The sequence below is a fragment of the Streptomyces sp. 8N706 genome (genome assembly GCF_052245415.1).
Taxonomy (GTDB): Bacteria; Actinomycetota; Actinomycetes; order Streptomycetales; family Streptomycetaceae; genus Streptomyces.
This window is the reverse complement of record NZ_JBQQBW010000058.1, coordinates 1-43,841: the sequence shown is the minus strand read 5'-3', so window position 1 is coordinate 43,841 and position 43,841 is coordinate 1. Positions and strand designations below refer to the sequence as shown.

Here is a 43,841-nt window from a genome sequence, read left to right as displayed (position 1 = left end):
CCCTCTCGGGGAAGCCCCGCCCCTGCCGTGCCCTCCGGAATACAGGCGGCTTCGGAGGTCAGCCCTCGACGCCCAGTTTCTCCAGGATCAGCTCGCGGACCCGGGCAGCGTCGGCCTGGCCGCGCGTGGCCTTCATGACCGCGCCGACCAGTGCGCCCGCCGCCTGCACCTTGCCTCCGCGGATCTTGTCCGCGATGGCCGCGTTCGAGGCGATGGCCTCGTCGACGGCCGTGCCGAGCGCTCCCTCGTCCGAGACGACCTTCAGGCCGCGCTTCTCGACGACCGTGTCCGGGTCGCCCTCTCCGGCGAGCACGCCCTCGATGACCTGGCGTGCCAGCTTGTCGTTGAGCGAGCCGTCGGCGACCAGAGCGGTGACCCGGGCGACGTGCGCCGGGGTGATCGGCAGCGCGGACAGCTCGACGCCCTCCTCGTTGGAGCGGCGGGCCAGCTCGCCCATCCACCACTTACGAGCCTGGTCGGCGGGGGCGCCCGCCTCGATCGTCGCGAGGATCGAGGGGATCGCACCGGCGTTGAGCACCGACTGCATCTCGTGGTCCGACAGGCCCCACTCGGCCTTCAGCCGCTGGCGCTGGAGACGCGGCAGCTCGGGCAGCTCGGCACGGAGCTTCTCCACCCACTCGCGCGAAGGTGCCACCGGGACCAGGTCCGGCTCGGGGAAGTACCGGTAGTCCTCGGCCTCCTCCTTCACCCGGCCGGAGGTCGTGGAGCCGTCCTCCTCGTGGAAGTGCCGGGTCTCCTGGACGATCGTCCCGCCCTCGTTGAGGACGGCGGCATGCCGCATGATCTCGAAGCGTGCCGCACGCTCGACACTGCGCAGCGAGTTGACGTTCTTCGTCTCGGAGCGGGTGCCGAACCGCTCCTGGCCGTGCGGGCGCAGCGACAGGTTCACATCGCACCGCATCTGGCCCATCTCCATCCGGGCCTCGGAGACGCCCAGCGCCTTGATGAGCTCACGCAGCTCGGCGACGTACGCCTTGGCGACCTCGGGAGCCCTGGCGCCCGCGCCGACGATCGGCTTGGTGACGATCTCGATCAGCGGGATACCGGCCCGGTTGTAGTCGAGCAGCGAGTGCGAGGCTCCGTGGATACGGCCCGTCGCGCCGCCCACATGGGTGGACTTGCCGGTGTCCTCCTCCATATGGGCGCGTTCGATCTCCACCCGGAAGATCTCCCCCTCGACGTCGACGTCCAGATAGCCGTTGAAGGCGATCGGCTCGTCGTACTGCGAGGTCTGGAAGTTCTTCGGCATGTCCGGATAGAAGTAGTTCTTCCGGGCGAAACGGCACCATTCGGCGATCTCGCAGTTGAGCGCGAGGCCGATACGGATGGCGGACTCCACACCGATCGCGTTGACGACCGGGAGCGAGCCGGGCAGACCGAGGCAGGTGGGGCAGGTCTGCGCGTTGGGCTCGGAGCCCAAGGTGGTGGTGCACCTGCAGAACATCTTCGTGGCGGTGCCGAGCTCGACATGGACCTCGAGGCCCATCACGGGCTCGTAGGCCGCCAGCGCGTCCTCGTACGACACCAGTTCAGTGACGGTCACGGAAACTTACCTTTCAGCCTGCGAGGACGTCGTCGTCGCCGAGACGGCGCAGCTCGCGGACGAGGAGCGCGACGCCGGTGGCCACGGCGGCGGCGGAGACGACCGCGTCGACCAGCATCAGCTTGTCGTTCTCGAAGCGGGCCTTCTTGGCCTGCTTGACGATGCTGACCACGCCGAACAGTGACGTGCCGATGGACAGGTACGTGCCGGGCTTGGACTTCTTGAAGCCCTTGGCCTTGGCGAGCTTTCCACTCACTGCATCTCTCCGTTCGCTTCTCCGCCTGCACGGCGCAGAGGTGCGGCTTTGACGGTCAGGTGCGACCCGGCGGCCGCGCACGCGTCGCTCACTGCATCTCTCCGTTCGCTCCGCCGCGGCAGCGGCTCATGTCACTGTCGCCTGCACGGCGCAGAGGTGCGGCTTTGACGGTCAGGTGCGGCCCGGCGGCCGCGCAGGCGCCGCTCACAGCGACGGTGCCTCCTCGAGCAGCCCGTGTCCCCAGCGTTCGGTGAACGCGGCTTCCACCGCGGCGCCTACCCGGTAGAGCCGGTCATCAGCCAGGGCGGGGGCGATGATCTGCAGCCCCACGGGGAGCCCGTCCTCCGGGGCGAGGCCGCAGGGCAGCGACATCGCGGCGTTGCCCGCGAGGTTGGACGGGATGGTGCACAGGTCCGCGAGGTACATCGCCATCGGGTCGTCCGCACGTTCGCCGATCGGGAAGGCGGTGGTCGGTGTGGTCGGCGAGACCAGCACATCGACCTGCTCGAATGCCTTCTCGAAGTCACGGGTGATGAGCGTGCGCACCTTCTGCGCCGAGCCGTAGTACGCGTCGTAGTAGCCGGAGCTGAGCGCGTACGTGCCGAGCATGATGCGGCGCTTGACCTCGGGGCCGAAGCCGGCGGCGCGGGTGAGGGCGGTGACCTCCTCGGCGGAGCGGGTGCCGTCGTCGCCCACCCGCAGGCCGTAGCGCATGGCGTCGAACCGGGCGAGGTTCGAGGAGCACTCGGAGGGAGCGATCAGGTAGTACGCGGCGAGTGCGAGGTCGAAAGAGGGACAGGAGAGCTCGACGATCTCCGCGCCCAGTTCGCGCAGCAGCTCCACGGACTCGTTGAAGCGCTGCATCACGCCGGCCTGGTAGCCCTCGCCGCCCAACTGCTGCACGACGCCGATACGCATGCCCCGGACGTCACCGTTGCGGGCGGCCTCGACGACCGGGGGGACCGGGGCGTCGATGGAGGTGGAGTCGAGCGGGTCGTGTCCGGCGATCACCTCATGGAGGAGGGCCGCGTCCAGGACCGTACGAGCGCAGGGACCGCCCTGGTCCAGCGAGGACGAGAAGGCGACCATGCCGTAGCGGGAGACGCCGCCGTAGGTGGGCTTGACGCCGACCGTGCCGGTGACGGCGGCGGGCTGCCGGATGGAGCCGCCGGTGTCGGTCCCGATGGCCAGCGGGGCCTGGTACGACGCGAGCGCCGCGGAGGAGCCGCCGCCGGAGCCGCCCGGGATACGGGTCAGGTCCCACGGGTTGCCGGTCGGCCCGTACGCGCTGTTCTCGGTGGAGGACCCCATGGCGAACTCGTCCATGTTGGTCTTGCCGAGGATGACGACGTCGGCTTCCTTCAGGCGCTTGGTGAGCGTGGCGTCGTACGGCGGGATCCAGCCCTCGAGGATCTTGGAACCGACGGTGGTCGGCACGCCCTCGGTCGTGAAGATGTCCTTCAGCGCGAGCGGGACACCGGCGAGCGGCCCGAGCTCCTCGCCGTTGGCGCGCTTCTCGTCGACGGCGCGGGCCTGCGCCAGCGCGCCCTCCCGGTCGACGTGGAGGAAGGCGTGCACCTTCTCGTCGACCGCCTCGATACGGGCCAGGTGTGCCTCGGTGACGGCCACCGCGGTCACCTCGCCCGAGGCGATCCTCGCAGCGGTCTCGGCGGCCGTGAGCCTGGTGAGATCCGTCATGATCAGTCCTCCCCCAGGATCTGCGGCACCTTGAAACGCTGCTGCTCCTGTGCCGGGGCACCGGACAGGGCCTGCTGCGGGGTCAGTGACGGGCGGACCTGGTCCGCGCGCATGACGTTGGTCAGCGGCAGCGGATGGGAGGTCGGGGGTACGTCCTCGTCGGCCACATCGGAGACGCGGGCGACCGCGCCGATGATCACGTCGAGCTGTCCGGCGAAGTGGTCGAGCTCTTCGTCCTTCAGCTCCAGACGCGACAGCCGGGCGAGGTGGGCGACCTCCTCGCGCGTGATGCCAGGCATGCAGCGATCCTCAAGGGTGAGTGTGTAGGTTTTCGGGCCAATCCTATGGCTCCGGCGGCGTTGGCCGCGAAACACTTCCCGCCCGGCCCGGCGCCGCGCCTTCCGGGCCGGGCGCCCGGGCCCTCACTGTCACGGCGGCACGGCTCCGCACAGGTGCGTCTCCCGGCGGTGGTTCACCACCGCCGGGGCGGGACCCCACCGTCGGCGCGCCGACCGACCGACGGTCGTACCGCGTGGTGGCCCCGATGGCACACCGTGGCCGGGCGCCGGTGCGGCTCGCGCCCGGGACCGTACGGCCCCGGCCCGCGTCGCCCGCCGGGCTGACGACAGTGCCGGGCCGGCGACAGTGCCGGGCCGGCGAAGCTGACGACAGTGCCGGGCGGTCGACGCGATGAGCGCACGACAGTGCCGGACGGACGAGGAGCTGTGCGGCGCCGAGCCCCGAACCTGCGGAAGCTCTCCGCTGATCGACCCGGCCCGGCTTGCTGCCGGATGCTGCCGCTCGGTCGGATGCCCCGCCCACCGACTCCTGCCGGGCGGGCACCGCCCGGATCACCGTGCCCCGCGCGGCAGGGCATGGCGTCAGTTCACCGGCTGGCCCGAGGGGCGGTTCACCGGGTGGCCCGTGGGGCGGTCGGGCTCGGTGACGGGGGCGTGTTCCGGCTCGGGCTCCGGCTCGACCGTGACCGCGGGCGCGATGGCCGGCGCCGGCGCGGCCTCCAGTGCGGCCGGGGCCGAGCGGTGCCAGCCGTGCTTGCTGCGCAGCCGCAGCCACGCCGTGGTCTCCTCCGGGGGCATCGCGGCCGCGACCAGCCAGCCCTGGACCGCGTCGCAGCCGAGGTCTCTGAGCCGCTCCCAGGTCTCGTCGTCCTCCACGCCCTCCGCGACGACGAGCAGGCCGAGCGAGTGCGCGAGGTCGATGGTGCAGCGGACGATCTCCGCGTCCTCGGTGTCGACCGCGAGGCGGGCCACGAACGACCGGTCGATCTTCAGCTCGCTGACCGGCAGCCGGCGCAGATGGACCAGCGAGGAGTAGCCGGTGCCGAAGTCGTCGAGCGACATCTTCACGCCGTGGCCGGTCAGCCCGGCCAGGGCGTCGGCGGCCCGCTGCGGGTCCTCCAGCAGCACATGCTCCGTGATCTCCAGCTGGAGCGCTCCGGGCGGTACCCCGTGCCGGGCGAGCCGGGCGGCGACCGCGCCCGCGAAGCCGGGGGTGTGCACATCGCGCGGCGAGACGTTCACGGCGACCGGCACCTCGATGCCGGTGGCGCGCCACTGGGCGACCTGCCCGAGGGCGGTCTCCAGCACGTACTCGGTGAGGTGCGGCATCAGGCCGGAGGACTCGGCGATGGCGATGAACTCGTCCGGGCTGACCCGGCCCCGCTCCGGGTGCACCCAGCGGACGAGCGCCTCCAGCCCGGTGACGCGCCCGTCGAAGCCCACCTTGGGCTGGTAGTGCAGCTCGACATCGCCCGCGTCGAGGGCTCGCCGGAGATCGCCCAACAGGCCGAGCCGGTCCGGGGTGTTGCCGTCCCGCTTGGCCTCGTAGACCTCGACGCCGCTGCGGTCCCGCTTCGCCTGGTACATCGCGACATCGGCGCGGCGCAGCAGCCCCTCGGCGTCCAACGCGTGGTCGGGGAAGACGGCGACTCCGGCACTGGCCTCCAGGACGAGCGTCAGCCCGTCGAGGCTGAGCGGTGAGCCGAGCTCGGCGACGAGCTGGCGGGCCACCTGCTGGGCGCTGGTCGTGGAGTCCACGGTGGGCAGCAGCACCGCGAACTCGTCCCCGCCGAGGCGGGCGGGCTCGGCCCCACCGGGCAGGGCGACCCGCAGCCGCTCGGCGATCTGCAGCAGCAGCCGGTCCCCGGCGAGATGCCCGAGCGTGTCGTTCACCGACCGGAACCGGTCGAGGTCGATCAGGACCAGTGCGGCCCGCGCACCGATCCGCTCCGCTTCATCGAGCGCGGCCCACGCACGCTCCAGGAGCCACTGACGGTTCGGCAGCCCGGTGAGCGGGTCGCGGAGCTGCTCCTCGGCACGGGCACGGGCGATCCAGAGGGTGGAGTCGAGCGCGATTAAGGGGACCGCGAACAGCGGCAGCAGCACCGGCATGCTCACGGCCACCACACAGAGGAGGGGTGCGATGCCGAGAAGCGCAACTCCTACGAGTCCCTGGCGGGCGAGGGCCGTTCGGGCGACGCTGGGGAGCCGGCCGCCCCGGGGCGCCATGGCGTACCAGAGCAGAACACGGGTCACCCCGAGATAGCCGAGAGCCGCGAGCAGCACCTCGGGCAGGACGAAGATGTCCCAGGCCAGTGGCTGCCAGGGATGCTCGACGCTGGGTACGGTGCCGAAAGCGGCGAGGACCAGGGCGGCCGCGCCGGTCCCCAGGATGTCCGCGGCTCCGTGCAGCACGGCCTGCCGCCACCGCTGGTGGCGGGCGGCGCTGACCAGCACCACCACGGCAAGGCTGACCATCACGGCGGGCACCCAGCCGTAGAGCAGCAGGACGGCGAGGGTGAGGGCGGCCCCGGAGCCGGCGCCGCCCCACCAGCGGTCACTGCCCAGGGCGACCAGATGGCCGACGATGAATCCGGTGAGCACCGCCAGCGACCAGCCGACGGTGCCGTCCGGGAAGAGGGCGCTCCCCTCCCTGAGCACCTGGATGACGCCGATGGCCACGGCGAGTGTGGCCGCGATGGTCGTGGCGGCCGGCAACCCCACCGGCACGGTGAACCGGCGCAGCCGTGACGCCGGATCGGCGCTCTCGGTCGGTTTCATTCCCGTCCCTCTCACAGCCGGCGGTGCCAACGCCACGAAGTGGCATCCCTTCCGATGCCACCACGTCTGAGTTCCCACCACGCAGCTGTGCACGGCAGGCGCACACCTCAACAGTAGGCTGCAGAAGGCTGGAACGGGCAGCGATCGGCAGCGGTTGCCCGAATGCGGCCGTGGCAACCGTAACCATCTGGTATGCACCGAACGGGTGATGCCTGACGGCTAGTCGGGTGAGACCTCGGCGGTCTCCCGCGCCGCGTCAGGGCCTCGTTCCAGCAGCACCGCGAAGCCGTCCTCGTCCAGCACCGGGACCTTCAACTGGACTGCCTTGTCGTACTTCGATCCGGGGTTGTCACCTACGACAACGAAGCCAGTCTTCTTTGAAACGGAACCCGTCACCTTCGCGCCCCGGCTCTGCAACGCCTCTTTCGCGCCATCTCTGGTGAAGGTGTCCAGGGTGCCGGTGACGACCACGGTGATGCCGTCGAGCGGACGGGGGCCGCGGTCCCCGCTCCCTTCCTCCTCCAGTCGCACCCCGGCGGCCCGCCACTTCTCGATGATCTCCCGGTGCCAGTCCTCCTCGAACCACTGTTTCACCGAGGCCGCGATCGTCGGACCGACGCCTTCCACGGCTGCCAGCTCCGCCTCGTCGGCCTGCGCGATCCGGTCCACCGAACCGAACTCCCTGGCCAGCGCCTCCGCCGCCACCGGTCCGACATGCCGGATGGACAGCCCGGTGATGATCCGCGCGAGCGGGCGCCGCTTGGCCGCCTCGATGTTCTCCAGCATGGCGAGGGTGTTCTTCCTCGGCTCGCCCTTCTGGTTGGCGAAGAGGGTGACGATCTTCTCCTCGCCCGTCTTGGGGTCCCGTTTGGGCAGGCCGGTGTCCTGGTCGAGGACGTACGACGTGATGGGCAGCAGCTGTTCCACCGTCAGATCGAACAGATCGCCCTCGTCCCTCAGCGGTGGCTCCGAGGGCTCCAGCGGCTGGGTCAGTGCGGAGGCCACCACATAGCCGAAGTTCTCGATGTCCAGGCACTTGCGGCCCGCGAGATAGAAGATCCGCTCCCTCAGCTGGGCAGGGCAGGAACGGGCGTTGGGGCAGCGGAGGTCGACATCGCCCTCCTTCATGGGGCGCAGCGCCGTGCCGCAGTCCGGGCACGCGCCGGGCATCACGAACTCCCGCTCGCCGCCGTCCCGCAGATCCACGACCGGTCCGAGGATCTCGGGGATCACATCGCCGGCCTTGCGCAGGACGACGGTGTCGCCGATCAGCACGCCCTTGGCCTTGACCACGTCCTGGTTGTGCAGGGTGGCGAACTCGACCTCGGAGCCTGCCACCGTGACCGGCTCGACCACGGCGTACGGGGTCACCCGGCCCGTGCGGCCCACGCCCACCCGGATGTCCACCAGCTTGGTGTTGACCTCCTCGGGCGCGTACTTCCACGCGATCGCCCAGCGGGGTGCCCGGGAGGTGGAGCCCAAACGGCCCTGGAGCGGGATCTCGTCCAGCTTGACGACCACTCCGTCGATCTCGTGTTCGACGGAGTGCCGGGCCTCGCCGGAGAAGGAGGCGATGAACTCCCGCACTCCCTCGAGGGAGTCCACGACCTTGTTGTGCTGCGCGGTCGGCAGGCCCCACTCGCGCAGCAGGCCGTAGGCCTCCGAGAGCCGGCTGATGTCGAAGCCCTCGCGGGCCCCGATGCCGTGCACCACCATGTGCAGCGGACGGCTCGCGGTGACCTTGGGGTCCTTCTGGCGGAGCGAACCGGCCGCGGCGTTGCGCGGGTTGGCGAACGGGGGTTTACCGGCCTCCACCAGACGGGCGTTGAGCTCCAGGAACCGCTCCATGGGGAAGAACACCTCTCCCCGGATCTCCACCAGCTCGGGGATGCGGTCCCCGCTGAGACGCTCCGGGATGTCCGCGATCGTACGGACATTGGGCGTGATGTCCTCGCCGGTGCGTCCGTCGCCACGGGTGGCGGCGCGGGTGAGCCGCCCGTGTTCATAGGTGAGGTTGACGGCGAGCCCGTCCACCTTCAGCTCGCACAGGAAGTGGTAGCCGGTACCGCCCAGTTCGCGGGCGATCCTCTCCGCCCAGCCCTCCAGCTCCGCCTCGTCGAAGGCATTGTCCAGGCTGAGCATGCGCTCGCGGTGCTCGACGGCGGTGAACTCGGTCTCGTACGCCCCCGCGACCTTCTGGGTGGGCGAGTCCGGGGTCCGCAGCTCCGGATACTCCTTCTCCAGCGCCTCCAGGGAGCGCAGCAGCCGGTCGAACTCCGCGTCGCTGATGACGGGGGCGTCCTTCACGTAGTACCGGAAGCGGTGCTCCTCGACCTGCTCGGCCAGGTCCTGGTGCTGCTCCCGCACTTCGGCGGGCACTGCCGTCTGCTGTTCGCCAGACACCGTCTCGTCCTCCCGTGGTCCGCGAGTGCCGTCACTCAGGGTCGTCTGCGAGCGATCTCGCCGCCCGGACGCAGTGGGCGAGCGCGGCCCGGGCATACGCCGGCGAGGCGCCCGCCAGCCCGCACGCGGGGGTGATCACCACGGACTCGCTGAGAGTCCCCGGCGACAGCCCCAGCCTGCGCCACAGCGTCCTGACACCCATGACGCTACCGGCAGGGTCCGACAACGCGGCGTCCGTGCCGGGCAGGACCCCTGCGAGGAGCGTGGTGCCGCCCTCCACCGCCTCACCGATCTCCTCGTCGTCACCCTCCGTGAGAAGACTGAAATCGAACGAGATCCCCGTCGCCCCGGCGCGCCGCAGCAGGGCGAAGGGCACCCCGGGGGCGCAGGAGTGGACGACGACGGGGCTCTGCCCGGCCACGGACAGCACGGTCCGGAGCGTGCCCTCGACCACGCCCCGGTCCACGGCCCGGTGTGTGCGATATCCGCTGGCCGTCCTCACCTGCCCGCGCAGCACCGCCAGGAGCGACGGCTCGTCCAGCTGCAGCACCACCTCGGCGCCGGGCACCCTCCGGCGTACCTCCTCGAGATGGCCCGTGAGCCCCTCCGCCAGCGAGCCGGCGAGGTCCCGGCAGGCGCCCGGGTCGGAGAGAGCGGCCTCGCCGTTCCTCAGCTCCAGCGCGGAGGCGAGGGTCCACGGACCGACCGCCTGCACCTTGAGCGGGCCCTCGTACCCCTGGGTGAACTCCTCCAGCGCGTCCAGGTCCTCCCGCAGCCACGACCAGGCCCGGCGGGTGTCACGGCCCGGCCGGTCGCCGAACCGCCAGCCGCTCGGCTCCACGCGCGCGTACATCTCGACGAGCAGCCCGGCAGTGCGGCCGATCATGTCCGCGCCGGGGCCCCGGGCGGGCAGCTCCGGCAGATGAGGGAACGCCTCCAGTGATCCGGTGACGGTCTTCGCGGCCTCCCGCGCGTCCGTCCCTGGCATCGAGCCGATCCCGGTGGCCGAGCCGGCGGGCAGTGCGCGTGTCGTGTCCGTAGTCACGTCGGGAAGCGTACGGGACCGGCGCTCCCCCACGTCGTCCCCGGTCAGGGACGTGACGTGACATGGACGGCGCATCCGGCCGTGGAAGGGTGATCAGGGCCCCGGGCGGACCGACAGGTCGGTGATCTCCGCGTCCCTCGGCAGGTCCAGGGCTGTCAGGACCGTCGTCGCGACCGACTCGGGGGCCATCCACTGGGCCGGTTCGTACTCCTTGCCCTCCTGCCGGTGGACCTTGGCCTGCATGGGCGTGGCCGTACGGCCGGGGTAGACCGAGGTGACACGCACCCCGTGGGCGCGCTCCTCCAGGCGCAGGGCGTCGGCCAGCGCCTTGAGGCCGTGCTTGCTGGCGGCGTACGCGCCCCACTGGGCGTTGGCGCGCAGACCGGCTCCGGAGTTGACGAACACCACATGCCCGCGGGCGAGCCTCAGTTGGGGCAGCAGCAGCCGTGTCAGCTCGGCCGGTGCGACGAGGTTGGCGGCCAGCTGCGCGTTCCACGCCTTGGGGGTGAGTTCACCGATGTCGCCGAGGTCCACGACGCCCGCGATGTGCAGCAGCGAGTCCAGCCGGTCGGGAAGCGTCTGGTGGCTCAGCGACCAAGAGAGCTTCTCCGGGGTGGCGAGGTCCCCGACGAGCGTACGGGTGCCCGGGAACCGTGCCTCCAGTTCCCTGGCGCGGCCCGCGTCGCGCGCCAGCAGCCACAGCTCGTCGCCCCGTCCGGCCAGCCGGCCGACGACGGCCGCGCCGATGCCGGAGCTCGCACCGGTGATCAGATGTGCAGTCATGCCCCCCAGCTTGCCTCACCGGATACCGGCCTCTTCCTCGAAGTGGGCCAGGGCCCCCGCGCCGTCCTCGGCGAAGAAGACGAGTTCGGTGAGCGGAACGGACAGAAAGCCCTCCTCCTCCATGCGCTGGAACTGCTGCTTCAGGCCGTCGTAGAAGCCCGCGGCGTTCAGCAGCACCACGGGCTTGGAGTGCAGCCCGTGTTTCTTCAGCTCGAGGATCTCGGTGGCCTCGTCGAGGGTGCCGAGGCCACCGACCATCATCACGATCGCGTCGGCACGGGCGAGCAGCTGGGCCTTGCGCTCGGTGAGATCCTTGGTGATCACCATCTCGTCGACGCCCGGGCGGGCGTTGTGGGCCAGGAACTCCACGGAGACCCCGACCAGCCGCCCGCCCGCGGCCTGCACCCCGTCGGCCATGACCTTCATGAGACCGCTGTCGCAGCCGCCCCAGACCAGGGTGTGCCCGCCCTTGCCGATGAGCTCGGCGAACTCCCGGGCGGGGCGGGTGTAGCGCTCGTCCAGGTCGGAGGCGGAGCAGAAGACACAGATGTTCATGGCCTCACCCTAGGACGGCGTCCGCGCCCGCGGCCCTGCTCCGCCGACGCCGCCGTCGGGGGACACCTCGCACCCACCGCGACCGCGGGACGCGGTGGACCGGGGACTGACCTGTCGGCCGACCTGTCGGCCGGAAGTCGCCCGGCAGTCCACGTCGGCGCTGACCGCGCCGACGGCTCCGCCCGGTGGCGGTGGCCGGGACGAGCGGCCTCACACGCTTCCGGGCGGGCTACCGCAGCGCCCCGCCGGACGCCACCGGCCTCGCCCGCTCCGTCGTCGCGATGGTCGCCGAGCCGACGACGCGCGTGCCGTCGTAGAGGACGATCGCCTGGCCCGGAGCCACGCCCCGCACCGGCTCGGCGAAGCCCACCCGCAGCTCCGGGCCGTCGACCAGCTCGGCCGTCACCTCGGTCTCGCCGCCGTGGGCGCGCAGCTGCGCGGTGTACGTACCCGGGCCGGAGGGGGCTGTTCCGCACCAGCGGGGCTTGATCGCGGTCAGCCCGGTCACGTCCAGGGCGCCGGACGGGCCGACGGTCACGGTGTTGTCCACCGGCGAGATGTCCAGCACGTAGCGCGGCTTGCCGTCGGGGGCGGGGACGCCGAGGCGCAGGCCCTTGCGCTGGCCGATGGTGTAGCCGTAAGCACCGCTGTGCGTGCCGAGCCTGGTGCCGTCCTCGTCGACGATGTCGCCCTCGGCCGTACCGAGGCGCTGGGCGAGGAAGCCCTGGGTGTCGCCGTCGGCGATGAAGCAGATGTCGTGGCTGTCCGGCTTCTTCGCCACCGCGAGGCCGCGCCGCTCCGCCTCCGCGCGGATCTCCTCCTTGGTGGTGAGGGTGTCGCCGAGCGGGAACATCGCGTGGGCGAGCTGGCGCTCGTCCAGGACCCCGAGGACGTACGACTGGTCCTTGGCCATGTCGGAGGCGCGGTGGAGCTCCCGGGTGCCGTCCTCCCGTACGACCACGGTGGCGTAGTGGCCGGTGCAGACGGCGTCGAAGCCGAGGGCGAGGGCCTTGTCGAGCAGCGCCGCGAACTTGATCTTCTCATTGCAGCGCAGACAGGGGTTCGGGGTGCGTCCGGCCGCGTACTCGCTGACGAAGTCCTCGACGACGTCCTCGCGGAAGCGCTCGGCGAGGTCCCAGACGTAGAAGGGGATACCGATGACATCGGCGGCCCGGCGGGCGTCGTGGGAGTCCTCGATGGTGCAGCAGCCGCGGGCGCCGGTCCGGAAGGACTGCGGGTTGGACGAGAGTGCGAGGTGGACGCCGGTGACGTCATGGCCCGCCTCGGCGGCGCGGGCCGCGGCGACGGCCGAGTCGACACCGCCGGACATGGCGGCGAGCACACGGAGGCGACGTCCGTCGCGGGGGCCGGAGGGGGCACCGGGGAAGTCAGTCATAGCCCTACCAGGGTAAGGGGAACCAGCCGGAGCTCCGCAGCCGTTATAGGACCGGCGAGGGGGAGGCGCTCAGGCGCAGGGACCGGAGGGGACCGTATGGACCAGCAGTCGCGTCGGGACATCGGGCGGCGTGCCGTGCTGATCGGCGGCGGCGCCGTGGCGCTGGGCACGGCGGGCTATCTCGGATCGGACCGCCTCTCGCGGTGGTGGTGGCGGATGCCGGGGAACGACAAACCGCGCACGGACGGTGAGCTCGATCACCGCGGCGCCGAGTGGATAGCGGCCTCCGAGGCGAACTGGCGGCGCGCGGACCGGCCTTCCGACTACGTCATCGACCGGGTGGTGATCCACGTCCCGGAGGCCACGTATCCGCTCACCCTCAAGGTCTTCCAGGATCCCGGTCACGGCGCGGCGGCCCACTATGTGGTGCGGTCCGGGGACGGCCATGTCGCACAGATGATCCGCGAGCTGGATGTCGCGTTCCACGCGGGCAACCGTGGCTACAACGAGCGGAGCGTGGGAATCGAGCACGAGGGCTGGGTCGACCGCCCCGAGTACCTCACCGACACGCTGTACCGCTCCTCGGCGAAGCTGACCGCCGGGATATGCGAGCGTTACGGGATCCCCCGGGACCGCGAGCACATCATCGGCCATATCGAGGTCCCGGGCACCGACCACACCTGCCCGGGTCCGCACTGGGACTGGGACCGCTATATGAAGCTCGTCCGGCAGGCCTGACGCACCCGTACGCCACCGGGCCCGTACGCCACCGGGCCCGGGGCCGTCGTGGCCCGTGCCGGGGGCCGGCTCAGCTCAGGCCCGCGGTCCTCGCCCGCTCCACCGCCGGGCCGATGGCCTCCGCGACCGCCTCGATGTCGGCTTCCGTCGAGGTGTGCCCGAGGGAGAAGCGCAGGGTTCCGCGGGCCAGGTCCGGGTCCGTCCCCGCGGCCAGGAGCACATGACTGGGCTGGGCCACGCCCGCGGTGCAGGCGGAACCCGTGGAGCACTCGATGCCCTGGGCGTCCAGGAGCAGCAGCAGGGAGTCGCCCTCGCACCCGGGGAAGGAGAAGTGCGCGTTGGCGGGGAGCCGGCCCTCCGGGTCGGGATCGCCTCCCAGGACGGCATCGGGCACCACCGCGAGGACCGAGGCGACCAGCTTGTCGCGCAGGGCACCGATCTCGCGGGCGAAGTCGGCGTGATGGTCGGCGGCGTGCCGGGCAGCGGCGGCGAACGCGGCGACGGCGGGCACGTCCAGGGTGCCGGAGCGCACCTGGCGCTCCTGGCCGCCGCCGTGCAGCAGCGGTACGGGCGCGTAGTCCCGCCCGAGCAGCAGGGCCCCGATGCCGTACGGGCCCCCGATCTTGTGGCCGGAGACGGTCATCGCGGCGAGGCCGGAGCCGGTGAAGTCGAGGGGCAGCTGCCCGAAGGCCTGTACGGCATCGGCGTGCAGCGGGATCTCGAACTCCCGCGCGACGGCTGCCAGTTCCTGCACCGGCATCACCGTGCCGATCTCGTTGTTCGCCCACATGACGGTCGCGAGGGCGACATCGGAGGGGTCGCGGGCGATGGCCTCGCGCAGCGCGTCGGGATGGACCCGGCCGTACGCGTCGACGGGCAGATACTCCACCCGCGCGCCCTCGTGCCCGGCCAGCCAGTCGACCGCGTCCAGCACGGCGTGGTGCTCGACGGGGCTGGCGAGCACCCGGGTACGGCGCGGGTCGGCGGCGCGGCGTGACCAGTACACGCCCTTGACCGCGAGATTGTCCGACTCCGTGCCACCCGCGGTGAACACCACCTCGCTGGGGCGGGCGCCGAGCGCCGCGGCGAGGCATTCACGCGACTCCTCGACCGTACGGCGGGCCCGTCTCCCGGCCGCGTGCAGCGAGGAGGCGTTGCCGGTGACGGCAAGCTGGGCGGTCATCGCCTGCACCGCCTCCGGGAGCATGGGGGTGGTGGCGGCGTGGTCGAGGTAGGCCATGGTGCCCCCGATTCTACGAGCCGGGCTCCCGCCCCCGTACGGCACGTACCAGCCGTGGAACCGACGCGGTGCCGGAGCGGACCGGACCGCGCTCCCGCGAGGTCCCGGCCCGCGGCCGGGCGGGCTCAGACCGGCAGGGCCCGCGCCAGTTGGCGGGACTGGGCCACCAGACGGTCCTGGCTGTCCCAGACCTCGGCGTCCTCCTCCAGGAAGCCGCCCGCGAGGTTGCGGGTGCTGATCGCGATCCGCAGCGGACCCGGGGCGGGGCGGCAGCGGACATGGACGGTGAGTTCGGTGGTGGGAACCCAGCCCATGAGGCCGAGTTCGAAGGCCGTCGGCGGCAGGGCGTCGACGGCGAGCAGCAGGGAGAGCGGGTCGGCGTCACGGCCGTCGGCGAGTCCGAACCAGGCACGCATCTCGCCGCGCCCGGAGGGGGCCCCGACGGCCCAGCCGGCGGTGGCCGGGTCGAGGCGCAGGTCGAGGCGGTCGGTGATGGCGCTGCTGCCGGGGATGAGGGCCGCGTCGGGGGCGGCGTCCGCGCCGAGGCAGTGCTCGTAGGGCGGGATGGCCGGCGGCTTCGCCGTCGTCCGGACGTCGTCGGGGAGGTCGTCGAGGTCGCCGTAGTGGGCGGTCACACGGATGCGTTCGACCTCACTGCCGTCCTCGTTCCGCTGGATCAGGGAGGCCGATCCGGTGGACAGGGTGCGGCCGGTGCGCACGGTCTCCGTACGTACCTCGGCCGGGCCGGGGCGGGAGGCCGTCAGATAGTGCGCGGTGATGGTGAAGGGGTCCGGGTGCGGCAGCGCCTCGCCGAGGGCCCGGCCGAGGATGGCCAGAAGGTAGCCGCCGTTGACGGCCTCGATGATGGTCCAGCCCTCGGACAGCTGGGCGTCGTAGAGGCCGGGCCCGCGGCGGACGACAGCCGTGTCGCGGTCGAACTCGCTGTTCCCGATGGTCGCCGGTGCCGGCTGTTCCGTCTGTGCTGCGCGCGCCGGCTGTGCTGCCCGCGGCGTCTGTGCTGCCTGTGCCATGAGCTGCACGGTACACCGAAGAAGTTACCGACCGGTAGCCCTGTCCGGGCCCTCCCGGACGTCCTCGTTCCGGTTACTGCCGGACCGCCCCGGCCGGCCGGCTCCGGACCGCAGGTCAGAGGTCCTCGGCCGTCGAGGAACGCCGGTGCCAGGCCCTGGGGGCGCGCCAGCCGTAGCGCATGGCGAGAAGCCGGAGCACGAACGCTGTCACCGCGGCGGCGGCGCTGGTGACCCCGCTCAGCGCCTCGAACTGGATGAGCAGGGCGGCCATCGTGGAGCCCACGATGGCCGGTACGGCGTAGAGGTCACGGTCCCAGCGCAGCAGCGAGGGCACCTCGTTGGCGAGGACGTCGCGCACCACACCACCGCCCGCCGCGGTGACCAGGCCCAGGACCGCGGACTGGGTGAGCCCGAGCCCGTAGTCGTGCGCCTTGGTGGTGCCCGCCACGCAGAAGAGCCCGAGCCCGGCGGCGTCGAAGACGTTCACCGCGCCATTGATCCGTTCGACGTGCGGGTGGAGGAAGAAGACGCACGCGGTCGCCACCAGGGGCATCAGGAGATAGCCCAGGTCGGTGAAGGCGGCAGGGGGTACGGCCCCGATGACCAGATCACGGAACACCCCTCCGCCCAGCGCCGTGGCCTCGGCGAGCACCGCGATGCCGAACACATCGAAGTTCTTGCGTACGGCGAGCAGCGCACCGGAGATCGCGAAGACGAAGATTCCGGCGAGGTCGAGCGAGTGCTGGACGGAGGAGGCGTACAGATCGGTGGTGAGCACCCGGCAATTCTGCCGGGCCCGCTCCCCTGCTCCTCACTCCCCGCTTTCCTTGCTCACGCCCTCCCCCTTGCCGGTCTTGCCCACATTGCTCATGGCCGCCGTGCCCGCGGCGCCCGGCAGCGGAGTGTCGGCCGGCGCCTGGTCCGGGGCGTTCTCCGGGTGGTGGCAGGCCACCTGGTGTCCCGTCTTGAGCGGGAGCAGCGGCGGCTCCTGCCGCTCGCACACCTCGGTCGCCTTCCAGCAGCGGGTGTGGAAGCGGCAGCCGGACGGCGGCGAGATGGGCGAGGGGACATCGCCCTTGAGGAGGATGCGGTTGCGCTCGGTGCGCCGCTTGGGGTCGGGCACGGGCACCGCGGACATCAGGGCGTTGGTGTACGGGTGCATCGGTGCCTCGTACAGCGAGGCCCGGTCGGCGAGCTCCACGATCTTGCCGAGGTACATCACCGCGATCCGATCGGACACATGCCGGATGACCGAGAGATCGTGCGCGATGATCACATACGTCAGACCCAGCTCCTGCTGGAGGTCGTCCAGCAGATTGACCACCTGCGCCTGGATCGACACATCCAGCGCCGAGACCGGCTCGTCCGCGACGACGAGCTTCGGCTTGAGCGCCAGCGCCCGGGCGATGCCGATGCGCTGCCGCTGGCCGCCGGAGAACTCGTGCGGATAGCGGTTGTAGTGCTCGGGACTGAGGCCGACCAGTTCCAGCAGTTCCTGGACGGTCTTCTTCAACCCGCCCTCGGGCTCCACGCCCTGGAGCCTGAAGGGTGCCCCGACGATCGTGCCGACCGTGTGCCGCGGGTTCAGCGACGAGTAGGGGTCCTGGAAGATCATCTGGACGTCGCGGCGCATCGGCCGCATCGTGCCGACACCCAAGTGGGTGATGTCCCGGCCCTCGAACTCGATGGTGCCACCGGTGGGTTCGAGCAGCCGGGTGATCAGCCGGCCCATGGTCGACTTGCCGCAGCCGGACTCGCCCACCACACCCAGGGTCTCCCCCGGCCGTACGTCGAAGCTGATGCCGTCCACGGCCTGCACGGCACCGACCTGGCGGCGCAGCACGCCCTTGGTGATCGGGAAATGCTTGACCAGCCCGTCCACCTTGAGGAGGGGCGCGGAGTCGGCGCCCTCCTGCTGCTTCGGAATCGTCACGTTCTCCTCAGGCACGGCAGCCTGGTCCTTAGCGGTCACAGCTTCGGCGCAATCTCTTCGGTCCAGATCCGCGTCCGTTCCTCCTGCGTCATATGACAGGCGGAGAAGTGCCCGCTGCCGACCTCGCGCAGTACGGGCACCTGGGTGCGGGTGAGGTTGTCCTTGGGGACGTCGGCGTACGGGCAGCGGGGGTGGAAGGCACAGCCGTCCGGCACGTTGATCAGGCTCGGCGGGGTGCCCTTGACCGGGATCAGCCGGTCGGTCTGCTCGCGGTCGATCCGCGGCATCGAGCCCAGCAGGCCCCAGGTGTACGGATGCTGCGGCCCGGTGAAGACCTTCTCGGCCGAACCGCGCTCCACACAGCGGCCGCCGTACATCACCATGATGTCGTCGGCGAGCTCGGCCACCACCCCCAGGTCGTGGGTGATGATGACGACCGCGGAGCCGAACTCCTTCTGCAGGTCGCGGATGAGGTCGAGGATCTGCGCCTGGACGGTGACGTCCAGGGCCGTCGTCGGCTCGTCCGCGATCAGCAGCTCGGGGTTGTTGACCAGCGCCATCGCGATCATCGCGCGCTGGCGCATACCGCCGGAGAACTGGTGCGGGTAGTCGTTGACCCGCTTCGACGGCTCGGGGATGCCGACCCGGTCGAGCATCTCGACGGCACGCCTCTTGGCGGTCTTCCTGTCGGCCTTGTGGTGCACCCGGTACGCCTCGGTGATCTGCGCGCCGATCGTGTAGTACGGATGCAGGGCGGTCAGCGGGTCCTGGAAGATCATCGCCATCTTCCGGCCGCGCAGCCGCCGTACGTGGTCCGGGTCGGCGGCGACCAGCTCCTCGCCGTCCAGCCACACCTCGCCGGAGATCCTCGCCCGTGCCGAGCGGTGCAGGCCCATCACCCCGAGCGAGGTGACGGACTTCCCCGAACCCGACTCACCGACGATGCCCAGGGTCTTGCCGCGGTGCACATCGAAGCTGACGCCGTCGACGGACTTCACCAGGCCGTCGTCGGTGTCGAAGTGGATGCGCAGGTCACGGACGGAGAGAAAGGCCTCGGAGGAGGGGACGGGCCGGTCGGCCACCGGCTCGCTCACGGCCGCGGCCGGAGCCGGGGCGTCGGACGACGCCGCCTCGGCCGGCTGCTGCTTCTTGTCGAGCTCGCTCACGAGTACCTCACCCTGGGGTCGATGGCGGCGTACACCAGGTCCACCAGCAGATTGCAGAAGACGATGAAGAAGGCGGCGACCAACGTCACGCCCATGACGATCGGCAGGTCGGCGTCCTTGACGGCCTGGACGGCGTAGGCGCCCATGCCCTGGAAGGAGAAGACCTGTTCGGTGATGACCGCGCCGCCGAGGAGGAGACCGAAGTCCATACCGAAGATGGTGACGATGGGGGTGAGGGCGGCCCGCAGGCCGTGCTTGGCGACGACCTTGGATTCCTTGATGCCCTTGGCCCGCGCGGTGCGGATGTAGTCCTCGCCCATGGTCTCGAGCATGCCCGCGCGGGTGAGCCGGGCGTAGAGAGCGGAGTAGAGGAACGCCAGCGAGCACCAGGGGATGAGCAGGTTCCAGGCCCACTCCGCCGGACTCTCGGAGAACGGCACGTAGTTGATGCCGTCCTCCCAGAGAGGCACCTGCACGGTGAAGACCGCGAGGCCGAGCATGCCCGTGAAGAAGATCGGGAGCGAGACGCCCGCCAGGGCCACCGTCATCGCCAGCCGGTCGAAGAACGAGCCCTTCCGGAGCGCCGAGAGCACACCGATGGCCACACCGGAGATCAGCCAGATCACGGCGGCACCGATGGCCAGCGAGAAGGTGATCGGAATACGCTCGGTGAGCTCGGGCCAGACCTCGACATGGTCCTTGAAGGAGTAACCGAAGCACGGGGCGTGGCACACCGACGCCTCGGGACCGAAGTGGTAGGTCGCCCCGGAGACGATCGCCTTGATGAAGTCCCAGTACTGCAGAACGATCGGCTGGTCCAGGCCGAGGTTCTTCTTGACCGCCGCGATGGACTCGGGGTTGGCGTCCTTGCCGACGTACTGGGTGGCGAGTTGGTCGACCGTCTGTCCGCCTAGTCTGGGGACGAGGAAGAAGATCGCGAAGGTGACTGCGCTGACCACCAGCAGCAGCAGCACCGCGGCGAACACGCGTCGGATGATGTACGCAGCCACAGCCGAGCGGCGCCGGGTCCGCCGGACCGGGGATCTTCCCGGCCCGGCGGACACCGGTGCCTTCACCTGCCTTTCAGGATTACAGGGGTTCGGGGGTTGCCCCCCGGGGATGTACCAGCCGTTTACGGATGAGTCGCGCCTACTTGGCGGAGCCGATCAGCAGGTAGTCGTACATCCCGAGGTACGCCTGGGTGACCGTGACGTTGGTCGCGGACTCCGGGCGGTACAGCAGGTTCTTGCGGTAGATCAGCGGCACGGCCGACGCGTTCTCCATGACCATCTTGTCGACCTCGCCCCACGCCTTGGTGCGCTTGGCGTCGTCGGTCTCGGCGATACCGTCGGCCAGCGCCTTGTTGATCTTCGGGTCGTCCAGCTCCATCAGGTTGTTGCCACCCGACGGCTTGATGGCCGAGCCGTTGACGATCTGGTCCAGGAAGCCGAAGCCGGTCGGCCAGTCGGCGCCCCACGCCATCATCATCAGCCCGATCTTGTGCTCGTGCACATAGCTCGGCACACCGGCGAAGTTGGCGAAGTACTTGCCCGAGGGGAACTGCTGGATCTTGGCGGTGACACCGATCTTCTTGAGCGAAGCCTGGACGGCGGTGGCCATCTGGACCTCGTCGGGGCGGTCGGAGCGCGCCGTCAGGGTGGTGTTGAAGCCGTTCGGCTTACCGCACTTCTTCAGGTGCTCCTTGGCCTTGGCCACGTCACCCTTGTTGCCCGGGGTCTTGTAGAGGTCGAACTTGCTGTAGCCGTTGACCGACGGCGGGAGCAGCGTGGAGGCCACATCGCCCTTGGCGTCGCCGCCGAGCGCCTGCTGCACCGAGGCCTTGTCGATGCCGTACTGGACGGCCTTGCGGCACTCGGCGTTGTCGAACGGCTTCACCTTGGTCGACATCGCCATGTACGAGGTGGCACCGGCGTACGGGTTGTCGGTGTTCTTCTTCTCGCTGGGCTTCGACAGGACCTTCGGCTGGGTCTTGGTCTGCAGACCGGTACCGGCGGCGTCCACCGTGATGTCATCGCTCATCAGGTGCTGGTCGACCGTGGTCGGGTTGACCTTGAACTTGATGGTGATCTTGTCCGCGAGCGCCTTGCGGACCGGGTCCGTCTTCGCGTCCCACTCCGGGTTGCGTACCAGGGTCGCGCTCCGGCCCTCGTTGTAGGACTGGAACTTGTACGGCCCCGAGGACACGATGTGCTTCACATACTCCGCGCCCTTGTCCTTCGCCTGCGGCACGGGGGCCGTCTGGGAGAAGGTCGCCAGGTAGTCGAAGTCCGCGAACGGCTTGCTCAGCTTGAACACGATCGTGCTGTCGTCGGGGGTCTCAATGGACTTGATCCCCTCCTTCGACTTGTCCTTGTAGGGACCCTTGTACTTGTCGCCGCCCTCGAGATACGCCTTGAAGTAGGTCGGGCCGTGCGACAGCGCCTCCGGGGCGAAGTTGCTGCGCTCGATCGCGTACTTCACGTCCTTGGACGTCACCGGGGTGCCGTCCTCGAACTTCACGCCCTTGCGGAGCTTGTACGTCCAGGTCTTGGCGTCCGCACTCGGCTTGCCGAGGGACTCGGCCAGGTCCGGGACGACCTCCAGTCCCTCCTTGCCCGCGGCCGGCTTGAAGCTGGTGAGGCTGCGCCCGTAGAGCCGGGAGAAGTTCTGGACCCAGCCGTAGTAGGTGTTGCCCGGGTCCAGCGAGTCCGGCACATCCGAGTGCTCGAAGGTGACCGAGCCGCCCTTCTTGTCCGACTCGTTGACGATGGAGTCGAGCGCGGCGTCCGCCGAGGCGTTCCCGCCCTTGCCGTCACCGTCCTTCGAGCCGCCGCAAGCGGACGCGCTGAGCGCCAGCACGATGGCTGTCGCCAGGACAGCTGTCGCTTTCTTGGTCTTCATCCTGAGGAAAGCCCCCTCAATCGATTGGTACGGCGCGGTACGCAGGTCGGCCGTCGTTACTTGCTGCGAGGGTCGAGGGCGTCTCGCAGCCCGTCACCCAGCAGGTTGAATGCCAGCACGGTGACGAAGATCGCCATGCCGGGCACGATCATGTACTGCAGATCGACCTCGTACAGGTCCACCGCACTGGTGAGCATGCCGCCCCACGAGGCCTGCGGAGGCGCGATACCGACACCGAGGAAGCTCAGCGCGGCCTCGAACAGGATGTTGGTCGGGATCAGCAGCGTCGAGTAGACGAGGATCGGCGCCACCAGGTTGGGGAGCAGCTCCCGGAAGAGGATGAACGGACCGCGGGCCCCGAGGCTCCGCGACGCCTCCACGAACTCCCGCTCCCGCAGGCTGAGGGTCTGTGCGCGCACGATCCGGCCCATGTAGGGCCAGTTGAAGAATCCGATCACGAAGATCAGCACGCTGATGCGCAGCGGCAGGCCCTCCAGTCCGAAGGCACCGTCCTGCAGCGCCGCGGAGATGGAGATCGCGAAGAGCAGCAGCGGGAAGGCCAGGAAGGTGTCCATCATCCGGCTGATCACGCTGTCGACCCAGCCACCGTAGTAACCGGCGATCACACCCAGGACCGTCCCGATCGCAACGGAGAGCAGCGTGGCGCCCGCGGCGACCAGCAGCGACACCCAGGAGCCCTCGATGATGCGGGCGAGCAGGTCCCGGCCGAGGCCGGGCTCCACACCGAGCGGGTGGTCCCAACTCATACCGCCCCACCCGCCCTTGGGGGCGAGGAGCTGCGGGTCGACGAGGTCCTGGTGGAGCTCGTTCGGGTCCAGCCCGAAGATCGACTGAATCGGCTTGGACAGCACGGCGAGAAGGACCAGGAGCAGCACCACGATGCCGCCGGCGACCGCCACCTTGTCCCGCTTGAAGCGCATCCAGGCGATCTGACCGAGCGAACGGCCCTGGATCTGGCTCTTCTTGACCCCGGTGAGGACAGCCTCGGGCTGTGCCTCGGCTTCCGCCCCGGTGGTCTCGATCGGTGCGGTCACGGTGCGTTTGACCCCTCTCGACCGGCGGTGGCCGGCCCACGCGTGCCGCTGTAGCGGCCTGTTCACATCACTGGTGCGTCGTAACTGGTGGTTCTGGTTCGTGAAGTGCGGACGTCGCACCTCCCGCCGGCCTCCGCACATCGCGCGTAGACCGCAGGAGAGCAACGGCCCGGCGAACGTGAGTCTTCATCGCGTTTGCGATCACCCGCCAGACCTCCCCGGGAATGGATGCGCAACTGTGATGCAGCCTGGGGTCTTCCGTTATACGGACAGCCGCTGCGGCTGAGCGGATCGGCGGTCCGCCGTGCCCGGCCGGGAAGAGGAGGACAAAACGGTCCGGAATTCCAGGATTTGGCAAAGAGGAGGGGGCGCTCGCCCCCGACGGCCATGTGTTTGCGCAACCGCGTCCATATGCCGGAACGCGTTTCCCAGGACTGCCACGGGTACGGTCAGCGCGTTCGGTCGGGGGATCCGGGCCGGAACGCGGCTTTGCGGCCCGGAAGTCCGGGGTGAGTACGCGGCCTTCCCTCCGTCCCGAGGCCCGGGCCGGAACGCGGCTTTCCGGCCCGGAAGTCCGGGGTCGGTGCGCGGCCTTCCCTCCGTCCGGAAGCCCGGGCCGCACCCCGTTCTCCTCCGGAGAGTCCGGGCACCACGAGGCAGTACAAGGCAGTACGAGGCAGTACGAGGCTTATCGCCCCGCCCTGAGGCCGGGTCAGTACGCGCGCGGAGCCGTACCCGGCTGCCAGCCCGGGGAGGCGGGAGCCCCGGCGGAACGGGGTAGGGGGTAGCCGTACCCCGGGGCGGGGGCCGCGGGCGCCGGCGGCGCACCCGCGCCGTACCCGTCACGGTCGAAGAAGGGGCGCGCGTTCGCCCGCAGCCACAGGGCCACGGGGTCGTAGTCGTCGGACATCGCCACCGTCGACACCGGCAGCCCGTCCGGGACCGCTCCGATCGACTGCTGCATCATCACCCGCACCGAATCCACGGCCTGCGGGCTCGTGTCGTACAGATCCAGGCCGATGGCGAGATACGGCGCTCCCAGGGCCGGTTGCACCCACGCACGGCGCAACGCCCGGACGGCGGGGGTGCGATGGGCGTTCTGCGTCAGCAGGGCGTAGAACTGGGGGATCTCGATGGTCGGTTCGGAGAGCCGCAGGGGCCCCGCGGGCAGCCGGTCCAGGCCTCCGGCGATGCGGCGCAGATCGGCCCAGGGGATGCCGACGCCGCCGCCCGGGGCGTGCGGGTTCAGCCAGAGGCCCCAGCGGTCGGGGTAGAGGGCGGTGGCGACGTCCCAGCCGGTGACGACTTCGTGCGCGCGGTTCCAGCCACTGGCGGCGAGCTCCTGGGCGGAGGTGACGCAGGGTGCGTAGCCCAGGCCGTCGACCTCCATGTTCCCGTACTGGGCGTCCGGTGCTCCCGGTCGGCCGTGCCAGAGCAGCATCCAGATGCGGCCCTCGGCGAGGGCGTGCAGCAGCGCCTCGTAGGCGTCGTACCGCCCGGGTGTCACCTGCCGCAGCGTCTCCTCGACGGCCCCGGCCGCCGCTGCGCTGGCTCCCGCGCTCACCTGACTCCGCCCCTTCTTCCGGCCTTTCGGCACCTTTTCAGGGCACATCGGTGCACCCCGCCCGGTCATGCAACCAGCTTACGAGTCCCTCGTCGCCGGTCTTGGTGTGCTACCGGCGGTACGTGCGGGTCGTGCTCAGCGGTCCGCGGTGTGGAACGGGCGCACCCGCTCCAGCATCCAGTAGCCGACCGGATCCTGCGCGATGTCCAGCAGTACCAGTTGTACGGGCCAGGGCACCGGGACCGCGCCGAGCGCGCGTCCGAGCGCCTCCATCACCGCGGCCCGGTCCTCGGGTTCACAGCGGATGAGTTCGACACCGACGAAGAGCGCGGGGGCGTCGCCCTCGACGCTGGCGAGGGCGCGGCGGGCGGTGCGGACCAGCCCGGTGACGGCGAACTCCCCGGCGGCGGCGGCGAGGAAGTCGACGGGTTCGGCCTGCCAGTCCGGTTCGAACATCCGCACCCGGCCGCCGCTGGTGGGGCCGTCGAGCTCGGTGCGGCCCGCCCGGCACAGCTCGGCGACCGCGGGCGGCGGCAGCGGGACGCCGACCGCGCCACCGGGATTGACGGCGATACCCAGCTGCGGCGGCAGTCCGCGGGCGAACTCACGGGCGGGCGCGATGGTGAAGGACATATGGGAGCCGACGACCTGGAGGAACTGCTGCTCGGAGCTGAAGACCGGGACGTACGCGGCGCCTTCGATCTCCATGGTCGGCAGGTCCAGGTCCCGGCTCTCACGGCTGCCGCCGTTCGGCAGCGGCACCCAGACATGACTGCGGCCGAGCACCTCGACCAGCCGGGCTCCGGCGCCGGGGACACCGAGCGAGGCGGCGAGCACCTCCTCGAGTTCATTGCCCGGGAAACCGGCCGGGGGAATCCCGCCGGCAGGCATGGAATAGCCGTGCTGCTCCGTCATGCTCATCGGGCCCCACCAACCCCGTCTCGTCCGAACTGCACACGCACCTTAACGGCTGGCTGTCCCGCTGCTCCCCGGGGCGTCCCGAATCTGTGACACGGCCCCGCGCACTCCGGACGTAGTGGGCAAATCAACGGGGCCGGACTCCGTATCCTCCCGCCTGATTCCTCCGTACGCCCGGTACCGCTGCCCGTCCGCACGGCGCCGTCCGTCCGCACGGCTCGGCCCGCGGTCCTTCCGTACGGCGGGATCCGGCAGCGGCGGGGTCCGCGCGCTCACTCGAAGGCGATACCGCTCAGGGCACTCGCCGTACCGCGGTCCAGCAGCACGGCTGAGGCACAGCCGCGCGGCGGTTGTCCGCTCTCCATGTCCCCGACGAGCCGCCCCACCGCACGCCGGTGCCGCCCGAAGGCGTACCCGGAGACGCCCCGTCCGCGCGACGCCTGGCCCTCCAGGGCGGTCTCCGGCGGTACATCCAGCAGTGCCAGATGCAGGGACCGCCCCCGGCGGCGGGCGTCGCGCGCCAGCCAGCGGCGCACCCACGCGAGACTGCCGCAGTCGTGCACCACGACGCTGTCGCCGGAGCGCAGCGCCCGGCGCAGCCCGGCGTAGTGGGCCAGGCGGACCAGGGGGCGGTAGAGGGCGTACGGCAGCAGCGTCGGCGCCCGGTGCTCCCAGCGGTCCCGGGTATCCTGCGAGTCGATCCGGCGTACGGCCCCTCCGCGGCGGTCCAGCGCGGCGGCCGCCCGTTTGATCAAGGTGCTCTTGCCGCTCCCCGGGAGCCCGGAGACGACGACCACGTCACCGGCCGGGTAGCGCAGCTCGCTCACCCGCCGGCCCCGCAGATCCGTGGTCGGCCCGCGCCGCCCCGGCCTGACGACCGCCGACGTGGGCGGCGCCGCCTGCGGGGGGACGGCGCCGAACCCGGCGGCCCCTGTTGTCGCACACGCTCCGTGCCTCTGCACCGTGATCGTCCTCCTAGGTCCGGTCACTGCGGCAGTTTCAAGAAAAGGTAATGCCATACAACCGCGTCACCCTCACCTGAACGGCCCGAATGTGTCACAGCCATGCAATGATGTGCCCCGCAAACTCCATACCGGCCGCTTGTAACCCGCGCGGGAGAGTCCCCGGACCGGCAGTGAGCCGGGCGCCGGGGCGCCGAAGGAGCAAGTCCTCCCTTGAATCTCTCAGGCCCCGTACCGCGCGGGCGAGGCACATCTGAAAAGCGGGCCGCCGCGGTGCGGCTCCACCCAAGGTGCAAGCCGTAACCCCTCTGCGGGGTCGTGGCGAACCTCTCAGGTTCCGATGACAGATGGGGAGGCTGTGTTCATGTCGACAGAGCCTCACCACCCCTGCCCGGGAGCCTGAAGATGACCGATTCCCCACGCCGTACCTCCCTCGACGCGCTGCATCGCAGGCTCGGGGCGACCATGACCGACTTCGCCGGCTGGGACATGCCGCTGCGCTACGGCAGTGAGCGCGAGGAGCATCTGGCGGTCCGCACCCGCGCCGGCCTCTTCGACCTCTCCCACATGGGCGAGATCACCCTGACCGGCCCCCAGGCCGGTGAGCTGCTCGACTACGCGCTCGTCGGCCATCTCTCCGCGCTCGCCCCCGGCCGCGCCCGCTACACCATGATCTGCGACGCCGAGGGCGGCATCCTCGACGACCTGATCGTCTACCGGCTCGCCGACGAAGAGTTCATGGTGGTGGCCAACGCCTCCAACGCGCAGGTCGTCCTGGACGCGCTCACCGAGCGTGCCGGGGGCTTCGACGCGGCCGTCCGCGACGACCGGGAGGCGTACGCGCTGCTCGCCGTCCAGGGTCCGGAGTCCCCCGGCATTCTCGCGTCGCTGACCGACGCCGACCTGGACGGGCTGAAGTACTACGCGGGTCTGCCCGGGACCGTCGCCGGTGTGCCCGCGCTGATCGCCCGTACCGGTTACACCGGCGAGGACGGCTTCGAGCTCTTCGTCGCGCCCGGGGACGCCGAGACGCTGTGGCAGGCGCTGACCGAGGCGGGCCGGGACGCCGGCCTGGTCCCCTGCGGACTGTCCTGCCGCGACACACTGCGGCTGGAGGCGGGCATGCCGCTGTACGGGCATGAGCTCACCCGGTCCACCACGCCCTTCGACGCGGGGCTGGGCCGGGTCGTGAAGTTCGAGAAGACCACCAACGACGGCCGCTTCGTCGGGCGCGAGGCCCTGGAGGCCGCCGCGAAGCGGGCCGGGGAGGCCCCGCCGCGCACGCTGGTCGGCCTGGTCGCCGAGGGCCGCCGGGTCCCGCGCGCCGGATACCCGGTCGTCTCCACCGGTTCCGGCACCGTCATCGGCGAGGTGACCTCGGGCGCTCCGTCCCCGACGCTGGGCCGGCCGATCGCCATCGCGTATGTGGACGCGGCTCACGCCGAGCCCGGCACCGGGGGCGTGGCGGTCGACATCCGGGGCAGCCACGAGCCGTACGAGGTCGTCGCGCTGCCGTTCTACAAGCGCCGGCGCTGAGACCTTCCACCAGGGCTGGGCGCCGACTTCCCCAAAGGGCCGGCGCCGACGCCCGGAAGCCACCGCTGACGGGCTCGGAGGACGCTTCTGTCACGTTGCTCTCGTCACGCCCGTCCCACCTGTCAAGACCCCGTATCCGAGCACGCCCCCGCATCCAGGAGAATCAGGTCATGAGCAACCCCCAGCAGCTGCGCTACAGCAAGGAGCACGAGTGGCTCACCGCCGCCGAGGACGGTGTGTCGACCGTGGGCATCACCGCGCACGCCGCCGACGCGCTCGGTGATGTCGTCTACGTCCAGCTCCCGGAGGTCGGCGACGCCGTCACCGCGGGCGAGCCCTGTGGCGAGCTGGAGTCGACCAAGTCCGTCAGCGACCTGTACGCCCCGGTGTCCGGCGAGGTCACCGAGGTGAACCAGGACGTCGTGGACGACCCCGCGCTGGTGAATTCCGCCCCCTTCGAGGGCGGCTGGCTGTTCAAGGTGAGGGTCAGCGACGAGCCGTCGGACCTGCTGTCCGCCGACGAGTACACCGCCTTCACCGGCAACTGACCCCCGCCCCGCGCCCCACCTGAATGGGATCCTGATGTCGCTTCTCAACCAGTCCCTGCACGAGCTCGACCCGGACGTCGCCGCGGCCGTCGACGCCGAGCTGCACCGCCAGCAGTCCACCCTCGAGATGATCGCCTCGGAGAACTTCGCTCCGGCCGCCGTCCTCGAGGCGCAGGGCTCGGTGCTCACCAACAAGTACGCCGAGGGGTACCCCGGCCGCCGCTACTACGGCGGCTGTGAGCACGTCGACGTCGTGGAGCAGCTGGCGATCGACCGGATCAAGGCGCTGTTCGGGGCCGAGCACGCCAACGTCCAGCCGCACTCCGGAGCGCAGGCGAACGCCGCCGCGATGTTCGCCCTGCTCTCCCCCGGTGACACCATCCTGGGTCTGAACCTCGCCCACGGGGGGCACCTGACCCACGGCATGAAGATCAACTTCTCCGGCAAGCTCTACACCGTCGCCGCGTACCACGTGGACGAGAAGACCAACCAGGTCGACATGGACGAGGTCGAGCGCCTGGCCAAGGAGCACCGGCCGAAGCTGATCATCGCGGGCTGGTCCGCCTACCCCCGCCAGCTGGACTTCGCGGCGTTCCGGAGGATCGCCGACGAGGTCGGCGCGTACCTCATGGTCGACATGGCGCACTTCGCGGGCCTGGTGGCCGCGGGCCTGCACCCGAGCCCGGTGCCGCACGCCCATGTCGTCACCACCACCACCCACAAGACCCTCGGCGGCCCCCGCGGCGGTGTCATCCTCTCCACCGCCGAACTGGCGAAGAAGATCAACTCCGCGGTCTTCCCCGGCCAGCAGGGCGGCCCGCTGGAGCACGTCATCGCGGCGAAGGCCGTGGCCTTCAAGGTGGCGGCCTCGGAGGAGTTCAAGGAGCGCCAGCACCGCACCCTGGAGGGCGCGCGGATCCTCGCCGAGCGCCTGACCCGCTCCGACGTCACCGAGGCCGGTGTCTCCGTGCTGTCCGGCGGCACGGATGTGCATCTGGTCCTGGTGGACCTGCGTAACTCCGAGCTGGACGGGCAGCAGGCCGAGGACCGCCTCCACGAGGTCGGCATCACGGTCAACCGCAACGCCATCCCGAACGACCCGCGGCCCCCGATGGTCACCTCGGGCCTGCGGATCGGCACCCCGGCGCTGGCCACCCGCGGCTTCGGGGAGGCGGACTTCACCGAGGTCGCGGACATCATCGCCGAGGCGCTGAAGCCCGCCTACGACGCACAGGCGCTGAAGGAGCGGGTGACGGCCCTGGCCGAGAAGCACCCGCTGTACCCCGGCCTGACGAAGTAGCCGGACGGCGGGCGGGAGTACCGGCATCGGACGGATGCCGTGCCCCGCCCGCCGCCGCCCGCGTACCACCCACGAGCAGACAAGGGAGTCCGCCACCGTGGCCATCTCCGTCTTCGACCTCTTCTCCATCGGCATCGGGCCGTCGAGCTCCCACACGGTCGGGCCCATGCGCGCGGCGCGGATCTTCGCGGGCCGTCTGAAGCGGGACGGGCTCCTCGCGCAGACGGCATCGGTACGGGCGGAGCTGTTCGGCTCGCTCGGCGCGACGGGCCACGGCCACGGCACTCCCAAGGCCGTCCTGCTCGGCCTGGAGGGCCACTCCCCCCGTACGGTCGACGTCGGGACCGCCGACGACGAGGTCGAGCGGATCCGCCGGACCGGACGGCTGCGGCTGCTCGGAGCGGAGATCGGACAGGCCCACGAGATCGACTTCGACGAGCCGGCCCAGCTGGTCCTGCACCGCCGGCGCTCCCTGCCGTACCACGCCAACGGCATGACGCTCTTCGCCTACGACGCGTCGGGGACGCCGCTGCTGGAGAAGACGTACTACTCGGTCGGCGGCGGCTTCGTGGTGGACGAGGACGCGGTCGGCGAGGACCGGATCAAGCTCGACGACACGGTGCTGACGTACTCCTTCCGTACGGGCGACGAGTTGCTGCGGCTCTCCCGGGAGACGGGCCTGTCCATCTCGGCGCTCATGCTGGAGAACGAGAAGGCGTGGCGCACCGAGGACGAGATCCGTACGGGCCTGCTGGAGATCTGGCGCGTCATGCGGGAGTGCGTCTCCCGGGGTCTGTCGCGCGAGGGCCTCCTCCCGGGCGGTCTGAAGGTCCGCCGCCGCGCCGCGAACTCCGCCCGCCAACTGCGCGCCGAGGGCGACCGGGCGGCCCGCGCGATGGAGTGGACCACCCTGTACGCGATGGCGGTCAACGAGGAGAACGCGGCGGGCGGCCGGGTCGTCACCGCCCCCACCAACGGCGCGGCCGGAATCATCCCCGCTGTGCTGCACTACTACGCCGACTTCGTACCGGGCGCCGACGAGGAGGGCGTGATCCGCTTCCTCCTCGCCGCGGGCGCCATCGGCATGCTCTTCAAGGAGAACGCCTCCATCTCCGGCGCCGAGGTCGGCTGCCAGGGCGAGGTCGGCTCGGCCTGCTCGATGGCGGCGGGCGGCCTGGCGGAGGTCCTGGGCGGCAGCGCGGAGCAGGTCGAGAACGCGGCCGAGATCGGTATGGAGCACAACCTCGGCCTGACGTGCGACCCGGTGGGCGGCCTGGTCCAGATCCCGTGCATCGAGCGCAACGGCATGGCGGCGGTCAAGGCCGTCACCGCGGCCCGCATGGCCCTGCGCGGCGACGGACGCCACCACGTCTCCCTCGACAAGGTCATCAAGACCATGAAGGAGACCGGCGCCGACATGAAGGTCAAGTACAAGGAGACGGCGCGGGGCGGACTCGCGGTGAACGTCATCGAGTGCTGATGGGTAGGCCTGCTGTTTTGTCTCTTTCAGCGCTGTCAGGCGCCTCCGGCCGGCCGGTTCGCCGACCGGCAGGCGGCGCCCATGCGGACAGGCTGCTCTGGAGGAGCGCACGCGGGTGGCCACGACCGCGATGACCACCCTCGAGGCCGACGACGAGCGCGTTCATCCCTCCCGCATCCGGTGGGTGCTCTCCCGCATCGACGTCCATGACGTCACGAAGAGCGTGGTGGACCAGGCCGCCGCGCTGCTGCGCAGCCAGCAGCTCCACAGCCACACGTACGCGACCGACGCCGTCCTCGCCGCCGTCGCACGCACCGCGCCAGGCCCCGTCACCGTCCTCACGTCCGACCCCGAGGACATCACCCTGCTGTGCGGGCCCGCCATCGAGGTCACCAAGGTCTGAGCGCTCCGCTCAGCGACGATGGCAGGGCTCGCTGCCCACACCGAATGCGCCCGCCAACGAGGGCTTGCCAGGAGTTTGGCGTCGAGGACGACGCCACTGCCCGCACCACTCATTGAATAGACGAGACGGCTAGTCTAGTCTCTTGAGTAGACGCAACGCTCAGTCTTGTCTTGTGCTGCGTCCTTGGACCCACAACCGCTCACGAGAGGCCACTGCAGTGGGGAACTCGACCGTCAGCGCCGGCGACTTGACCGGCCCGCCGGCAAAGGCCCGCGGCAGCGGCCTTGCCGTGTTCAGCGTGGCCTTCGCCTTCTGGATCACCATGGCAGGCACCACGGCGCCCACCCCTCTCTACCCGCTCTACGGTGAGACGTTCGGCTTCACGCCGTTCACCGTCACCGTGGTCTTCGCCGTCTACGCGCTGGGAGTAGTCCTGGGGCTGCTGCTCTTCGGGCGGCTCTCGGACCAGGTGGGTCGCCGCCCCATCCTCCTCGCCGCGACCGGGCTGTCCGTGTGCGCCGCGATCATCTTCGTGTTCACCGAGAACCTCGCGGCGATGCTCGTCGCCCGGGTCGTCTCCGGCTTATCGGCGGCCCTGGTGACCGGTGCCGCCACCGCCTCGCTCGCCGAGCGTCTCGGGCAGCACAGCCGAGTCAAGCCGGCCACCATAGCCCTGTTTGCGAACATGGGCGGCCTCGCCTGCGGCACGCTGCTGGCGGGCATCCTCGCCGATGTCGCGCCGTCCCCGCTGCGTACACCCTGGGTCGTCATGCTCGCCCTCGCCGCTGTCGGCATGCTCGGCGTGATGGCCGACGGGGAGAGTTCCGCACACCGCTCCGGCTTCTCCCTGCAGTTCCAGCCGCTGCACATCCCGGGTGAGATCCGATCGGACTTCCTGCGCTCCGCTATGGCAGCGGGCGCGGGCTTCGCCGTACTCGGCGTCCTGACCGCCGTGACGGGCCTGTTCCTTGGCACCGTGCTGCACGAGTCCAGCCACTCACTGACGGGCCTCGTGGTGTTCATCGCCTTCGCGTGCACCGCCTTCGGCCAACTCCTGGTCCGGTCCCTCAAGCCCGGCACCGCCCTGCCCGCAGCCTGCGCGGGGCTGATCGCGGCCGCCGCACTGATCGCCGCGGCGATGGCGACCAGCACCCTCGCGCCCCTGCTCGTCGGGGCCGCCGTCAACGGACTGGCGACAGGTGTCGCTCTCGGTCACGGCATCGGCAGCATCACCACGCGCAGCGCTCCGCAACACCGTGGCGCGTCGGTCTCCACCTTCTTCGCCATCCTGTACTCGATGCTGGCGGTACCCGCCGTCGGCGTAGGAGTCCTGATCCGCGCGACCGGTCTACGCCCCGCGGGCGAGACGTTCAGCGCGGTGGTCGCCGCACTCGCGCTCGGCGTACTGCTCAGCCTGATCCGCACCGGCAAAAAGGCCGCCTGAGGGCGCGACCGGTTCGCGGTGGGCGCGGCTGTGCCAGAATCACGGAAACGCACGACTCGAAGGGTTGAAGGAACCATCAGCGCCACGCGGAAGCCAGCACCGGCCTGCGAACGGACCGCAGTCGTCAGCCGAACCGGGCCTCACCGCAGCGAGAGCGTCCGGCTCGCGGTCCTCCACGCCGCGGACGACCTCCTGGTCGAGCGAGGGTTCGCCGCCCTGACCATCGAGGGCATCGCCCAGCGCGCGGGTGTGGCGAAGCAGACGATCTACCGCTGGTGGAAGTCGAAGGTCGACATCCTCCTGGACACCCTCATCGACGACGCTCGCGAAGGCCTGGACTGGCGCGCGGGTCAAGACAGTCCCGAAGACGACCTCAAAGCGCATCTGCAGCGCGTGGCCGATTTCTTCCAGGAGCCGGCCGGCCAGGTGCTGCAAGCCCTCCTCGGCCACGCCCAACTCGACCGGGACACGGCCATGTCCCTGCGGTCCGGGTTCCTGCAGGAGCAACGCGAACGCGACGTGACCGGCCTGCGCGCGCTCCTCGCCCGCGATCATGACCTCACCGTAGACGACCGGACCGTCGACCACCTCGTGGATCTGCTGCTCGGCCCGCTCTACTACCGGGTACTCGTCTTCGGTACGCCCATCGACAAGGAACTCGTGGACACCACGGCCCGGCTGGTGTTCACCCTCGCCAGAGAGTCGGCGCCCTGATTCCGCTCTCGCGCAGGCCCGTCGGTCGGCAAGCCGGTCGCGGTTGACCGCCGTACGTGAAGTGACCCCCGGTATGTGCGCCGGGGTCGCTTACCGGTGAGTGTTGTCCATGGCAGCGATCCTGCGTCTGGTCGCCCCTCCCAGCCAGGTACCGGTGGTACCTGGCTGGGCACGGCGGCGCACGCGCACACTCGGAGGACTGGCCAGAAGAGAACTGGCAGGCTTCCTGCGCAGCAGGCGCGAGCGGATCACCCTCGCCTACGTGGGGCTGCCCCCGGGGTGCGCCGCCGCACCCCGGGTCTGCGCCGCGAGCAGTAGACAGGGACGGGAGCCCCCGCCGAGTACCGACTCGGCGGGGGCTCCCGATGCGCGCCCAAGCGAACTCAGAAATCCCCGGCAACTCCCTCTACGGCGCACCGTGGACGTAGGCACCTACGACAGGTTGTGCCAAGCGTGGCTACACGTTCCTCGGCACTCCGTTTCTCTTCGCCGTGCGTCAGCCACAGAGAATGTGGACAAGAGGATGCGAAAGGATTTCACGTACTCACCGGGGGGCAGATTTATAATCTTTCCCATTTGTTCGAGAATCGGTTCTCGAACAATCAAAACTGCCGGGGTCATGGTCGGCTTGACGCCTGATCGCAGTAGCCCCTCACGCGCGTCATTCACTGTTGCATGGGCCTGCATGGAGTAGCGAACAACCTCGTGCAGTACTGCTCTCTGCTCAACCTGCTCCAACAAAGAGAACCAGGTCACAGCGTTATCTAAGCTGCGGAGCCCTTGGGCAACCTCGTTGATCATTCGCTCTGATGCTCGCAAGTGCTCACCCGCTCTGAGGCTCGAATACAACGTACGGCCTGTCCCTGTCCAGTTCCGCATAGTCAGGCCGGTTCGGATTGTAGTTCTGCCAGAAGTCTCTACCACGCCCACTCCCTTCACCGTCGCCCGTCCCTCTCGGCAGTGAATTCTTGACGCCGTGACGAGTTCTGGACGGACCAGACAGGATGTAATCCCAGTCCGATGTCGGGTTGGGTGTTCCGTTCGCACGACTCCCGACCACAATGATTGGCTGCCCGGCTTTATCAGCGGCATTCTGAATTCGCTTGGCATCATTCGGGCTGATACCAGCTTCCGATGCCGTTCTCAGGCCAGGGCCACACCACCCACTGGAGTTGTGAACCAGGACTGGCGTAGCCCCCGCCAGCACATAGTACGTGTGGAGGTCGGCGACCGTCAGGTTGTGGACGCGCTGGCCGGGTGTGGTCCAGGCCTTGGTCGCCTTGACCCGTGCGTGGGTGCCGGCGTTGGTCCGCAGCCGATCGCCGGGCTGGAGTTGCGCGGCGTCGAGCCAGGCGTTCTTGTCGCCTGCCACCCAGAAGGGGTGCTTGTCGGTGGCGACCACTGCACCGCTGGGCTGTGCACCGGGAGGGGTGACAGTGATTCTTACGAGATTCTTCTGGCCGGTGCCGGTGATGGTCGCCTGGACGCTCTTTGCCTCGGTGTGGCCGGATTGCGGGTCTGTGGCCATTACCTGGTCGCCGGTGCGCATGTTCTCTATCGGCTTGGTCCGGTGATCGGCCATCAGGACTCGGGTGCCCGGAACGAAGCTGTTCTTCTCACACGGCGTCCTCTTCAGCGTCTTGAGCTTGAGGGCGCTGAGTGCGAGGCCCGAGAGGCATGAGGGCTCTGCTTTCTGCAGGCACTCTTCGATCTGGTCCGCGCCCACGTACCAGGCGATCAGGCGATCGAGGTAGGTGGTGGTGATGCAGCCCATTCCGCCGGCTCCGTCACTGCCGCAGATCATGGGCGTCTCGCCGGGCTTCAGGCCCCCCTCCGCCAGGAGGCTCGTGCGGTACTTGACCAGCCGCTTCTCAAGGGCTTTACGAAGCTCGCCGTCCGAGATCGGCTTGCTACTCTCCTTGAGCTCCTTCTCAACCTGAGCCTTCATCTCGGCGACCAGCTTCTCGGCCGCGATCTTCAGGGCCTCGGTCGAGGCCTTGGCCGCTCCGGCGGCGTCCTTCCCTGCGGCCTGGGCGGAAAGGTGCGCCTGATAGGCGGCGGTGTTGGCCTGCAAGGAGTAGGAGGATGCGATGCTCGCGGAATGTTCGGCCTGTGCCGCGGAGCGGGTTGCCGCTTGTGCGTCCTTGCGGGCGGACGCGGCCGCGCTGTTGGCCTTCTTGGCGGACTGGGCGGCGCGGTTGGCCGACTCGGCCGCCTGGTCGGCGGACTTGTCGGCCTGCTGAGCGTACTTGGACGCCTGCTCGGCCGCCTTATTCGCCTTGTCCGCCCACTTGACGGCTTCGGCGGCGTCCTTGCGAGCTTCCGCCGCGACGCGCTGGGCCTGGGCGGCGTCCTTGTGGGCGAGCGCCGCCGACCGGTCGGCGGCCGCCAGGAGGATGTCGATCTCGGCGATGTGCGCGGCAGCGTTGGCGTCACGCTGCTGCGCCTTGTACAGCCCGATCTGCAGGAAGTCCCGCAGCCCGGACGGCGGCCCCGACAGCACTGCCTGCGCTGCGGCCTTGACCTCGGGACCGCCGCCCGCCATGGCCTGGGCGACCGCGACCCGGTCGTCGTCCTCACGGGCCCTGTACTGCCCGACTTCCAGGAACTGGTGCAGGTCGGCCGCGGTGCCGTCCAGAGCCTTGTTGGCCGAAGCCTTCACGCCCGGCCCGCCTGCGGCCATGATCTGGGAGACAGCGACGCGGTCGTCATGTTCCTTGCCCGGGTAGGCCCGGGTGCTCAGGAACTCCCGCACTTGGTCGATCGGCTTGTCCAGTACGGCCAGGGCGGCCTGCTGTTGCGCGGGCTTGTCGCTCGTGGTGGCGATGTGCGCGACGCTGGCTCGGTCGTCCTGCTCCAGAGCCACCGTCAGCCCGCTGCGCACGAACTCGGACACCTCTTCATCGGTGCCCATCAGCGCGTGCTCGGCGGCCGCGCGGACCCATGCACCGCCGGTGGAGAGCAGGTTGACCGCGACCTGCCTGCCCTTGGTTGCCGTGTCCTTCGGGTCGGACGCGGCAGCGGCCTCTTCTCGTAGCTTCAGGGTCGCGGTGTTGAGCCGCTGGATTTGCCCGGCCTCCCACTGGGCGGCGGACAGACGCGCATCGTGGGCCTTCTTGGCCTCCTCGGCCGCCAGGACGTTCTCTTCCTGCTGTTCGGCCAGCCGCTCGGAATCGGCCTTACGAGCCAGCTCCGCAACGCCCTTGGCCTGCGTGGCCGCCGCCTGCGCGTTGTCGGCGGCCTCGGTGGCGGCGTTCGCCGCGGCCGAGGACTCCTTCGCGGCGTCCACCGCCTTGCCCGCCTCATCGGCGGCCTTGTCAGCGGCCTTGGCCGCAGCATCGGCATGGGCCGCGGCGTCATTGGCGGCCTTGCGTGACTGCCGTGCGGCCACAGCGGCCTGATGCGCATTGGACTGAGCAGCGTTGGCGGCACGTGTGGCCTGACCGGCCAGCCGCCTGGCCCTGGCCGCCGCCGCCTGCGCCTCAGCACCCTTGGCGCCGGCTTCACCGGCCCAGTGACCGGCCTCGGCAGCCGCCGTGGCGGCCGCTGCGGCATTGGCTCCCGCGCTGGCCGCAGCCCCAGCCGCCTTCGCCGCGTTCTCGGCGGCGATTCCTGCCTGATCCGCGGCATCCGCCGCCTTCCGCGCCCCGGCGGCGGCATCACGCGCCTTCTGCGCAGCGGCCCGGGCCTCCTTCGCCCGCGAAGCATCACCAGCCGCCGCCGCGGCGGCAGACCTCGCAGAAGACGCCGCGCTCCCGGCCCGGCTGGCGGCAAACGCCGCCTGCGCCGCAGCAGTCGCGGCCACCCGAGCAGTTCTGTTGGCCGCCGCAGCCGCAGACACCGCCGTACGAGCCGACTGCGCCGCCCGGTCAGCCGCAGCCGCCGCCCGCGACGCTGCCGCCGCCGCCTTGCCGGCCGAGGACTTGGCCTCCTGCGCCTCCCTGGCCGCTGTCTGCGCCGCCTCCTTGGCCCGCTGCGTGGCCTTCTCCGCCTTGGCCGCCTCCTCCTTGGCCTCCTCGGTCAGCTCCTTTGCCTTCTTCTGAGCCCGGTCCGCGAGCGCGGCCAGCTGAGAGACGGTGAGCGTCTCCTGATCCCGCGCGGCCGCGACCTGCCAGCCCTCGTCCAGGAACTCCTGCACCTCCTCGGCGGATCCGTCCAGAGCCTGCTGCGCGAGCTGCTTCACGTTCGGGCCGCCCGCCGTCATCAACTGCGCGACCTGAACCCGGTTGTCTTCCTCACGCGCCCGGAACTGACCCTGGTCGATGAACGTGCGCCAGTCATCAGCGGAGCCGTCCAGCGCCTTGCCCGCCGCTTCCTTCACCCCCGGCCCGCCGGCAGCCATGATCTGCGCCACCTCGACGCGCAGATCATCGTCGTAAGGTTTGACGGAGCCACCGTCCAGAAACGCCTGCAGCTCCTCCACCCCGCCGTCCAGCGCGGTGTTGGCCGCCTCACGCACGCCCGGACCGCCCATGGCCATGATCTGCGCCACCTGCACGCGCAGATCCTGCTCCTCAAGGACCGGCAGATCCTGGGCCATGAACATCTGGATGTCCTGGTCGGAACCCGTCAAGGCGACCTCGGCCGCCCGCCTTACCCCCGGCCCGCCGTCATACCACGCCGACACCGCATCTGATCTGTCGTACACCGGCACCTCATCGGCGGCGACAGGACTTGCATCCATGCCCATGAGCAGCGCCAGGGCAGTTACCATCGCCGCGACGCCACGTCGGCCCGACGCACGTCTGGAACCGATTAACAAAGCGTTCCTCCCCTTTTTCCTTTATCAATGAGCAGACTGAAAGATCCCGACATCTGGTAAGGCCGGGTGCCAAACCGCTGCCGGAGCGGGGCGTGGCCGAGAACTACTTCTCGACACAGTGGAATTGCCTCCACTGAAGGTATGCGTCCGGTCGGTTGGTGATGACGCCGTCGACGCCCCAGAATGTCGCGGTTTTCCACGCGCTGTTGATCGTCCAGACGAACACGTCAACGCCAGCCGCCTTGAGCTGGTTTACCGCCGCAGGTCGGGCAGCAAGACCATCGAACGTCACCGCATAGACGCTGAGTGACATTGCGCGTGCCGTGACCACGGGGTTCGCATCGATTTTTCAACCGAAGCAACGCGACCTTCGTCCTGTGCGGGGACGCAGCCGCGTCCCCGCACCACGTCCTCGTCGAAGGACTGGAGCAGCGTTCGTTCGGTCGTTCCGGCCAGCGGACCTTGCTTGTCGTTGCCGCTACCAGCGATGCCGGCGCCATGGTTCTCACCCGCCCGGGCATGCCGCGCCGTCCCATACACGAACTCTCCCCCTGCATGAGTCTTCAACGATGACGCATGCCACGCACTGAGGGACTCGGCATGCTGTGAAGGGAATGCGGGTCAGTGGCTGAAACAATCCGACTCACGCACCCAGGTCACGCCCCTTGGTCAGAGGCTTGGCGTGACCAACCCAAGGATTGTCACTTGAGCTTCACGATGTTCACAGACTATTCACAGCCAACTCAGCCCTCTCGTGGCTGATTCTGACACTCTGACGTCAAGTCCTGACCTCCTCCGACCGGCAGCGAGAGTCGGCCTTGACCTAAGGGCGTTTCCTCTCGGCCCTTCATCCCGTGGGTGATATTTGGCCCCAAGGGGCCGGGTCGCGCCAGGTCGGCAGAGCGCGGCGAATGTTTGCACACATTTGTTTGCCATCGGGCTCGCACGTACGTGCCCAGCCCCGGACTCAAGCGCAAGCCCGACCGCCGACCGACCGAGGCAGGGCACCGTCGGCGACCCATTCAGAACGTCCGCAAAATACAGGGGCGCATTTCCCTTAACCGTAACCCCCTCATTGGGGCCCTACCGTCAGGCGGCGAACACGACGTTCGGTATCGGCAAGTGCCGTTCCTCTCCCAGAGGGTCCCAGAGAAGCCGTGGTGGCGACTCGTTCGCCCAATTGGCGACGAGATAGCAGGCAGGGCGCTGTACGAGCCCCGCCGGCATGAAGGGCAGGACAGCCCGGGGCGGGCTCGCGGTGAACGTGAATGCTGAGAAGGAACCACGCCTGACCGGGGTTTCTTCGCTTCAGTCGGCGTTGACGCCCGTTCCCTCGCGGAATGCGTTCTCGCTCGCCGCCATGTCCTGCGTGCCGATGACGGAGAGCAGTTCCAGCTGGGCGGCGCCCTGGGTGCCGGGCGGGGCGGTGAACCACAGCAGGCGCTGGCGTCCGTCCTCGCTGAACAGGCTGTGGCAGTCCAGCTCGATGACGCCCAGCGCGGGATGCATGATGCGCTTGTGGTCGGTCCGGCGCAGGGCGACGTCATGGGTGTTCCACAGGGCGGCGAACTCCTCGCTGCGCCGCCGTAGTCCGGCCACCATCCTGGCTACCTCGGTGTCGCGGCCGCGCCGGGCGGCGACCGCCTGGAGGTCGGCCACGAAGACCCGTGAGTGGTGCGGGTGGTCGTCGGGCGGATAGATCGCCCGGGCGGCCGGGTCGGTGAACCAGCGGTGGACGAAACTCGCCGCCGGGCCGCGTACCGCCGGAGGCCGCCCGACGAGCGCGGCGGCCAGCTCGTTCTGGACGAGCGTCTCGTGCAGGTCGGTGATGACCTGGGCGGGGGTGGTGGTGAGCCGGTCCAGCAGGCCGAGCAGGGCCGGCTGAACGTGCGCGGTCGGGCCGTGCGCCGCCCGGGGCACAGGCCGGTCGGCGAGGTGGAACAGGTGGTCGCGTTCGTCGCCGCCCAGGCGCAGCGCCCGGGCGAGCGCGGCCAGCACCTGAACCGAGGGCTGGGCGCTGCGTCCGCGCTCCAGCTCGGTGTAGTAGTCCGCCGACAGGCCGGCCAGCTGCGCGACCTCCTCCCGCCGCAGGCCGGGCACCCGGCGCCGGGGCCCGGTGGGCAGGCCGACGTCGGACGGCCGGATCCGGGCGCGCCGGGATGTGAGGAACGCGGCGAGTTCGGGAAGGTTCACGCCCCCATCGTGGCGCGTACGACGAGGCCGATCCAGGGGATGACAACCCCTGGGTGGGCGCAGCCCTGGCTGGGGGTGGAGCACCGGCCGATCGTGGAGGGCACGGCGGGGCACGGCGACGACACCGTGGCCCGACGCCCCCGGTCCCCACGCCTTGTCTGGAGTCTCCATGTCCCTGCCGAACCCCGCGGAGAGCCGCCCCACGCCCGACCACACCTCCGACCACGCCTCCGACCACGGTCACCCCCGCGTCGCCGTCGTCACCGGCGGCTCCCGCGGTATCGGCCGCGAGACGGTCAGCCGGCTGGCCGCCGACGGGTTCGCCGTCGTGGTCGGATTCGCCGGCAACCGGGACCTGGCCGAGGCCGCCGTCAAGGACGTCACCGCGGCCGGTGGCCGGGCGGTCGCCGTCCAGGCCGACGTGGCCGACGAGCAGGCTGTGGCCGCGCTGTTCGCCACCGCCGAGTCCGAGTACGGAGGCGTCGACGTCGTCGTCCACACCGCAGGCCGGGCGTACACGGCGCCGATCGCCGACCTCGACCTCGCCGAGCTGGACGCGCTGCACCGCACCAACATCCGCGGGACCTTCGTCGTCGCCCAGCAGGCCGCCCGGACGGTGCGCCGGGGCGGAGCCATCGTTACGTTCTCCACCTCCGTGGTGGGCCTGGCCTTCCCCGGTTACGGCGCCTACAGCGCGAGCAAGGGCGCCGTGGAGGCCGCCACGCTGATCCTCGCCCGCGAGCTGCGCGGCCGGGACGTCACCGTGAACGCCGTCGCCCCCGGCCCCACCGCCACCGACCTGTTCCTCGAGGGCAAGGACGAGGAGACCATCGCCCGCCTGGCCGCCCAGCCCCCGCTGGAACGGCTCGGCACCCCCGCCGACATCGCCGAGGCCGTCGCCTTCCTCGCCTCCTCGGCAGGCCACTGGGTCAACGGACAGGTCATCCGCGCCAACGGCGGCATCGTCTGACGGCCGCGGTGCTCCCTGTCCGTTTCGCCAGCACCCCCAACGCGGCGCACCCGCATACCGGACACGACCACAGGAGGCACACCCTGCCCACCGATACGACCGGCACGACCGGCACGACCGGCACGACCCGCACGACCCGCACGACCCGCACGACCCGCACGACCCGCACGATTCTGGTGACCGGGGCCTCCAGCGGCTTCGGGGCGCTGACCGTACTCGCCCTGGCCCGCGCAGGCCACACGGTGTACGCGGGGATCCGGCAGACGACCACCCGCAACGCGCCCGCGGTCGCCGACCTGAGGCGTTACGCCGCCGCCCACGACGCCGACCTGCACACCGTCGAACTCGACGTCACCTCCCAGGAGTCCGCCGACGCCGCCCTCGACCACATCCTGGCCGCAGAGGGTCGGCTGGACGTCGTCGTCCACAACGCCGGACACATGGCCACCGGCCCGGCCGAGGCGTTCACCCCGGCCCAGCTCGCGGAGCTCTACGACGTCAACGTCCTGGGCACCCAGCGCGTCAACCGCGCCGCGCTGCCGCATCTGCGCGCCCGAGGCGAGGGCCTGCTGGTGTGGATCGGCAGCTCCAGCACCCGCGGCGGCTGCCCGCCGTTCGTCGGGCCCTACTTCGCCGCGAAGGCGGCCATGGACGCCCTGGCCGTCAGCTACGCCGCCGAAGTGCTGCGCTTCGGCATCGACACCGCCATCGTCGTCCCCGGCGCCTTCACCTCCGGCACCAACCACTTCGCCCACGCGGGCGCGCCCGCCGACCCCGGCCGGGCCGCCGCGTACGAGGAGCGCTACGGCGCGCTGCTGGCCGGCCTCGACGAACGGCTGGCCGAGCTCATCCCGCCGGACGCGGACGCGGCGCAGGTCGCCGACGCCGTCGTACGCCTCGTGGCGATGCCCGCCGGTACCCGGCCGCTGCGTACCCACACCGACCCCAGCCGTGACGGCAGCGAAGTCGTCTCCGCGGTCGCCGACCGCATCCGTGCCGAGTTCTTCCGCCGCGCCGGGCTGGACGACCTGCTCACCGCAGGCAGCTCCCTGTAACCCACCACAGAAAGAGAACAACCATGCCGTTCGCGAACTTCAAGGTCCCCGCCGACACCCTCACCGCGGAGCAGAAGGAACAGATCATCACCCGCACCACCGACCTGTACGCCGAGATCTACGGCGAACGCGCCCGCGCCACCACCCTGGTACTGGTCGAGGATGTCCCCGACGGCGGCTGGGGCCTCGGCGGCGACGTCCTGACCCTCGCCAAGATCCAGCAGAAGCCACAAGGCTGACGACAGCGCCTCCGGCCACGTCCTCGCACACGGCGGCCCCGGTCGACAACTGCCGACCGGGGCCGCCGTGACGCCGGGCTCCACCGAGGCCCTGCCGATCCAGGACATGTGTTAGCGTTGGTACATGTCTATGAAGAGGACAAACGTCTACGCCGACCCTGAAGACCTCACGCTCATCAAGGAAGCCGCGAAGCGCCGGGGCATCCCGGAAGCGGAGATCATCCGCGAGGGCATCCACCTCGCGGCGATGGCGAACCGGGTCTGGGACGAGCCTCTCGACTGGCCCAGCTTCGAGGGAAGCGGTGAGACGGCCACCAGCGATGAGGTCGCCTCGGCTGTCGCCAAGGGCGCTGCCAAGCCGTGATCGTCATCGCTGACACGTCCGGTGTCATCGCGGCGTCCGACCGGAACGCCCCAGAAGCTGCCGCGTGCCAAAGCGTGCTGCGCCAGGCAGGCACCGTGATCTTCTCGCCGCTGGTTCTGACTGAGGTCGACCACCTCGCCAAGGCCCGGTTCGGATCCGCAGCTCGGAGCGCGATCATCGCGTTCATCCTCAAGCAGGTCCGCAGCATGCGATTCCAGGTCCCACAGACCACCACCGAGATTCTGGACGCGGCGCAGGCCGTCCAGCGACGCTACGCCGACCTGGACCTCGACCTCGCCGACGCGGTCAACATCGCCCTCGCCTCCGAATACCGCACCGACGCCGTCCTCACGCTCGACCACCGCGACTTCCGGGCCGTGCGACCGCTCACACCGCACAAGGCGTTCCGCTTGCTGCCGGATGACCTGTAGAGCTCCTGCAGACAGTTCCGGAAACTCGCCAGCAGCTCGAAGCCCGGACGCCCGCGCGGCGCCGACGGCCACTGCCAGGGCTTGTCCGCAAAGGCGCTGGCCCGGGGGCTTTTT

At 70.3% G+C, this 43,841-nt stretch carries 37 protein-coding genes, 1 pseudogene and 2 riboswitches; of the genes and pseudogenes, 13 read left to right on the top strand and 25 right to left on the bottom strand.

Translation table 11 applies throughout. The annotated features are described in order from the left end of the window. Positions 1-58: 58 nt before the first annotated feature. The 10 genes from gatB to mnmA form a co-directional block, all read right to left on the bottom strand. The gene (gene gatB / locus ACTWQE_RS21335) at positions 59-1,564 is read right to left on the bottom strand and encodes an Asp-tRNA(Asn)/Glu-tRNA(Gln) amidotransferase subunit GatB (RefSeq protein ID WP_443330604.1); all 1,506 of its coding nucleotides are present in this window, start codon (positions 1,562-1,564) and stop codon (positions 59-61) included. Positions 1,565-1,577: 13 nt separating this feature from the next. Further along, positions 1,578-1,820, bottom strand: a complete 243-nt coding sequence (locus ACTWQE_RS21330) for a hypothetical protein (protein WP_443330603.1) — start codon at positions 1,818-1,820, stop codon at positions 1,578-1,580. A 204-nt stretch (positions 1,821-2,024) separates the two neighbouring features. Continuing rightward, entirely contained in the window at positions 2,025-3,518 is a 1,494-nt protein-coding gene (gatA, locus tag ACTWQE_RS21325; RefSeq protein ID WP_443330602.1) for an Asp-tRNA(Asn)/Glu-tRNA(Gln) amidotransferase subunit GatA, read from the bottom strand. 2 nt (positions 3,519-3,520) lie between these two features. Beyond that, a complete protein-coding gene (gene gatC / locus ACTWQE_RS21320; protein ID WP_443330601.1) occupies positions 3,521-3,817 on the bottom strand; it encodes an Asp-tRNA(Asn)/Glu-tRNA(Gln) amidotransferase subunit GatC in 297 nt (98 codons plus the stop codon). Positions 3,818-4,399: 582 nt separating this feature from the next. Beyond that, the gene (locus ACTWQE_RS21315) at positions 4,400-6,598 is read right to left on the bottom strand and encodes a putative bifunctional diguanylate cyclase/phosphodiesterase (protein WP_443330600.1); all 2,199 of its coding nucleotides are present in this window, start codon (positions 6,596-6,598) and stop codon (positions 4,400-4,402) included. Between the two features lie 219 nt (positions 6,599-6,817). Next, positions 6,818-9,001 (bottom strand): NAD-dependent DNA ligase LigA, encoded by a 2,184-nt coding sequence (ligA, locus tag ACTWQE_RS21310; RefSeq protein ID WP_443330599.1) that lies wholly within the window; start codon positions 8,999-9,001, stop codon positions 6,818-6,820. 31 nt (positions 9,002-9,032) lie between these two features. Beyond that, positions 9,033-10,046, bottom strand: coding sequence for a methionine synthase (locus ACTWQE_RS21305; RefSeq protein ID WP_443330598.1), 1,014 nt, complete (start codon positions 10,044-10,046; stop codon positions 9,033-9,035). Positions 10,047-10,139: 93 nt separating this feature from the next. After that, positions 10,140-10,829: an SDR family oxidoreductase gene (locus ACTWQE_RS21300; protein WP_443330597.1), complete on the bottom strand. Its 690-nt coding sequence runs from the start codon at positions 10,827-10,829 to the stop codon at positions 10,140-10,142. A 15-nt stretch (positions 10,830-10,844) separates the two neighbouring features. Beyond that, positions 10,845-11,384, bottom strand: a complete 540-nt coding sequence (locus ACTWQE_RS21295; RefSeq protein ID WP_443330596.1) for a TIGR00730 family Rossman fold protein — start codon at positions 11,382-11,384, stop codon at positions 10,845-10,847. A 229-nt stretch (positions 11,385-11,613) separates the two neighbouring features. Continuing rightward, a complete protein-coding gene (mnmA, locus tag ACTWQE_RS21290) occupies positions 11,614-12,780 on the bottom strand; it encodes a tRNA 2-thiouridine(34) synthase MnmA (RefSeq protein ID WP_443330595.1) in 1,167 nt (388 codons plus the stop codon). 96 nt (positions 12,781-12,876) lie between these two features. On the opposite strand from mnmA, the gene ACTWQE_RS21285 reads away from it, so the two are divergent. Then, positions 12,877-13,518, top strand: a complete 642-nt coding sequence (locus ACTWQE_RS21285) for an N-acetylmuramoyl-L-alanine amidase (protein WP_443330594.1) — start codon at positions 12,877-12,879, stop codon at positions 13,516-13,518. A gap of 70 nt (positions 13,519-13,588) precedes the next feature. Here ACTWQE_RS21285 and ACTWQE_RS21280 read toward each other — a convergent pair whose 3' ends face one another. The 11 genes from ACTWQE_RS21280 to ACTWQE_RS21230 form a co-directional block, all read right to left on the bottom strand. Beyond that, positions 13,589-14,758, bottom strand: coding sequence for a cysteine desulfurase family protein (locus ACTWQE_RS21280; RefSeq protein WP_443330593.1), 1,170 nt, complete (start codon positions 14,756-14,758; stop codon positions 13,589-13,591). Positions 14,759-14,883: 125 nt separating this feature from the next. Next, entirely contained in the window at positions 14,884-15,789 is a 906-nt protein-coding gene (locus ACTWQE_RS21275) for a thioesterase family protein (protein WP_443330592.1), read from the bottom strand. A 115-nt stretch (positions 15,790-15,904) separates the two neighbouring features. Beyond that, a complete protein-coding gene (locus tag ACTWQE_RS21270; RefSeq protein WP_443330591.1) occupies positions 15,905-16,567 on the bottom strand; it encodes a trimeric intracellular cation channel family protein in 663 nt (220 codons plus the stop codon). A 33-nt stretch (positions 16,568-16,600) separates the two neighbouring features. Continuing rightward, a complete protein-coding gene (locus ACTWQE_RS21265; protein ID WP_443330590.1) occupies positions 16,601-17,722 on the bottom strand; it encodes an ABC transporter ATP-binding protein in 1,122 nt (373 codons plus the stop codon). Between the two features lie 35 nt (positions 17,723-17,757). Then, a complete protein-coding gene (locus ACTWQE_RS21260; RefSeq protein ID WP_443330607.1) occupies positions 17,758-18,816 on the bottom strand; it encodes an ABC transporter ATP-binding protein in 1,059 nt (352 codons plus the stop codon). Positions 18,817-18,884: 68 nt separating this feature from the next. Next, positions 18,885-19,898 (bottom strand): ABC transporter permease, encoded by a 1,014-nt coding sequence (locus tag ACTWQE_RS21255; protein WP_443330589.1) that lies wholly within the window; start codon positions 19,896-19,898, stop codon positions 18,885-18,887. A gap of 139 nt (positions 19,899-20,037) precedes the next feature. Next, positions 20,038-21,789, bottom strand: coding sequence for an ABC transporter substrate-binding protein (locus ACTWQE_RS21250; RefSeq protein WP_443330588.1), 1,752 nt, complete (start codon positions 21,787-21,789; stop codon positions 20,038-20,040). Between the two features lie 56 nt (positions 21,790-21,845). Next, positions 21,846-22,844, bottom strand: a complete 999-nt coding sequence (locus ACTWQE_RS21245; protein ID WP_443330587.1) for an ABC transporter permease — start codon at positions 22,842-22,844, stop codon at positions 21,846-21,848. 712 nt (positions 22,845-23,556) lie between these two features. Beyond that, the gene (locus tag ACTWQE_RS21240; protein ID WP_443330586.1) at positions 23,557-24,408 is read right to left on the bottom strand and encodes an enhanced serine sensitivity protein SseB C-terminal domain-containing protein; all 852 of its coding nucleotides are present in this window, start codon (positions 24,406-24,408) and stop codon (positions 23,557-23,559) included. 135 nt (positions 24,409-24,543) lie between these two features. Beyond that, entirely contained in the window at positions 24,544-25,329 is a 786-nt protein-coding gene (locus ACTWQE_RS21235) for an enhanced serine sensitivity protein SseB (RefSeq protein ID WP_443330585.1), read from the bottom strand. Positions 25,330-25,598: 269 nt separating this feature from the next. Continuing rightward, on the bottom strand, positions 25,599-26,294 hold the full coding sequence (locus tag ACTWQE_RS21230) for an AAA family ATPase (protein ID WP_443330606.1): 696 nt from the start codon (positions 26,292-26,294) through the stop codon (positions 25,599-25,601). A 135-nt stretch (positions 26,295-26,429) separates the two neighbouring features. Further along, positions 26,430-26,535: riboswitch (glycine riboswitch) on the top strand. After that, positions 26,536-26,645, top strand: a riboswitch (glycine riboswitch). Positions 26,646-26,693: 48 nt separating this feature from the next. Between ACTWQE_RS21230 and gcvT the strand changes: the two genes are divergently transcribed. The 7 genes and pseudogenes from gcvT to ACTWQE_RS21195 all read left to right on the top strand — a co-directional run bounded on the left by gcvT (position 26,694) and on the right by ACTWQE_RS21195 (position 33,713). Further along, positions 26,694-27,824 (top strand): glycine cleavage system aminomethyltransferase GcvT, encoded by a 1,131-nt coding sequence (gene gcvT / locus ACTWQE_RS21225; protein ID WP_443330584.1) that lies wholly within the window; start codon positions 26,694-26,696, stop codon positions 27,822-27,824. Between the two features lie 170 nt (positions 27,825-27,994). After that, a complete protein-coding gene (gene gcvH, locus ACTWQE_RS21220; RefSeq protein WP_443330583.1) occupies positions 27,995-28,372 on the top strand; it encodes a glycine cleavage system protein GcvH in 378 nt (125 codons plus the stop codon). Positions 28,373-28,406: 34 nt separating this feature from the next. Next, entirely contained in the window at positions 28,407-29,672 is a 1,266-nt protein-coding gene (gene glyA / locus ACTWQE_RS21215) for a serine hydroxymethyltransferase (RefSeq protein WP_443330582.1), read from the top strand. Positions 29,673-29,769: 97 nt separating this feature from the next. Continuing rightward, positions 29,770-31,152, top strand: a complete 1,383-nt coding sequence (locus ACTWQE_RS21210; protein WP_443330581.1) for an L-serine ammonia-lyase — start codon at positions 29,770-29,772, stop codon at positions 31,150-31,152. Positions 31,153-31,240: 88 nt separating this feature from the next. Next, positions 31,241-31,555: pseudogene (locus ACTWQE_RS21205) on the top strand (DNA-binding protein); the annotation flags it as partial. Between the two features lie 298 nt (positions 31,556-31,853). Beyond that, positions 31,854-32,999, top strand: a complete 1,146-nt coding sequence (locus tag ACTWQE_RS21200) for an MFS transporter (protein ID WP_443330580.1) — start codon at positions 31,854-31,856, stop codon at positions 32,997-32,999. A 30-nt stretch (positions 33,000-33,029) separates the two neighbouring features. Continuing rightward, the gene (locus tag ACTWQE_RS21195; RefSeq protein ID WP_443330579.1) at positions 33,030-33,713 is read left to right on the top strand and encodes a TetR/AcrR family transcriptional regulator; all 684 of its coding nucleotides are present in this window, start codon (positions 33,030-33,032) and stop codon (positions 33,711-33,713) included. A 432-nt stretch (positions 33,714-34,145) separates the two neighbouring features. Here ACTWQE_RS21195 and ACTWQE_RS21190 read toward each other — a convergent pair whose 3' ends face one another. The 4 genes from ACTWQE_RS21190 to ACTWQE_RS21175 all read right to left on the bottom strand — a co-directional run bounded on the left by ACTWQE_RS21190 (position 34,146) and on the right by ACTWQE_RS21175 (position 40,668). Next, positions 34,146-34,514, bottom strand: a complete 369-nt coding sequence (locus tag ACTWQE_RS21190) for a DUF5958 family protein (RefSeq protein ID WP_443330578.1) — start codon at positions 34,512-34,514, stop codon at positions 34,146-34,148. Positions 34,515-34,536: 22 nt separating this feature from the next. Further along, on the bottom strand, positions 34,537-38,427 hold the full coding sequence (locus tag ACTWQE_RS21185) for a polymorphic toxin-type HINT domain-containing protein (protein ID WP_443330577.1): 3,891 nt from the start codon (positions 38,425-38,427) through the stop codon (positions 34,537-34,539). A 151-nt stretch (positions 38,428-38,578) separates the two neighbouring features. Further along, entirely contained in the window at positions 38,579-38,788 is a 210-nt protein-coding gene (locus ACTWQE_RS21180; protein WP_443330576.1) for a glycerophosphodiester phosphodiesterase family protein, read from the bottom strand. A gap of 995 nt (positions 38,789-39,783) precedes the next feature. Then, positions 39,784-40,668: a helix-turn-helix domain-containing protein gene (locus tag ACTWQE_RS21175; protein ID WP_443330575.1), complete on the bottom strand. Its 885-nt coding sequence runs from the start codon at positions 40,666-40,668 to the stop codon at positions 39,784-39,786. A gap of 169 nt (positions 40,669-40,837) precedes the next feature. Here ACTWQE_RS21175 and ACTWQE_RS21170 point away from each other — a divergent pair, with 169 nt between their 5' ends. From ACTWQE_RS21170 to ACTWQE_RS21150, 5 genes are all read left to right on the top strand, one after another. Then, on the top strand, positions 40,838-41,638 hold the full coding sequence (locus ACTWQE_RS21170; RefSeq protein WP_443330574.1) for an SDR family oxidoreductase: 801 nt from the start codon (positions 40,838-40,840) through the stop codon (positions 41,636-41,638). A gap of 170 nt (positions 41,639-41,808) precedes the next feature. After that, positions 41,809-42,693 carry an SDR family NAD(P)-dependent oxidoreductase gene (locus ACTWQE_RS21165; RefSeq protein WP_443330605.1) on the top strand — a complete coding sequence of 295 codons (885 nt, stop codon included), beginning with the start codon at positions 41,809-41,811 and terminating at the stop codon, positions 42,691-42,693. 23 nt (positions 42,694-42,716) lie between these two features. Next, on the top strand, positions 42,717-42,932 hold the full coding sequence (locus tag ACTWQE_RS21160; RefSeq protein WP_443330573.1) for a tautomerase family protein: 216 nt from the start codon (positions 42,717-42,719) through the stop codon (positions 42,930-42,932). 124 nt (positions 42,933-43,056) lie between these two features. After that, complete coding sequence (locus tag ACTWQE_RS21155) at positions 43,057-43,296, top strand: CopG family transcriptional regulator (RefSeq protein WP_443330572.1); 240 nt, start codon at positions 43,057-43,059, stop codon at positions 43,294-43,296. Continuing rightward, complete coding sequence (locus tag ACTWQE_RS21150) at positions 43,293-43,727, top strand: PIN domain-containing protein (protein ID WP_443330571.1); 435 nt, start codon at positions 43,293-43,295, stop codon at positions 43,725-43,727. The genes ACTWQE_RS21155 and ACTWQE_RS21150 overlap by 4 nt, the downstream gene beginning before the upstream one ends. The last annotated feature ends 114 nt before the right edge of the window (positions 43,728-43,841 follow it).

What these genes read in the sequence shown, in the direction of transcription:
- gatA (WP_443330602.1), bottom strand. Translation starts at nt 3,518, where the DNA reads ATGACGGATCTCACCAGGCTCACGGCCGCCGAGACCGCTGCGAGGATC.
- gatC (WP_443330601.1), bottom strand. Translation starts at nt 3,817, where the DNA reads ATGCCTGGCATCACGCGCGAGGAGGTCGCCCACCTCGCCCGGCTGTCG.
- ACTWQE_RS21315 (WP_443330600.1), bottom strand. Translation starts at nt 6,598, where the DNA reads ATGAAACCGACCGAGAGCGCCGATCCGGCGTCACGGCTGCGCCGGTTC.
- ACTWQE_RS21300 (WP_443330597.1), bottom strand. Translation starts at nt 10,829, where the DNA reads ATGACTGCACATCTGATCACCGGTGCGAGCTCCGGCATCGGCGCGGCC.
- ACTWQE_RS21295 (WP_443330596.1), bottom strand. Translation starts at nt 11,384, where the DNA reads ATGAACATCTGTGTCTTCTGCTCCGCCTCCGACCTGGACGAGCGCTAC.
- mnmA (WP_443330595.1), bottom strand. Translation starts at nt 12,780, where the DNA reads ATGACTGACTTCCCCGGTGCCCCCTCCGGCCCCCGCGACGGACGTCGC.
- ACTWQE_RS21285 (WP_443330594.1), top strand. Translation starts at nt 12,877, where the DNA reads ATGGACCAGCAGTCGCGTCGGGACATCGGGCGGCGTGCCGTGCTGATC.
- ACTWQE_RS21280 (WP_443330593.1), bottom strand. Translation starts at nt 14,758, where the DNA reads ATGGCCTACCTCGACCACGCCGCCACCACCCCCATGCTCCCGGAGGCG.
- ACTWQE_RS21275 (WP_443330592.1), bottom strand. Translation starts at nt 15,789, where the DNA reads ATGGCACAGGCAGCACAGACGCCGCGGGCAGCACAGCCGGCGCGCGCA.
- ACTWQE_RS21250 (WP_443330588.1), bottom strand. Translation starts at nt 21,789, where the DNA reads ATGAAGACCAAGAAAGCGACAGCTGTCCTGGCGACAGCCATCGTGCTG.
- ACTWQE_RS21235 (WP_443330585.1), bottom strand. Translation starts at nt 25,329, where the DNA reads ATGAGCATGACGGAGCAGCACGGCTATTCCATGCCTGCCGGCGGGATT.
- gcvT (WP_443330584.1), top strand. Translation starts at nt 26,694, where the DNA reads ATGACCGATTCCCCACGCCGTACCTCCCTCGACGCGCTGCATCGCAGG.
- gcvH (WP_443330583.1), top strand. Translation starts at nt 27,995, where the DNA reads ATGAGCAACCCCCAGCAGCTGCGCTACAGCAAGGAGCACGAGTGGCTC.
- glyA (WP_443330582.1), top strand. Translation starts at nt 28,407, where the DNA reads ATGTCGCTTCTCAACCAGTCCCTGCACGAGCTCGACCCGGACGTCGCC.
- ACTWQE_RS21190 (WP_443330578.1), bottom strand. Translation starts at nt 34,514, where the DNA reads ATGATCAACGAGGTTGCCCAAGGGCTCCGCAGCTTAGATAACGCTGTG.
- ACTWQE_RS21185 (WP_443330577.1), bottom strand. Translation starts at nt 38,427, where the DNA reads ATGGTAACTGCCCTGGCGCTGCTCATGGGCATGGATGCAAGTCCTGTC.
- ACTWQE_RS21180 (WP_443330576.1), bottom strand. Translation starts at nt 38,788, where the DNA reads ATGTCACTCAGCGTCTATGCGGTGACGTTCGATGGTCTTGCTGCCCGA.
- ACTWQE_RS21170 (WP_443330574.1), top strand. Translation starts at nt 40,838, where the DNA reads ATGTCCCTGCCGAACCCCGCGGAGAGCCGCCCCACGCCCGACCACACC.
- ACTWQE_RS21160 (WP_443330573.1), top strand. Translation starts at nt 42,717, where the DNA reads ATGCCGTTCGCGAACTTCAAGGTCCCCGCCGACACCCTCACCGCGGAG.
- ACTWQE_RS21155 (WP_443330572.1), top strand. Translation starts at nt 43,057, where the DNA reads ATGTCTATGAAGAGGACAAACGTCTACGCCGACCCTGAAGACCTCACG.